The 54,939-nt window shown below is 73.2% G+C and carries 56 protein-coding genes and 1 pseudogene (1 of these 57 only partly in view); 21 read left to right on the forward strand and 36 right to left on the reverse strand.

Translation table 11 applies throughout. The annotated features are described in order from the left end of the window. Positions 1-231 precede the first annotated feature (231 nt). Positions 232-1,479, reverse strand: coding sequence for an FAD-dependent oxidoreductase (locus ABZS69_RS60530; RefSeq protein WP_355391997.1), 1,248 nt, complete (start codon positions 1,477-1,479; stop codon positions 232-234). Between the two features lie 148 nt (positions 1,480-1,627). Here ABZS69_RS60530 and ABZS69_RS60535 point away from each other — a divergent pair, with 148 nt between their 5' ends. The 3 genes from ABZS69_RS60535 (at position 1,628) to ABZS69_RS60545 (ending at position 4,218) form a co-directional block, all read left to right on the forward strand. Further along, a complete protein-coding gene (locus ABZS69_RS60535) occupies positions 1,628-2,524 on the forward strand; it encodes a hypothetical protein (RefSeq protein ID WP_355392000.1) in 897 nt (298 codons plus the stop codon). A gap of 43 nt (positions 2,525-2,567) precedes the next feature. Next, positions 2,568-3,158 carry a hypothetical protein gene (locus ABZS69_RS60540; RefSeq protein WP_355392003.1) on the forward strand — a complete coding sequence of 197 codons (591 nt, stop codon included), beginning with the start codon at positions 2,568-2,570 and terminating at the stop codon, positions 3,156-3,158. A 61-nt stretch (positions 3,159-3,219) separates the two neighbouring features. Beyond that, complete coding sequence (locus ABZS69_RS60545) at positions 3,220-4,218, forward strand: LacI family DNA-binding transcriptional regulator (protein WP_355392006.1); 999 nt, start codon at positions 3,220-3,222, stop codon at positions 4,216-4,218. A gap of 59 nt (positions 4,219-4,277) precedes the next feature. Here the strand turns inward: ABZS69_RS60545 and ABZS69_RS60550 are convergent, their stop codons facing one another. The 4 genes from ABZS69_RS60550 to ABZS69_RS60565 are packed head-to-tail and all read right to left on the reverse strand — an operon-like array spanning position 4,278 to position 7,770. Then, positions 4,278-4,709, reverse strand: a complete 432-nt coding sequence (locus ABZS69_RS60550) for a type II toxin-antitoxin system PemK/MazF family toxin (RefSeq protein ID WP_355392009.1) — start codon at positions 4,707-4,709, stop codon at positions 4,278-4,280. Then, positions 4,693-5,871, reverse strand: coding sequence for a glycosyltransferase family 1 protein (locus tag ABZS69_RS60555; protein WP_355392012.1), 1,179 nt, complete (start codon positions 5,869-5,871; stop codon positions 4,693-4,695). Before ABZS69_RS60555 ends, ABZS69_RS60550 begins: the two co-directional genes overlap by 17 nt. Continuing rightward, positions 5,795-6,664, reverse strand: a complete 870-nt coding sequence (locus ABZS69_RS60560; protein WP_355392015.1) for an SGNH/GDSL hydrolase family protein — start codon at positions 6,662-6,664, stop codon at positions 5,795-5,797. Before ABZS69_RS60560 ends, ABZS69_RS60555 begins: the two co-directional genes overlap by 77 nt. After that, on the reverse strand, positions 6,661-7,770 hold the full coding sequence (locus ABZS69_RS60565) for a glycosyltransferase (RefSeq protein ID WP_355392018.1): 1,110 nt from the start codon (positions 7,768-7,770) through the stop codon (positions 6,661-6,663). Before ABZS69_RS60565 ends, ABZS69_RS60560 begins: the two co-directional genes overlap by 4 nt. Before the next feature lie 179 nt (positions 7,771-7,949). Between ABZS69_RS60565 and ABZS69_RS60570 the strand changes: the two genes are divergently transcribed. Then, positions 7,950-9,062 carry an inorganic phosphate transporter gene (locus ABZS69_RS60570; protein ID WP_355392021.1) on the forward strand — a complete coding sequence of 371 codons (1,113 nt, stop codon included), beginning with the start codon at positions 7,950-7,952 and terminating at the stop codon, positions 9,060-9,062. A gap of 13 nt (positions 9,063-9,075) precedes the next feature. Beyond that, positions 9,076-9,309, forward strand: coding sequence for a hypothetical protein (locus ABZS69_RS60575; protein WP_355392024.1), 234 nt, complete (start codon positions 9,076-9,078; stop codon positions 9,307-9,309). A 12-nt stretch (positions 9,310-9,321) separates the two neighbouring features. On the opposite strand, the gene ABZS69_RS60580 is transcribed toward ABZS69_RS60575, so the two are convergent. After that, positions 9,322-10,398, reverse strand: coding sequence for an epoxide hydrolase family protein (locus ABZS69_RS60580; RefSeq protein WP_355392027.1), 1,077 nt, complete (start codon positions 10,396-10,398; stop codon positions 9,322-9,324). Between the two features lie 51 nt (positions 10,399-10,449). On the opposite strand from ABZS69_RS60580, the gene ABZS69_RS60585 reads away from it, so the two are divergent. From ABZS69_RS60585 to ABZS69_RS60605, 5 genes are read left to right on the forward strand one after another with little or no spacing between them, the layout of a single operon-like run. Then, complete coding sequence (locus tag ABZS69_RS60585) at positions 10,450-11,394, forward strand: YafY family protein (protein WP_355392030.1); 945 nt, start codon at positions 10,450-10,452, stop codon at positions 11,392-11,394. 4 nt (positions 11,395-11,398) lie between these two features. Further along, positions 11,399-12,172 (forward strand): acyl-CoA thioesterase domain-containing protein, encoded by a 774-nt coding sequence (locus ABZS69_RS60590; protein ID WP_355392033.1) that lies wholly within the window; start codon positions 11,399-11,401, stop codon positions 12,170-12,172. Positions 12,173-12,216: 44 nt separating this feature from the next. Beyond that, positions 12,217-13,416 (forward strand): AraC family transcriptional regulator, encoded by a 1,200-nt coding sequence (locus ABZS69_RS60595; protein ID WP_355392036.1) that lies wholly within the window; start codon positions 12,217-12,219, stop codon positions 13,414-13,416. A gap of 52 nt (positions 13,417-13,468) precedes the next feature. Next, positions 13,469-14,113 carry a TetR family transcriptional regulator gene (locus ABZS69_RS60600; RefSeq protein ID WP_355392039.1) on the forward strand — a complete coding sequence of 215 codons (645 nt, stop codon included), beginning with the start codon at positions 13,469-13,471 and terminating at the stop codon, positions 14,111-14,113. 4 nt (positions 14,114-14,117) lie between these two features. Further along, positions 14,118-14,939: a class I SAM-dependent methyltransferase gene (locus ABZS69_RS60605; protein WP_355392042.1), complete on the forward strand. Its 822-nt coding sequence runs from the start codon at positions 14,118-14,120 to the stop codon at positions 14,937-14,939. A gap of 33 nt (positions 14,940-14,972) precedes the next feature. On the opposite strand, the gene ABZS69_RS60610 is transcribed toward ABZS69_RS60605, so the two are convergent. The 3 genes from ABZS69_RS60610 to ABZS69_RS60620 form a co-directional block, all read right to left on the reverse strand. Next, positions 14,973-15,323, reverse strand: coding sequence for a VOC family protein (locus ABZS69_RS60610; RefSeq protein WP_355392045.1), 351 nt, complete (start codon positions 15,321-15,323; stop codon positions 14,973-14,975). Positions 15,324-15,470: 147 nt separating this feature from the next. Beyond that, the gene (gene gndA / locus ABZS69_RS60615; RefSeq protein ID WP_355392048.1) at positions 15,471-16,895 is read right to left on the reverse strand and encodes an NADP-dependent phosphogluconate dehydrogenase; all 1,425 of its coding nucleotides are present in this window, start codon (positions 16,893-16,895) and stop codon (positions 15,471-15,473) included. A gap of 63 nt (positions 16,896-16,958) precedes the next feature. Next, positions 16,959-17,651, reverse strand: coding sequence for an HAD family hydrolase (locus ABZS69_RS60620; protein WP_355392051.1), 693 nt, complete (start codon positions 17,649-17,651; stop codon positions 16,959-16,961). A 167-nt stretch (positions 17,652-17,818) separates the two neighbouring features. Between ABZS69_RS60620 and ABZS69_RS60625 the strand changes: the two genes are divergently transcribed. Continuing rightward, entirely contained in the window at positions 17,819-18,853 is a 1,035-nt protein-coding gene (locus ABZS69_RS60625) for an aldo/keto reductase (protein WP_355392054.1), read from the forward strand. An 82-nt stretch (positions 18,854-18,935) separates the two neighbouring features. After that, entirely contained in the window at positions 18,936-21,419 is a 2,484-nt protein-coding gene (locus ABZS69_RS60630) for an ATP-dependent Clp protease ATP-binding subunit (protein WP_355392057.1), read from the forward strand. 28 nt (positions 21,420-21,447) lie between these two features. Here ABZS69_RS60630 and ptsP read toward each other — a convergent pair whose 3' ends face one another. The 8 genes from ptsP to ABZS69_RS60670 are packed head-to-tail and all read right to left on the reverse strand — an operon-like array spanning position 21,448 to position 27,918. Beyond that, complete coding sequence (gene ptsP, locus ABZS69_RS60635) at positions 21,448-23,031, reverse strand: phosphoenolpyruvate--protein phosphotransferase (RefSeq protein ID WP_355392060.1); 1,584 nt, start codon at positions 23,029-23,031, stop codon at positions 21,448-21,450. Then, complete coding sequence (locus tag ABZS69_RS60640) at positions 23,024-23,305, reverse strand: HPr family phosphocarrier protein (RefSeq protein WP_355392063.1); 282 nt, start codon at positions 23,303-23,305, stop codon at positions 23,024-23,026. The genes ptsP and ABZS69_RS60640 overlap by 8 nt, the downstream gene beginning before the upstream one ends. Positions 23,306-23,315: 10 nt before the next feature. Continuing rightward, the gene (locus ABZS69_RS60645; RefSeq protein WP_355392066.1) at positions 23,316-24,320 is read right to left on the reverse strand and encodes a zinc-dependent dehydrogenase; all 1,005 of its coding nucleotides are present in this window, start codon (positions 24,318-24,320) and stop codon (positions 23,316-23,318) included. Then, complete coding sequence (locus ABZS69_RS60650) at positions 24,317-24,745, reverse strand: PTS sugar transporter subunit IIA (protein WP_355392069.1); 429 nt, start codon at positions 24,743-24,745, stop codon at positions 24,317-24,319. The genes ABZS69_RS60645 and ABZS69_RS60650 overlap by 4 nt, the downstream gene beginning before the upstream one ends. After that, complete coding sequence (locus ABZS69_RS60655; protein WP_355392072.1) at positions 24,738-25,046, reverse strand: PTS lactose transporter subunit IIB; 309 nt, start codon at positions 25,044-25,046, stop codon at positions 24,738-24,740. The genes ABZS69_RS60650 and ABZS69_RS60655 overlap by 8 nt, the downstream gene beginning before the upstream one ends. A gap of 3 nt (positions 25,047-25,049) precedes the next feature. Next, complete coding sequence (locus ABZS69_RS60660) at positions 25,050-26,171, reverse strand: PTS mannitol transporter subunit IICB (RefSeq protein WP_355392075.1); 1,122 nt, start codon at positions 26,169-26,171, stop codon at positions 25,050-25,052. A gap of 32 nt (positions 26,172-26,203) precedes the next feature. Further along, positions 26,204-27,160, reverse strand: a complete 957-nt coding sequence (gene pfkB, locus ABZS69_RS60665) for a 1-phosphofructokinase (protein WP_355392078.1) — start codon at positions 27,158-27,160, stop codon at positions 26,204-26,206. Next, positions 27,157-27,918, reverse strand: a complete 762-nt coding sequence (locus tag ABZS69_RS60670) for a DeoR/GlpR family DNA-binding transcription regulator (RefSeq protein WP_355392081.1) — start codon at positions 27,916-27,918, stop codon at positions 27,157-27,159. Before ABZS69_RS60670 ends, pfkB begins: the two co-directional genes overlap by 4 nt. A gap of 88 nt (positions 27,919-28,006) precedes the next feature. Between ABZS69_RS60670 and ABZS69_RS60675 the strand changes: the two genes are divergently transcribed. After that, positions 28,007-28,861, forward strand: coding sequence for a hypothetical protein (locus ABZS69_RS60675; protein WP_355392084.1), 855 nt, complete (start codon positions 28,007-28,009; stop codon positions 28,859-28,861). Further along, on the forward strand, positions 28,861-29,799 hold the full coding sequence (locus tag ABZS69_RS60680) for an aminoglycoside phosphotransferase family protein (RefSeq protein WP_355392087.1): 939 nt from the start codon (positions 28,861-28,863) through the stop codon (positions 29,797-29,799). The genes ABZS69_RS60675 and ABZS69_RS60680 overlap by 1 nt, the downstream gene beginning before the upstream one ends. A gap of 5 nt (positions 29,800-29,804) precedes the next feature. Here the strand turns inward: ABZS69_RS60680 and ABZS69_RS60685 are convergent, their stop codons facing one another. The 6 genes from ABZS69_RS60685 to def all read right to left on the reverse strand — a co-directional run bounded on the left by ABZS69_RS60685 (position 29,805) and on the right by def (position 33,961). Continuing rightward, positions 29,805-30,416, reverse strand: a complete 612-nt coding sequence (locus tag ABZS69_RS60685) for an SAM-dependent methyltransferase (protein WP_355392090.1) — start codon at positions 30,414-30,416, stop codon at positions 29,805-29,807. An 89-nt stretch (positions 30,417-30,505) separates the two neighbouring features. Next, entirely contained in the window at positions 30,506-30,853 is a 348-nt protein-coding gene (locus tag ABZS69_RS60690) for an MmcQ/YjbR family DNA-binding protein (RefSeq protein ID WP_355392093.1), read from the reverse strand. Between the two features lie 10 nt (positions 30,854-30,863). Beyond that, positions 30,864-31,280, reverse strand: a complete 417-nt coding sequence (locus ABZS69_RS60695; RefSeq protein ID WP_355392096.1) for a CBS domain-containing protein — start codon at positions 31,278-31,280, stop codon at positions 30,864-30,866. A gap of 114 nt (positions 31,281-31,394) precedes the next feature. After that, positions 31,395-32,801 carry a pyridoxal-dependent decarboxylase gene (locus tag ABZS69_RS60700; RefSeq protein ID WP_355392099.1) on the reverse strand — a complete coding sequence of 469 codons (1,407 nt, stop codon included), beginning with the start codon at positions 32,799-32,801 and terminating at the stop codon, positions 31,395-31,397. Continuing rightward, complete coding sequence (locus ABZS69_RS60705; RefSeq protein WP_355392102.1) at positions 32,794-33,414, reverse strand: XRE family transcriptional regulator; 621 nt, start codon at positions 33,412-33,414, stop codon at positions 32,794-32,796. The genes ABZS69_RS60700 and ABZS69_RS60705 overlap by 8 nt, the downstream gene beginning before the upstream one ends. Positions 33,415-33,421: 7 nt before the next feature. Next, positions 33,422-33,961 carry a peptide deformylase gene (gene def / locus ABZS69_RS60710; RefSeq protein ID WP_355392105.1) on the reverse strand — a complete coding sequence of 180 codons (540 nt, stop codon included), beginning with the start codon at positions 33,959-33,961 and terminating at the stop codon, positions 33,422-33,424. Between the two features lie 147 nt (positions 33,962-34,108). Between def and ABZS69_RS60715 the strand changes: the two genes are divergently transcribed. Continuing rightward, positions 34,109-34,903 carry a methyltransferase domain-containing protein gene (locus ABZS69_RS60715; protein ID WP_355392108.1) on the forward strand — a complete coding sequence of 265 codons (795 nt, stop codon included), beginning with the start codon at positions 34,109-34,111 and terminating at the stop codon, positions 34,901-34,903. Positions 34,904-34,999: 96 nt separating this feature from the next. Here ABZS69_RS60715 and ABZS69_RS60720 read toward each other — a convergent pair whose 3' ends face one another. Continuing rightward, positions 35,000-35,515 (reverse strand): hypothetical protein, encoded by a 516-nt coding sequence (locus ABZS69_RS60720; RefSeq protein ID WP_355392111.1) that lies wholly within the window; start codon positions 35,513-35,515, stop codon positions 35,000-35,002. A gap of 83 nt (positions 35,516-35,598) precedes the next feature. Continuing rightward, complete coding sequence (locus ABZS69_RS60725) at positions 35,599-36,528, reverse strand: hypothetical protein (protein WP_355392114.1); 930 nt, start codon at positions 36,526-36,528, stop codon at positions 35,599-35,601. A gap of 130 nt (positions 36,529-36,658) precedes the next feature. Between ABZS69_RS60725 and ABZS69_RS60730 the strand changes: the two genes are divergently transcribed. Further along, on the forward strand, positions 36,659-37,594 hold the full coding sequence (locus tag ABZS69_RS60730) for a GNAT family N-acetyltransferase (RefSeq protein WP_355392117.1): 936 nt from the start codon (positions 36,659-36,661) through the stop codon (positions 37,592-37,594). Between the two features lie 36 nt (positions 37,595-37,630). Beyond that, the gene (locus tag ABZS69_RS60735; RefSeq protein WP_355392120.1) at positions 37,631-38,404 is read left to right on the forward strand and encodes an arylamine N-acetyltransferase; all 774 of its coding nucleotides are present in this window, start codon (positions 37,631-37,633) and stop codon (positions 38,402-38,404) included. Positions 38,405-38,406: 2 nt separating this feature from the next. Here ABZS69_RS60735 and ABZS69_RS60740 read toward each other — a convergent pair whose 3' ends face one another. From ABZS69_RS60740 to ABZS69_RS60750, 3 genes are read right to left on the reverse strand one after another with little or no spacing between them, the layout of a single operon-like run. Continuing rightward, positions 38,407-41,103 carry an AAA family ATPase gene (locus ABZS69_RS60740; protein WP_355392123.1) on the reverse strand — a complete coding sequence of 899 codons (2,697 nt, stop codon included), beginning with the start codon at positions 41,101-41,103 and terminating at the stop codon, positions 38,407-38,409. Further along, on the reverse strand, positions 41,100-41,852 hold the full coding sequence (locus ABZS69_RS60745) for a nucleotidyltransferase domain-containing protein (protein WP_355392126.1): 753 nt from the start codon (positions 41,850-41,852) through the stop codon (positions 41,100-41,102). Before ABZS69_RS60745 ends, ABZS69_RS60740 begins: the two co-directional genes overlap by 4 nt. Further along, on the reverse strand, positions 41,849-42,487 hold the full coding sequence (locus ABZS69_RS60750; RefSeq protein ID WP_355392129.1) for a nucleotidyltransferase domain-containing protein: 639 nt from the start codon (positions 42,485-42,487) through the stop codon (positions 41,849-41,851). Before ABZS69_RS60750 ends, ABZS69_RS60745 begins: the two co-directional genes overlap by 4 nt. Before the next feature lie 45 nt (positions 42,488-42,532). Here ABZS69_RS60750 and ABZS69_RS60755 point away from each other — a divergent pair, with 45 nt between their 5' ends. Together ABZS69_RS60755 and ABZS69_RS60760 are read left to right on the forward strand one after the other, a co-directional pair. Next, positions 42,533-44,398, forward strand: a complete 1,866-nt coding sequence (locus ABZS69_RS60755; protein ID WP_355392132.1) for a propionyl-CoA synthetase — start codon at positions 42,533-42,535, stop codon at positions 44,396-44,398. Positions 44,399-44,472: 74 nt separating this feature from the next. Further along, positions 44,473-47,298, forward strand: coding sequence for a hypothetical protein (locus ABZS69_RS60760; RefSeq protein ID WP_355392135.1), 2,826 nt, complete (start codon positions 44,473-44,475; stop codon positions 47,296-47,298). Between the two features lie 57 nt (positions 47,299-47,355). On the opposite strand, the gene ABZS69_RS60765 is transcribed toward ABZS69_RS60760, so the two are convergent. Continuing rightward, on the reverse strand, positions 47,356-48,522 hold the full coding sequence (locus ABZS69_RS60765) for a HAMP domain-containing sensor histidine kinase (protein ID WP_355392138.1): 1,167 nt from the start codon (positions 48,520-48,522) through the stop codon (positions 47,356-47,358). Beyond that, the gene (locus tag ABZS69_RS60770) at positions 48,519-49,175 is read right to left on the reverse strand and encodes a response regulator transcription factor (protein ID WP_355392141.1); all 657 of its coding nucleotides are present in this window, start codon (positions 49,173-49,175) and stop codon (positions 48,519-48,521) included. Before ABZS69_RS60770 ends, ABZS69_RS60765 begins: the two co-directional genes overlap by 4 nt. Before the next feature lie 185 nt (positions 49,176-49,360). Between ABZS69_RS60770 and ABZS69_RS60775 the strand changes: the two genes are divergently transcribed. Further along, on the forward strand, positions 49,361-49,699 hold the full coding sequence (locus tag ABZS69_RS60775) for a hypothetical protein (RefSeq protein WP_355392144.1): 339 nt from the start codon (positions 49,361-49,363) through the stop codon (positions 49,697-49,699). Between the two features lie 92 nt (positions 49,700-49,791). Beyond that, positions 49,792-50,880, forward strand: a complete 1,089-nt coding sequence (locus ABZS69_RS60780; RefSeq protein ID WP_355392147.1) for a pentapeptide repeat-containing protein — start codon at positions 49,792-49,794, stop codon at positions 50,878-50,880. A 13-nt stretch (positions 50,881-50,893) separates the two neighbouring features. On the opposite strand, the pseudogene ABZS69_RS60785 reads toward ABZS69_RS60780, so the two are convergent. The 6 genes and pseudogenes from ABZS69_RS60785 to ABZS69_RS60810 form a co-directional block, all read right to left on the reverse strand. Then, positions 50,894-51,100: pseudogene (locus ABZS69_RS60785) on the reverse strand (STAS domain-containing protein); the annotation flags it as partial. A 12-nt stretch (positions 51,101-51,112) separates the two neighbouring features. After that, positions 51,113-52,075 carry a hypothetical protein gene (locus ABZS69_RS60790; RefSeq protein WP_355392150.1) on the reverse strand — a complete coding sequence of 321 codons (963 nt, stop codon included), beginning with the start codon at positions 52,073-52,075 and terminating at the stop codon, positions 51,113-51,115. Then, positions 52,072-52,917, reverse strand: a complete 846-nt coding sequence (locus tag ABZS69_RS60795; RefSeq protein ID WP_355392153.1) for an ABC transporter ATP-binding protein — start codon at positions 52,915-52,917, stop codon at positions 52,072-52,074. Before ABZS69_RS60795 ends, ABZS69_RS60790 begins: the two co-directional genes overlap by 4 nt. Next, positions 52,914-53,315, reverse strand: coding sequence for a GntR family transcriptional regulator (locus ABZS69_RS60800; RefSeq protein WP_355392156.1), 402 nt, complete (start codon positions 53,313-53,315; stop codon positions 52,914-52,916). The genes ABZS69_RS60795 and ABZS69_RS60800 overlap by 4 nt, the downstream gene beginning before the upstream one ends. 318 nt (positions 53,316-53,633) lie before the next feature. Beyond that, the gene (locus ABZS69_RS60805) at positions 53,634-54,416 is read right to left on the reverse strand and encodes a MerR family transcriptional regulator (RefSeq protein WP_355392164.1); all 783 of its coding nucleotides are present in this window, start codon (positions 54,414-54,416) and stop codon (positions 53,634-53,636) included. Between the two features lie 132 nt (positions 54,417-54,548). Next, positions 54,549-54,939: the 3' end of a serine hydrolase domain-containing protein gene (locus tag ABZS69_RS60810; RefSeq protein WP_355392167.1), read on the reverse strand. The gene runs 782 nt beyond the window's last position; 391 of the gene's 1,173 nt are visible here — the last part of the coding sequence; the start codon falls outside the window, past its right edge; the stop codon is at positions 54,549-54,551.

Raw genomic sequence — 54,939 nt, forward strand, 5'->3', positions numbered from 1 at the left:
CGTCGGGGCGAGGAACATCAAGAGCAAAGGACAGGCGGCCGGGCTGGTCGTCTCAGGGCGTGGAGACCCACCCGGGTCCGTGAAACGTCAAGCACCCCGTTCCACAGCACGGGCCGCGCAAGCGGCACGAGCTGCCGCATAGCGGCACGGGAATCCCCGTCCCCTTTAGGGCGGGGAGCAGGTCAAGTGAGTGCTTGCCGTGATGATCCGGCAGGGCCCGGACGAGGACCTCTATCCGACGCTGGGCGCGTAGGGCTCGATGTCGATGGGCGGCTCCTCGCCGAGGGCGAGCGCGGCGGCGATCTCGCCGGTGAACGGGCCCGCCGTCAGGCCGTACGCGCTCAGGCCCGTCGCCACCACCACGCGCCCCGTCACCGGCCCGATGAGAGGGGAGCCGGGCGCGTACACGGGGCGAAGGCCCACCCTGGCCTCCGCGACGGTCGCGTTGAACAGCCCGGGCGCCACCCGCAGCCCCGCCGCGATCACCTCGTCCAGCCCGCCCATCGTGACCCGCGGCGCGAACCCCACGTCCTCCACGGTCGCCCCGATCACGACGCGCGAGTCGGGGAAGCCCAGCAGGTACGGGCCGACCCGCGGCAGCACGATCGGCCACCACGCGGTGTCGACGCCCTCCAGGGTCACGTGCATGATCTGCCCCCGCCGGGGGAACACCGGCAGCTCCACGCCCAAGGGCCGGCACACCTCGCCCGTCCAGGCCCCGGCGGCCACGATCACCATGTCGGCGTCGAGCGGCTCGCCCTCACCGGCGAACCGGCGCGCCCCCACGGGCGCGGGCGCCGCGGCCGAAGAAGCGAGCGGCGCGCCCTGCCGCCAGGACCCGCCCTGATCGGCGGGCTCGGCGGGCTCGGCGGGCGCGCCGGGAGCGGCCTGGGCCGGGCTCCACGGCTCGCCCTCGGCGGGCGCCTCGCCGGCCACGGCGTGCACGAACACCTCGCCGCCCGCGGTGAGCCGCGCGGCGCCCGCGCGTACCTGCGCCCCCTGGGCCACGGCGGCGCGCAGGAGCGCGTCGCGGACCGAGCAGCCGTCCACGCGCGCCGCGCCCGGCACCAGGAGGGCGCTCAGGTCGTCGGACAGCGGCGGGAACAGCTCGGACGGGGTCGCCACGTCGGTGACGTCGCCCATCTCGGGCGCGCCGGCGTGCCTGCGGCGCAGCAGAGCGCGCACCGGCTCCAGGTCGGCCGGGTCCTCGGCGACCAGCAGCGCGCCCACCTTGGCGTAGCCGATGTCCTCGCCCAGCGCCTCCACCAGCCCCGGGTAGCGGCGGGTGCCCTCACTGGTCAGCCGGTACCAGTCGTCGTCCTCCGGGTGGTCCACCCACGGGCACACGATGCCCGCCCCCGCCTGGGTGGCCTCGCCCGGATAGCCGCCGTCGACCACGGTCACCGCCGCGCCACGCCCGCTCAGGTAGTAGGCCGCGCCCGCTCCGACGATGCCGCTCCCGATCACCACAACACGCATGCGTCCCATGATCCCAGCCCGCCCGACCTCGGCTGATACGGGGATCGCCCCCTTACCTACGGCATACCCCGGCGAAACCGTCTCAGTGCCCGCCCAGTGCTCAGCGGGAGGGACTGGCGCGCGGGGTCCAGACGGTTATGGTCAGCGCATGGACGTCGCCGTCACGAGGATCGACCTGCCGTGGCCCGCCCGGGTCGCCGCGTCCGACGGGACCACGGTCTGGTGCGCGGCGTCCGGCCGGTTGCGGGTCTACACCGCCTCCGGCGAACCGCTGGACGGCGGCGAGGCCGTGCGGGTGCCGGAGCTGCGCTCCCTGGCGGCGGTGCCGGGGACCGTGCCGGGCACGGCGGGCGTGCCGGGCACGCTGGCCGAGACCGTGGTCGTGCCCAGGACGTTCGCGGGGCCGCCGCACCTCGGCTCGTTGTCCGAGAGCCCGCTGCGGGGCACGCTGGCGGGGACCGCGGAGGGCCGGGTGCACTGGCTCGACCCCGCCGGCGCCCCGCTGGCCAGCGCGCCCTTCGACGGCCGCGTGCTCGCGGGCGGCGGCGAGATCTGGGCCGTCGGGCCGGAGCGGGCCCGCCGGCTGACCGGGCCCGGCGACTTCGGCGAGCCGGTGGAGTTACCCGGCCTCGACCGGTGCGCGGTCGAGGGCGAACGTTTGTGGTGGACGTCGAAGCGGGACACCTGGCTGCGCGGCGGCCCGAGGGAGGTGGACCTCGGCACCCGTGAGCGCGGCGGCATGACCGTGTGCGCGGGCTCCCTGTGGATCAGCGTGGCGGGCGGGCTGGAGCGGGTGTCGGCCTGGTCGGGGGAGCCGCGCCGGTTCTTACGGGCGCCGGAGGGGCCGGTGCCGTTCCTGGTCTGCGCGAACGGGGTGCTGGCGGGCGGCGGGCGCGACCTGTTCACGCTCGCCCCGGCCGCCGGGGCCGCCGTCCGCGTGACCCGGCTGGGCCTGAGGGCCCGGCTCGGGCTGGTGGTCGCGGCCGGCAAGCACATCTGGGCCTTCCCCGCCGACCGCCCCCAGGCTCTGATCGTCCCGCTGTGAGAGCGCCGACGAAATCGGCCCGCGCGGTGCCAGACTCGTCGACATGTGCGTCGACGGGCCGCTCAACTCCGTGTACGAGGTCGAGGCCGTCCGCGTCCCGCCGGGGCCCGACAACCCGTACGGGAACGCCTTCACCGCCTCCGAGACGCTGCTGAAGACCGAGGCGCAGGCGCAGCGGACGGCCGATCCCGGGAGGGGCCGTCACTGGAAGGTCGTCAACCACGCCTCGCTGAACGCCGTGGGGGAGCCGGTCGGGTACAAGCTGGTGCCCACGCACGTCGGGCCCGTGCTGCTCGCCGGCGAGGGGGCGGCGATCAGCGGGCGGGCGGCGTTCGCGACCAGGCATCTGTGGGTGACGCCGTTCGCGGCCGGGGAGCGCAGGGCGGCGGGCGACTTCCCCAACCAGCACCCCGGCGGCGCGGGGCTGCCTGAGTGGACCGCCGCCGACCGGCCGGTCATGGACGCCGACATCGTGCTCTGGTACACCGTCGGCACCACCCATTTCTGCCGTCCCGAGGACTTCCTGGTGATGCCCGTCGAGTACACCGGTTTCACGCTGAGGCCCGCCGGCTTCTTCGACCGCAACCCCGCGACCGACCTGGCGCCGGCCTCGGACGGAGGTTGCCACACGTAGTGTCGAACCCCTGGTCGAAGGCGTTATGATCATAGCGACGACACGTCTGCGACGAGGAACGATGTCGAGCATCAAAGAGGTCGCCCAGCTCGCCGGGGTCTCCGTCGGCACGGTGAGCAATGTGCTCAACCGGCCCGACACGGTGGCCCCCGATACCCGGCTGCGGGTGCGGGCCGCGATCGCGCGCCTCGGCTACGTCCGCAACGGCCCGGCCCGGCAGCTGCGGGCCGGACGCAGCCGCACCATCGGCGTGGTCGCGCTCGATCTGTCCAACCCGTTCTTCATCGACGTGCTGCGCGGCGTCGAGACCGCCGCGCAGCGGGCCGAGCTCACCGTGATGGTCTTCAACAGCAACAAGGACGCCGGCCGCGAGGCCGGGCTGCTGGAGACGTTCGAGGAGCAGCGCCCGCTGGGCGTCCTGATCACGCCGGTCAACGACAGCGCCGAGGAGGAGCGGCTGGGCCGGCTCATCGCGCGCGGCATCCCGGTGGTGCGCTTCGACAGCTCTGCCCCGCACAGCCACGGCTGCGCGGTCGCGGTCGACGACGTGCTCGGCGGGCGGATGGCGGGGCGTCACCTGCGCGAGCGGGGCCATCGCCACATCGCCTTCGCCGGCGGGCCGTTCACCGTCCGCCAGGTGCGGGAGCGGCACGAGGGCCTGGCCGCCGTGCTCGCGCCGGACGACCGGCTGACCGTCATCCCCCTGCCCGACCTCACCATCGCCACCGGGCGGCTGGCGGGCGAGGAGATCGCCGGCCTGCCGCCGGCCGAGCGGCCCACCGCGGTCTTCTGCGCCAACGACCTGGTGGCCATCGGGGTGCTGCAGGAGATGACGCAGCGCGGGCTGCGGGTCCCGGGCGACCTGGCCATCCTCGGGTACGACGACATCGACTTCGCGGCGGCGGCGGCCGTGCCGCTGTCGTCCATCCGGCAGCCGCGCGAGCAGCTGGGGCACACGGCGGCCCTGATGCTGCTGGAGGAGGCCAACCGGCCCGCCGGCCACGAGCACCGCCAGGTGATCTTCCAGCCCGACCTGGTCGAACGCGCCTCTACCCGATAGCCCCCGACATGCCGGGGGCCTCCGGTGCGCGCAGGTTCCAGGCGCGAGGCCGGGCTGGGCTACCGGTCGGCGTCCCAGCCGTAGGTCTTCATGAGCCGGGCCGCCACCCGGGCGAAGCGGTCGCCGTCGAGCACCGCGCCCTCGCGCCGGATGTCGTCCTCGTCCAGCACGAAGACCCGGTCCAGCCGCACGTACGACACCCGATCGTCCCGCCCCCAGGCGCCCAGCTCCAGCCAGTCGGGCCCGTCCTCGCCCTTGCTGGACAGCATCACGCCGATGAGCCTGCGCCCGGTCCGGCCCACGATCAGCAGGGGGCGGTCCTTGCCGCGGGACGGGTCCTCCTCGTAGGGGACCCAGGCCCAGACGATCTCCCCAGGGTCGGCCAGGCCGTCGAGGTCTGGGGAGTAGGCCAGGGTGGCGGAGTCGCCGAGGGAATGGGTCTCGCGTACCGCGCCCCGGGCCGGCCGGGGGTCCTCACCTAGATCGCGCATTGGGGGAGCCTACGGCGGCGCGCCGCCGAAATCCAGTCGGGCTGTCCGTCCGAGGGGAGACCGGTTCGCCTGCCACGACGCCCTGATAGTGGCCGACGAGGTCCTCGCACACCGACGCCCAGTCGCGCCCGCGTACCGACTGCCTGGCCTGCCGGGCCATGCGGGCGCGGCGGCCGGGGTCGGCGGCGAGGGAGGCCACGGCCGCGCGCAGCGCCGACGGGTCGCCGCCGGTGTAGAGCAGGCCGTTGTCGCCGGGCCGGACGAGGTCGAGCGGGCCGCCCGCGGCCGGGGCGACGACGGGCACGCCGGAGGCGAGGGCCTCCTGGACGGCCTGGCAGAAGGTCTCGTTGCTGCCGGTGTGGACGAACACGTCCAGGGAGGCGAGGACGCGGGCCAGATCGGGGCCGGTGCGCAGGCCGAAGAACTCCGCCCGGGGCAGCAGCCCGCGCAGCCGCCGCTCCATCGGGCCCGTCCCCACGACGGCCAGCCGCACCCCGGGAACGTCGGCGAGGGCCGCGAGCAGGTGGGGCTGCTTCTCGGCGGCCAGCCGACCGGCGTACCCCACGATGATCTCGCCCCGCGGGGCGAGCCGGCGGCGCAGCTCCTCGCTGCGGCGCCGGGGGTGGAACAGGTCGAGGTCGACGCCGCGTCCCCACAGGGCCAGGCGGGCGATGCCGTGACCGGCCAGCTCGCGCAGGGTCGGCGTGGAGGGGGCGAGGGTACGGGTGGCGTGGCGGTGCACGCGCCGCAGCCACGACCAGATGACCGGGTCGCCGCCGCGGATGCCGTACTGGCGGGCGAAACCCGCCAGATCGGTCTGGAACACGGCCACGGTCGGCAGGCCGAGCCGCCGGGCGGCGGCGATCGCGGAGGCGCCCAGCAGGGCGGGGGAGGCGAGATGGACGACGTCGGGCTTGAATCCGGCGAGCGTGCGCGACAGGCGCATGCCGGGCAGGCCGACCGTGACGGAGCGGTAGAACGGCAGGGCGAGGCTGCGGACCGGGTGGACCGGGAAGCCCGCGTAGGCCGGGGGAGCGGGGGCCGGGGCGACCACCATGGCGTCGTGCCCGGTGGCTGCCAGGTGGTCAAGAATGCGGCAGACCGAGTTCGTGACCCCGTTGACCTGGGGCAGGAACGACTCGGCCACAATGGCGACCCTCATGTGGTGTTTCATCCCGTTTGGGGGCGACGTCCAGTTCACCGGGAGTCGCCCGTACGGCGAATTTCTCGTGCCAGATCTCCTGGGCGACGAGCTTCGCGAAGGCAGGCAGGAAATCGCGGGAGCGCCTGATCAGCCAGGCGGTGCCCGCGGTGGCCAGCCAGAACGCGCTGGCCCACGCGGTCGGTTCGGCGTTCGCGGGCTCCGGGTCCGGCAGCCGCGCGGGGACGCCGCGTTCGAGCAGTTCGGCGGCGAACAGCCGGGCGAGGTGGCGGTGCCCGCGTTCGCTGGGGTGCAGGCGGTCGGCGCCCCACATGCGCCGCTCGTACAGGGCGGGCTGGCGGGCGAGGTCGAGGTGGATGGTTTCGTGGCGGTGCGCGAGGTCGGTCACGATCGCGTTGATCACGTGGACGCGCCGGGCGAGCGGGCGGCGCATCAGCTCCGGGATCCCCAGCATCAGGCCCGGGTCGGGCAGCGTGGCGGTGAGCACGGTGATCCGGTCCGCGCGCAGCCGGGTGATCAGGCGTTCCAGGTCTGACTGGATCTGCCCGAGGGCGAAGTCGCCGCGCAGGGTGTCGTTCACGCCGACGAGCACGGTGGCGAGGGACGGGCGCAGGTCCAGCGCCCGCGGGAGCTGGACGCGTACGACGTCGGCGATCCGGGCGCCGTTGACGGCGAGGTTGCTCAGCTCGGCGGGCGCCAGCGCCTCGGCCAGGAGCCCGGCCCAGCCGCGTCCCGGTACGGAGTCGCCGAGCCCGACCGTGACAGAGTCGCCCAGGGAGACCATCCGCGTCATCGCGGCCTCGCGGGCGTGTCGATCAGGCCGTGCGCGTCCAGGAATCCCCGGACCGCGGCGGGCCAGCCGTACCGCTCGGCCCTGGTCCTGGCCCGCTCCCCGCGCCCGGGGTCGGACAGGAGCTCCTCGATCGCGTCGGCCCAGGCCGACGGGTCGTCGGCCACCGCCGCCCCCGCCTGGCCGATGACCTCCGGCAGGGCGCTGTCGCGCGTGGCCACGACCGGGGTGCCGCTGGCCAGCGCCTCCAGCGCGGCCAGGCCGAACGTCTCCACCGGGCCGGGGGCCAGGGCCACGTCCGCGGTGGCGAGCAGCGCGGCCAGCGCCTCCCGGTCGGCGAGGTGGCCGAGGAAGCGGACCGGAAGGCCGTCCGCCAGGCGGGTGAGCCTGGGCCGCAGCGGGCCGTCGCCGGCCACCGCGAGCACGGCCGGCACGCCCCGGCGGCGCAGCTCGGCGAGGGCGCGGACGGAGCGGTCGGGCCGCTTCTCGGGGGACAGGCGGCCGCAGTGCACCAGCAGCGCCTTGCCCGGCGCGGCCAGCCGGGCGCGCAGCCCGGGGTCGAAGCGCCCGGGGGAGAACGTGGCCAGGTCCACCCCGAGCGGCACCCGGACCAGGTTCGGCACGCCGATCCTGGTGAACTCGGCCGCGGCCCAGGCGGTCGTGCACACCACGGTGTCGAACCGGGCCGCGGTGGCGCGGTTGACGGGGTCGGCCAGCCGGCCGAGGGGCCCGTACAGGCGCAGCAGCGCGGACAGGCTCTCGTGCGAGACCATGATCGAGCGGACGTTCGCGGCCCTGGCCCAGGGGCCGAGCCAGCGCAGGGTGCTGCGGTCCGACACCTCGATCCGGTCGGGGGCCAGCTCGTCCAGGAGGCGCCGCAGCGTGCCGCGGGCGGTGATGACCCGGTAGCCGCCGAGGCCGGGGACCACCGGGCCCGGCAGGGTGATGACCCGTCCGGCCGGGGTCGGCTCGTCGCGGGCCGTCGCGCCGGGGACGACCAGGACGGGCTCGTGTCCCGCCGCCGCGTATCCGGCGCCGAGCTCGTGAAGGGCGGTACGCAGCCCGCCTGACGTGGGAGTGACGAAGTTCGCTAACCGAACGATACGCACGTCTGGATGATGGCCGCAGATCTGTCCTAATCGGCTAATTCACCATGAACCATTCCATAACCCTCGTTGGCTGGCCTTTGGCGGTGTGGCGGGTATGGATGGTGGCTGCCAGGAGTTCACGGCCGGTTCATCGCTCTGGTCTACCGTCCTGGTGACGTCGAGACGATGGGAACTCCCGCATGGAGCACGTGACGTTCCTGGTGATCGTGGTGATCATCACTGCGCTGGTGTTCGACTTCACGAACGGCTTCCACGACACGGCCAACGCGATGGCCACCTCGATCGCGACCGGCGCGCTCCGGCCGAAAGTGGCGGTGGCGATCGCGGGCGTGCTGAACGTGGTGGGGGCGTTCCTTTCGGTCGAGGTGGCCAAGACGATCTCGGGCGGGATCGTGGACGACACCCTGGTGACCCCGCCGATGATCTTCGCCGGCCTGATCGGCGCGATCCTGTGGAACCTGCTCACCTGGCTCCTGGGGCTGCCGTCCAGCTCCTCGCACGCGCTGTTCGGGGGGCTCATCGGCGCGGTGTGGGTGGGCGCGGGCATCCAGGGCGTGAACTTCGGCACGGTGGTGCAGAAGATCCTCATCCCGGCGGTGGTCTCGCCGCTGATCGCCGGGTTCGTCGCGATGACCGCGACCTATCTGGCGTACACGCTGACCGCCAGGGCCCGGCACGAGTCGGTGACGGGCACGTTCCGGTTCGGGCAGATCGTCTCGGCCTCGCTGGTGTCGCTGGCGCACGGCACCAACGACGCCCAGAAGACCATGGGCGTCATCACGCTCACGCTGATCTCGGCCGGGGCGCTGGCCTCCGGCTCGAACCCGCCGCTGTGGGTGATCGCCACCGCCGGGCTGGCCATCGGGCTGGGCACGTACCTCGGGGGCTGGCGGATCATCCGCACCATGGGCAAGGGCATCACCGAGATCGAGTCGCCGCAGGGCTTCGCCGCCGAGGCCAGTGCGACCACGGTCATCCTCGCCTCCTCCCACCTGGGGTTCGCGCTGTCGACCACGCAGGTGGTGTCGGGCGCGATCCTCGGCACCGGGCTGGGCCGCCGGCTGGCCAAGGTGCGCTGGAGCGTGGCGGGCCGGATGGCGCTGGCCTGGCTGCTGACCCTGCCGGCCGCCGCCGCGGTGGGCGCGGTCGTGGCGGCCGTGGCCACCACCGGCACGCTCGGCGTCGTCATCACCGCGCTGGTGGCGCTCGCGGCGGCGGGCGGCCTGTACGCGATCAGCCGCCGCGAACCCGTCCACGCGGGCAACGTCAACGACGTCCCCGCCCCGGTCTGAAAGGCAGCCGTCGATGGACATCAAATGGGACGCCCTCGGGCAGGTCTTCGTCGTCAGCCTGGCCGTCAGCGTGATCGTCGTGGTGGTCTTCTCCCTCGGCGCGCTGGCGCTGGCGGCCCGCCAGTCCGCCCAGGAGCAGGGGACCGGCACCGGCGCGGGTGGCCTGGCCGGGGCCGTCCTGTGCTTCACCGCCTGCGCCGCCGTGGTGCTGTACGGGATCTACCTGATCGTCCCGCAGTTCCACTGATCGCCCTGGACTTTAGAGTCCAGTGAAGAAGGCCATGATGTCGGCGGCCAGCAGCTCGGGGGCCTCCAGAGCGGCGTAGTGGCCGCCGGACGGGAACTCCGACCAGCGCACCACGTTGTGCGCCCGCTCGGCGTACCGCCGCACCGTGCTGTCCCCGGGGAAGACCGCCACGCCCGTCGGCGTCCTGCCCGGCGCGTCCGGCACCGCCCAGTCGCCGCCGCTCTCCCGGTAGATGCGGGTGGACGACCCGGCCGTGCCGGTGAGCCACAGGATCGTGACGTCGGTGAGGACGTCGTCGGCGGGCACCCCGCCCACGTCCCGCCCCCACGAGGCGAACGCGTCCAGGGTCCAGCCGAGCAGCCCGGCGGGCGAGTCCGACAGAGCGTAGGCGAGCGTCTGCGGCCTGGTGCTCTGGACGGCGGCGTACCCGGAGAACTCCCGCCGCCACCGCTCCACCCCGCGGGCCCGCTCCACCTCGGCCTCGGTCAGGCCCGCCATGTCGTCGGTGACGAACGCGGTGAGCGCGTTCACGTGCACGCCGGCCACGCGTTCCGGGGCCAGCCGCGCCACGGCGGGGGAGACCAGGGCGCCGAAGTCGCCGCCGTGGGCGCCGTACCGCTCGTAGCCGAGCCGCGACATCAGCTCCACCCAGGCGGCGGCCACCCGCCGCACGCCCCAGCCCGGCTCCGTCGCCGGGCCCGAGAACGCGAACCCCGGGATGGACGGGATGACCAGGTGGAAGTCCCGGCTGAGCGGCCCGGCGACGCGCGAGAAGTCCGCGAACGTGCTGGGCCAGCCGTGCGTCAGCAGCAGCGGCAGCGCGTCGCGCCGGGGCGAGCGCACGTGCGCGAAGTGCACGCGCTGCCCGTCGATCATGGTCGTGTACTGCGGGAACGCGTTGAGCCTGGCCTCGTGCGCGCGCCAGGAGTAGCCGTCGAGCCAGTGGCAGGCCAGCTCGCGGACCGCCTCGGGCGGCACTCCGTACGACCAGCCGACCCCGTCGAGGGCGTCGGGCCAGCGGGTGCGCTCCAGCCGCCCGCGCAGGTCGTCGAGCCGGTCCTGGGATATGTCGATGACGAATTCGTCCATGGCGGCGACGCTAGGAGGCAATGCGGTCAGATTCGGGCCACAATGGTGGGCGTGCTGGACACCTCGGCGAGACTGCTGCGCCTGCTGGCCCTCCTCCAGACCCGGCGCGAGTGGTCCGGGGCCGACCTGGCGGAGCGGCTCGGCATCGCCCCCCGGACCGTGCGCCGCGACGTCGACCGGCTGCGCAGCCTCGGCTACCCGGTCCGTTCGGCGCCCGGCGTCTCCGGCGGCTACCGCTTGGGCGCCGGCGCGGAGCTGCCGCCGCTGCTGCTCGACGACGAGGAGGCCGTGGCGGTCGCGGTCGGCCTGCGCACCGCCGCGAACGGCACCGTGACCGGCATCGAGGAGACCTCCCTGCGCGCCCTGGCCAAGCTCGAACAGGTCCTGCCCGCCCGCCTGCGCCACCGGGTCAACACGCTGCAGCGGCACACCGTACGCATCAACCGCGAGGGCCCCACCGTGGACGCGGACGTGCTCTCCCGCGTCGCCGCCGCCTGCCGCGACCACGAACAGCTCCGCTTCGACTACACCGGGCACCGGGGCGAGAGCGCGCTCAGGAGGGCCGAGCCGCACAGCCTCGTCACCAAGGGCAACCGCTGGTACCTGGTCGCCTGGGACGCCGACCGCGGCGACTGGCGCACGTACCGGGCCGACCGGATGCGCCTCAGGACCCCCAACGGCCCCCGCTTCGCGCCGCGCGAGCCGCCCGAGCCCGACGTGGCCGCCTGGGTGCAGCGCCGCCTGGCGCACGAGATGTGGCCGTACGAGAGCCGCTTCCTGCTGCGCGCCCCCGCCGGGCGGATCGAGGGCAGGACGGCGGGCACGGTCGAGCCGGTGGACGAGCACACGTGCCTGCTCACCCTGCGCGGCGACGACCTGCGGCTGATGGCCGTCGTGGTGGCCTTCCTGGACGTGGACTTCGAAGTGCTGGAGCCCCTGGAGCTGAAGGAGCACCTGAGGGCTCTCGGCGAACGGCTGCTCTCCTCTAGAATCTGATTCTGTGTCAGCGTTCTTCACCCAGAAGAAGGGCGAGCTGGTGCCCGCACCGCACGCCCGAGGTCCCTGGTCCCCCGACATGCTCCACGGCCGCCTGCTCGGCGGGCTCGCCGCCCGGGCCATCGAGCGGCGCTACGCCCAGCCGGGGCTGCACTTCGCCCGCCTGACGGTCGACCTGTTCCGCAACAGCCCGATGGTGCCGGTCACGGTGGAGACCTCGCTGGTCAGGGCCGGGCGCAGGATCCTCGTGGCCGACGCGGTGATCACCACCGAGCAGGGGGTGATCGGGCGGGCCGGCGCGGTGCTGCTGCGGCAGGGGGAGCAGCCGGACGGGGAGCAGACGTTCGTCACGCCTCCGTGGGACACGCCCGCGCCCGCCGGGCCGCCGGCGGACGCGCGGGCCTCGTGGACCCCGCCGTTCGACCTGTGGCGCGTGACGGAGTGGGCCGCGCCCGGGCCGGGGCGGGTGTGGCTGCGGGAGTCGTACCCGCTGGTGGACGAGGAGCCGCTGACGCCGTTCGTACGCACGGCGCTGGCCGCCGACTTCGCCAGCCCGCTGAGCAACTCGGGGGTGGAGGGGCTGCGCTTCATCAACGCCGACTACACGCTGACGCTCGCCCGGCTGCCGTCCGCGGAGCTGATCGGAGTCGAGGCCACCGGCCACCTCTCCGCCGACGGGGTCGCCACGGGGCAGGTCACCATGCACGACGCCGGCGGGCCGTTCGGGTTCTGCGTGGTCACGGCGATCGCCAACACGATCGGCATCGGCGGCCGCTAGGGGGTCGCGGGGGATTGTCGTACCCGCGGCGTAACGTGCCGCGGGTGCGTTCAGCTGTGCGTGTCGCCGCCGGGGACGGCTTCCACCTCGACACTGTGACCTGCGTCGATGACCATCGAGGGTGGTCGGTGGCGGAGGAGGGCTCCGGGCACCGCCTGGTGCTGGTGCGTCGCGGCCGGTTCCGGCGCATGGCCGACGGGCGGGCCGCGGTGATCGAGCCGACGATGGCGTACGTCGGGGTGCCCGGCGAGGAGGAGCACTTCGCCCACCCGGCGGGCGGCGACGTGTGCACCTCGCTGTCCCTGACCCCGGAGCTGTGGCGCACCCTCGTCGGGGAAGGCCCGCCGGCCCGGCCGACCCTGTACGTGGACGCCCGTCTCGACCTCGCCCATCGGCGCTTCCTCGCGGCGGCGCGGGGTGGGGACCCGGCTTTCGAGCTGGCCGAGTCCCTGCTCTCCCTCATGGGCACCGCCCTCGCCCGACTCACGTCCGCCCCCACACCCGCCACCGACGGGCCCGTCTCCGCGAGCGCCGCCGACGTGCCCGCTTTTGGGGCGGGCGGTACGGACGTGCCCGCCTTCGGGGTGGGCGGCGGCGGCGGAGGGCTTCGGCCGGGCAGCACGGGGGCGGACGCCGCCGGAGCATCCGCCCTTCGGCTGGGCGCCGGAGGTGCCGCCACTCGGAGGGGTGGTGCGGGGGCGAGGGCGTCCCGGGCGGGTGGTGCGGGAGGGCCCGGCTCCGGGGAGCGAGCCGCCGGAGGGGGTGTCGTCGCGGGGGCGCCGGCGGCCGAAGGGAGCCCGTCTCCGGCGGGCCGTTTCGGGGCCGCCGGAGGGAGCCCATCCTCGGAGGGTCGTTCCGGGGTCGCTGAAGGGGGCCCGTCTCCGGCGGGTCGTTCCGGGGCCGGTGGCGTTCCGAGGGCCGGTGCGGCGATCGCCGACGCCGCCCGGGAGGCCATCGCCGCCGATCACCCGGCCGCCGGTGGGCTGATGTCGCTGGCCGAGCTGCTGGCGGTCTCGCCGTACCGGCTCAGCCGGGCGTTCACCCGGGAGCTGGGCGTCTCCCTGACCCACTACCGTAACCGCGTGCGCGTCGGCCGGGCGCTCGACCGGCTGGAGGGCGGCGAGCCGAGCCTGGCCGGGCTGGCCGCCGACCTGGGGTTCGCCGACCAGGCCCACCTCACCCGTACGATCCGCCACCACGTCGGCCACACCCCGACCGCCCTGCGCCGCCTGCTCGCCCCGTAGACGAGTCCCCTCCGGCTTGCCAAGGGCTGAACGTGCGTTTAGCATCCTAAACATGTGTTCAGCATCGTCGGACCTGACCGCCCTGGCCAAGATCCGCAACGCGGCCATCGCGCACTTCGCCCGGGACGGTTTCCAGAAGACCAACCTGCGCGCCGTCGCGGCGACCGCCGGGGTGAGCGCCGCCCTGGTCATCCACCACTTCGGCAGCAAGGACAAGCTCCGGAGCGCCTGCGACGACCACGTCCTCGGCATCCTGGTCCGGCGGGCCGGCGACGCCAGCCCGAGCGGCATGCGGGACCTCTTCCGCGAATACCTGTCCAACCCGGAGGAGTACCGCCTCCAGGTGCGGTACATGCTGCGCGCGATCGAGGAGGACACGCCCGCCGCGGCCACCTTCGTCGACACGCTGGTGGCGGAGTCCGAGGAGATCCTGCGGGCCGGGATCGCCGACGGCTCGATGCACCCGTCCTCGGACGTACGGGCGCTGGCGGTGCTGAACGTGCTCAACAGCATGGCCACCCTGACCATGCCGCCCGCCCTGGCACGGGCGCTGGGCCACGAGCGGTTCGGCCCCGACGTGCTGCGCCGGCTCGCGCTGCCCGCGCTGGAGCTCTACACCCACGGGCTGTTCACCGACGACGCCGCGCTGAAGGCGGCCAGGGCCGCGCTGGACGACTCACCCCAGGAAGAGGACTGACACGATGGCCACCACCCTCCCCGACCTCACGCCGCTGGAGAACACGCTCTGGCTCACCCTGGCCGGCAAGGCGCTCGACTACCAGGCCAGGCACCCGATCCTGCGCGACAAGACGGCCTACGACCTCGTCAGGCGGCTCGACTACGACGCCGGGCAGTTCAAGCTCTCCGCCAGCCCCGTCGTGGGCATCGCGCACCGCTCGCTGATCATGGACGACATCGTGCGGCGGTTCGTGGCCGGACATCCCGGCGCGGTCGGGCTCGACCTGGGCGCCGGGCTCGACACCCGCGTCTACCGCGTCGACCCGCCCGCCACCGTCGAGTGGTACGACGTCGACCTGCCCGGTGTGACCGCGGCCAGGCGGCTGCTGCTCCCCGAGCGCCCCCACGCCCACACCGTCGGCGCGGACCTCAACGACCCCCGCTGGCTCGACGAGGTCCCCGGCGACCGCCCGGCCGTGATCGTCGCCGACGGCCTGATCGGGTTCCTGTCCCGGGAGGAGCTGGCCACCCTCCTCGACCGCCTCATCCGCCACTTCCCCACGGGGGAGATCTGCTTCAACGGCTACACCCGCTTCCACATGTGGGCGGCCAGGAAGTACCCCGGCACCCAGTCCGTCGCCCCCTACCTGAGGTCCCCCGGCTTCGACACCCCGAAGGACGTCGAGCGCCTGGAACCCCGGATGAAGCTGGTACGCGAGATCTTCCTGGGCCGCGAGCCCGAGGTCGCCGGCTATCCGTGGACGACCCGCCTGGCGAGCTTCCTGACCGCCTGGAGCACCGCCCTCTCGCGCAAGGGCACCACCGTCCAGCACTACCGCTTCTAGGGCCGCCGCCTCAGGGGCGGCGGCCCCGGCGAACTAGCCGCCCATGATGCAGAAGGGGTGGCCCTCGGGGTCGACGAGCACGGTCCAGTCGGCGCCGCCCGGCTGGAACCCGGGCACGGTGGCGCCGAGCTCGGCCAGTTCCTTCTTGGCGACCTCGACGTCGGGGACCGTGAAGTCGAGGTGCGCGTGCTTCCCGCCGTTCGGCCAGCCGGGGCCCTGGTAGCCGTCGACCCGCTGGAAGCCGACCGAGACCGGGCCGCCTTCGAGGCTGACGAAGTCGGCGTCGCCCGGGGCGATCCGCCAGCCGGTGGCCTGGGCGTAGAAGGAGGCCAGGGCGGCGGGGTCGGCGCAGTCGAAGACGATGGAGGTGAGTGTCGTTGTCATGCGCCCAGCCTGGCGGCGACGGGGCGGCGCGGTCTTGAACATCCTTGCACCACAGCCCGCCCAGCCGTCCGCCGCCCGTCCGGCGCCGCCGCCCGGCGGGACGGAGCGGGTGCTCCGTCAGCCGTACGGCGGCGGCCGGGACGCGGGTCAGGCCGGGTGCTCGGCGCGGTCGCCGGACCAGTCCGTGTGGAAGGAGCCCTCCTTGTCCACCCGGAGGTAGGTGTGCGCGCCGAAGTAGTCGCGCAGCCCCTGGATCAGCGCGGCAGGCAGGCGGTCGCGGCGCAGGCCGTCGTAGTAGGCCAGCGCCGAGGAGAAGCCGGGCGTGGGCACGCCGATCTGCACCGCCGTCGTCACCACGCGCCGCCACGCCTCCTGCGCCGCGTCCAGGGCGGCCGCGAACGTCGGGTCGGCCAGCAGCGTCGGCAGCGCCGGGTTGGCGTCGTACGCGGCCCGGATCCGGTCCAGGAACTTGGCCCGGATGATGCACCCGCCGCGCCAGATCGTGGCCATGGCCCCCAGTTCGAGGTCCCAGCCGTACTCACGCGAGGCGGCGGCCATCTGGTCGAAGCCCTGCGCGTACGCGACGATCTTGGACGCGTACAGGGCCTGTCGCACGTCCTCCACGAGCTCGCGCCCCCCGACCCCGGACAGGCTGGGCCCCTGCAGGGACGCGGCGGCGGCGCGCTGCTCCGGGTGGCCGGACAGGGCGCGGGCGAAGGTCGCCTCGGCGATGCCCGTGACCGGCACGCCCAGGTCGAGCGCGCTCTGCACGGTCCACCGGCCGGTGCCCTTCTGCTCGGCCTGGTCCACCACGACGTCCACGAACGGCTTGCCCGTCTCGGCGTCCACCTGGTCGAGCACCTCGGCGGTGATCTCGATCAGGTACGAGTCCAGCTCACCCTTGTTCCACTCGCGGAACACCGAGGCCAGCTCGGCCGGGGTCGCGCCCAGGGCCTGGCGCAGCAGGTCGTACGACTCGGCGATGAGCTGCATGTCCGAGTACTCGATGCCGTTGTGAACCATTTTCACGAAATGTCCGGCACCGTCGGGGCCGACGTGGACGCAGCACGGCACCCCGTTCACCTTGGCCGAGATGTCCTGCAGGATCGGACCGAGCGCCTCCCACGACTCCTTCGAGCCGCCGGGCATGATGCTGGGCCCGAGCAGCGCGCCTTCCTCGCCGCCCGAGATGCCGGTGCCGACGAAGTGCAGGCCGCGCTCGCGCAGCGCCGCCTCGCGCCGCCGGGTGTCGTCGAAGTGGGCGTTGCCGCCGTCGACGATCATGTCGCCCGGCTCCATCAGGTCGGCGAGCTGGTCGATCACCGCGTCGGTGCCCGCCCCCGCCTTCACCATGATGATCGCCCGCCGTGGCCGCTTCAGCGAGGCCACGAAGGCGGCCAGGTCCTCGGACGGGACGAACGTGCCCTCCCCGCCGAACTCCTTGACCAACTGCTGGGTACGCCCATATGTGCGGTTGTGCACCGCTACCGCGTATCCGTGCCTGGCCAGGTTCCGGGCCAGGTTGCGCCCCATGGTGGCCAGGCCGGTGACGCCGATGTCTGCCAAGTCCATCTCAAGCTCCTTTGTGGGGGATACGCATGATCCAGCTCGGTGGTTCCGAGGGATATTCCAACATCAGTCGGACTGCCGTACGCCGAGCTCGTCGAGCCTGTCCAGCATCTCAGCCGGATCGGTGTAGACCCTGAAGGCGCCGGCGCGTTCGAGCTCGTCCCTGCCGTACCCGCCGGACTGCAGCCCGATGCCCAGCGCGCCGGCCCGGCGGGCGGCGAGCAGGTCCCACACGCTGTCGCCCACCACCATGGCATGCGCCGGATCCACCCGGACCAGCGCCGCACCTGCCAGGAACAGGTCGGGGTCCGGCTTCGCCCTGCGCACCATGTCACGCGTGATCATCGGGGTGTCCTCCGGCAGGCCCAGCATGCCCAGCGCGAGCCGCGCCGTGCGGGCGTACCCGCTGGTGGCGATCGCCCACGGCACGCCGCGCGAGGACAGCTCCGACAGCAGCTCCGCCGCGCCCGGCAGCGGCCGCACGGAGTGGACCTGCTGCTCGTACGCCTCCATGTGCGTGGTCTGCAACCGGTCGATCTGCTCCGGCGTCAGCTTCAGCCCGGTCTCGCGCAGCAGCGCGCTGACGAAGAGCCCGCCGCTCATGCCGATGCGGCGGTGGATCCGCCACACCGACAGGTCGATCCCCATACTTGACAGTGCCTGCCGCCACGCGATCACGTGCTGGTAGACGCTGTCGATCAGGGTGCCGTCCAGGTCGAAGAGGAACGCGGGCGTCGGGGTCTCCGGAAACTCGCTCATGGGTCCATGACACCATGAGGGAATATGCCGATCATCATCGCGGGTGGCCTCGGGAAAGGCCGCCGGGGCCGAGATCGTGCTCCGCGACCCGATGCGCTCCGCCGGACCCCGGGACTCGTCTCCGGTGACACGCCCGTCAACCTCCTCGTTGGGACAGAGTGATTTCCGTGACTGAATATCGCGTACTTGGACGTACTGGACTCAAGGTCAGCCCGCTCTGCCTGGGGGCGATGATGTTCGGGGGATGGGGTGAGTCCGACCCCGGCGAGTCCGCCAAGATCATCGACCGGGCGCTCGACGCGGGGATCAACTTCATCGACACCGCCGACGTCTACTCGCAGGGCCAGTCGGAGGAGTTCGTCGGCCAGGCGCTCGCCAAGTCGGGCAAACGCGACGACGTGGTGCTGGCCACCAAGGTCCACGGCGTCATGGGCGAGGGCCCCAACCAGCGGGGCAACTCGCGCCGCTGGATCATCCAGGAGGTCGAGAACAGCCTGCGCCGCCTCGGCACCGACTGGATCGACCTCTACCAGATCCACCGTCCCGACCCCGCCACCGACGTCGAGGAGACCCTCGGCGCGCTCACGGACCTCGTACGGCAGGGCAAGGTCCGCTACATCGGCAGCTCCACCTTCCCCGCGCACCAGATCGTCGAGGCGCAGTGGGCGTCGGAGCGGCGCTCGCTCGAACGGTTCGTGTGCGAGCAGCCGCCGTACTCGCTGCTCGCCCGCGGCATCGAGGCCGACGTGCTGCCCGTGACCGAGAAGTACGGCATGGGCGTCATCGTGTGGAGCCCGCTGGCCGGCGGCTGGCTGAGCGGCCGCTACCGCAAGGGGCAGGGCCAGCCGCAGACGCGCAGGGCGGAGCGCCTGCCCGACCGGTACGACCTGACGAAGGAGGTCAACCAGCGCAAGCTGGACGCGGTCGAGCAGCTCGCCGTGCTGGCCGAGGAGGCGGGCGTCACGCTGATCGAGCTGGCGCTGGCCTTCACGATCAGGCACCCGGCGGTGACCTCGGCCATCATCGGCCCGCGCACCCTGGAACACCTGGAGGGCCAGCTCACGGCCACCGAGGTCCGCCTGACGGACGACGTGCTCGACCGGATCGACGAGATCGTCGCGCCCGGCGTCACGCTCAACCCCGCCGACCGGGGCTGGCAGCCGCCGGAGCTGGGCGACGCGAGCCTGCGCCGGCGCCCCTGAGCGGACCCCAGGCTTTGCCTGGCGCCGGGTGTGACTTTCAGTTTGGGCGGTAGGTGTTCCCCGAGTTGAGGGGGGACATGCGATGTCGTTTTTCGGCGGGGACCCGTTCAGAGGGTTCGAAGAGCTCACGGGCCGGGTATTCGGCGGCATGGAGTCGTGGCCGCCGACCCGGCCCAGCGTGCAGCGGGTGGACGTGGGCAGGCTGCTGTCCGCCTCGGCGCGGGAGGTCCTGGCGCGGGCCGTGGACGCCGCCGGTCAGCGCGGCGCCCCCGACCTGGACGTACTCGACATCCTCGACGCCCTGACGGACGACGACGGCATCCGCAACCTGCTGCGCACGGCCGGCGTGGACGTGGGCCGGATGCGCGACCGCATCGACGAGGTGGCCGGGCCGGGCGAGGCCGGCGAGCCGCCCACCACGCTCTCACCGGCCGCCAAGCGGACCATCCTCGACGCCCAGCGGATCTCGCACGCCCTGCGGTCGTCGTACATCGGGCCCGAGCACCTGCTGCTCGCGCTCGCCGCGCGCCCCGACTCCGGCGCCGCCCGCATCCTCCAGGACCAGGGGGTCTCCGCGAACGAGCTGCAGGAGGCCATGTCGGCCGTCCCGCGCCGGGGCGACGGCGAGATGAGCCGTCAGAGCGGCACGCCGACGCTCGACCAGTACGGCAGGGACATCACCGAGGAGGCCAGGCAGGGCAAGCTCGACCCGGTCGTCGGCCGCGAGGAGGAGATCGAGCAGGCCATCGAGGTGCTGTCGCGCCGCACCAAGAACAACCCGTGCCTGATCGGCGAGCCGGGCGTCGGCAAGACCGCGATCGTCGAGGGCATCGCCCAGCGCATCGTGAACAACAGCGTCCCGGACACGCTCAAGGACCGGCGCGTCGTCGGCCTCGACCTGACCGGCATGGTGGCCGGGACGAAGTACCGCGGCGAGTTCGAGGAGCGCATCAAGAAGGTCATCGACGAGGTGCGCGCGCACTCCGACGAGACCATCGTCTTCATCGACGAGGTGCACAACCTGGTCGGCGCGGGCGCCGCCGAGGGCGCCATGGACGCGGCCAACATCCTCAAGCCCGCCCTGTCCCGCGGCGAACTGCACGTCATCGCCGCCACCACCATCGACGAGTACCGCAAGAACATCGAGAAGGACGCCGCGCTCGAACGCCGCTTCCAGCCCATCCTGGTCTCCGAGCCGTCCGTGGAGGAGACGGTCGAGATCCTGGCCGGGCTGCGGGACGCGTACGAGGCCCACCACCAGGTCCGCATCACCGACGAGGCCCTGGACGCGGCCGCGAACCTGTCCGCGCGCTACATCTCCGACCGGTTCCTGCCCGACAAGGCCATCGACCTCATGGACCAGGCCTCCGCCCGGGTGCGGCTGCGCTCGCGCACGCCCGGCGCCGACGTACGGGAGCTGGAGGAGCGGCTCGACGCGCTGCGCCGCGACAAGGACCAGGCCGTCTCCGCCGAGGACTTCGACCGCGCCAAGGACCTCTCCACGCAGATCGACAAGATCAGGCCGGAGGTCGAACGCGCCCGGCACGGCACCGACAGCGTGCCCGTGGTCGTGGTCGAGGACATCGCCGAGATCGTCTCCCGCCGCACCGGCATCCCGGTCACGCAGCTCACCCAGCAGGAGCGCGAACGCCTCATGCGGCTGGAGGAGCACCTGCACGAGCGCGTGATCGGCCAGGACGAGGCCGTCACCGCCATCGCGGAGGCCGTACGCCGGGCGCGGGCGGGCCTGAAGGACCCGAACCGCCCGATCGGCAGCTTCCTGTTCCTCGGCCCGACGGGCGTCGGCAAGACGGAGCTGGCCAGGGCGCTGGCCGCGGCGCTGTTCGGCGGCGAGGACCACATGGTCCGCATCGACATGAGCGAGTTCCAGGAGCGCCACACGGTCTCGCGCCTCATCGGCGCGCCGCCCGGATACGTCGGGTACGAGGAGGCCGGCCAGCTCACCGAGGCCGTCCGCCGCCGCCCGCACGGCGTCATCCTGCTGGACGAGGTCGAGAAGGCCCACCCGGACGTCATGAACATCCTGCTGCAGATGCTCGACGACGGCCGCCTCACCGACGGCCAGGGCCGCACGGTGGACTTCACCAACACGATCGTCATCATGACCAGCAACATCGGCGCCCAGCTCATCCTGGACTCGCAAGGCGACGTCAAGGACCTCGAAGACCGGCTCATGGACCTGCTGCGGCACTCGCTCCGGCCGGAGCTGCTCAACCGCATCGACGAGACGATCATCTTCAAGCGGCTGGAGAAGGAGCAGCTGCGCCAGATCGTGGAGCTGATGCTGCAGCGCACCCGGCAGCGCCTGCGCGGGCAGGACGTCGCGATGGAGGTCACGGACGCGGCCAAGGACTGGCTGGCGGAGCGGGGCTACCAGCCCGAGTTCGGCGCCCGGCCGCTGCGCCGCACGGTGCAGCGGGAGGTGGACAACCGGCTGGCCACGATGCTGCTGACCGGCGAGGTGGAGGAGGGGGGCAAGGTGATGGTGGACGTCGAGGGCGACCACCTCACGTTCCGCGCCACCGCCCCCCAGCCCACCACCTGACCGCTGCGGGTGGTCGAGCCGGGGCCGGTCAGGCGAGGGCCGTCATGGCGCGTTCGCGGCATTCGGCCAGCGTGAGGGCCGCCAGAGCCTCGCGTACGGACGGCACGCACACCGGGGCCATGGACAGGCTCGTCACGCCGAGCCCCACCAGCAGCGGCGCGAGCACCGGGTCGCCGGCCGCCTCACCGCACACCCCGACCGGCTTGCCCGCCTCCTGCCCCGCCTCGGCGCACATGGCGATCAGCTCCAGCAGCGCGGGCTGGCGCGGGTCGAGCAGGTCTGCGAGGGCGGGGTGCTGGCGGTCGGCGGCGAAGGTGTACTGGGCCAGGTCGTTGGTGCCGATGCTGAGGAAGTCCACCTCCCGCAGCAGCCGCCCGGCCCGCAGCGCCGCCGCCGGGACCTCGATCATCGCGCCCACCCTGGCGACGCCCCTGGCGCGGGCGCGCCGCGCGAACTCCCCGGCCTCCGCCGCCGTGGTGACCATGGGCGCCATCACCCACGCCTCGGCGCCCGTCTTTCGGGCCGCCTCGGCGATGGCGTCGAGCTGGGTGTCCAGGACGTCCGGCAGCAGCCGGTCCACGCGCAGGCCGCGCACGCCGAGCGCCGGGTTCGGCTCGCCGGGCAGGCCGAGGAAGGGCAGCGGCTTGTCGGTGCCCGCGTCGAGCGTCCGCACGATCACGTTCTCCGCCTGGGCGAACACCTCGGCGTACGCGGCCACCTGCTCCTCGAACGACGGCGCCGTCGCGCGGTCCAGGAACAGGAACTCCGTCCTGAACAGCCCGACCCCCTCCGCGCCGGGGCGCAGGTCCGCGGCCGAGCCGATGTTGAGCAGCAGCTTCACCGGGTGGCCGTCCGCCGTGCGGCCCGGGCCCCTGCCGGCCGCCAGCCTGGCCCGCTCCGCGCGGTCGGCCTCCCTGACCTCCGCCGCCGCCTCCTCGGTGAGGCCGACGGCCAGCTCTCCGGTGGCGCCGTCGACGCCGACCACGGTGCCGTCCGGGACGTCCATGATCCCCGCGCAGGCCACCACGGCGGGCAGGCCCCTGCCGCGGGCCAGGATCGCGGTGTGGCTCGTCGGCCCGCCCCGCTCGGTCACCAGCGCCAGCACGTCCGGGCCCAGGCCCGCAGTGTCGGCGGGGGAGAGGTCCTCGGCCACCAGCACGTACGGGTGGCCGGGGGAGGGGAGCCCCGGCATGGGCAGGCCCAGCGCGAACGCCACGGCCCGGTGCTTGAGGTCGTCGAGGTCGGCGGCCCGCTCGGCCAGGTATCCGCCGAGCGCGGCCAGCGCGTCCCGGTGCTGCGCGAAGGCCGCGTCCAGGGCGTGGGCGGCGTCCATGCCCTCCCGGGCGCGGCCTTCGGCGTCCTCCAGCAACATCGGGTCGTCGGCGATCATGGCCAGCGCCTCGAGGATGTCCGCCGCCTCCCCGGAGGCGCCGGCTGCGCGCCGGGTGAGGTCGGCGGCGACCGCCGCCAGGGCCCCGGCCACGGCGGACGCCTCGGCGGCGGGGTCGGCGACCGGGCGCGGCGGGGGCAGCGTCGGAGGGGCGGCCATCCGCACCGTCGGCCCCGCCGCGCGCCCCTGGCTGACCCCGAGACCGGCCAGCCGGTCAGGCATCGAGGGCCTCTTCCGCGTCCAGGTCGCGCGAGAGCAGCGCCACCAGCGAGTCCAGCGCCTCCTCCGCCCCGGGCCCGTCCGCCTCCAGCGTCACCTCCGTGCCGTGCACGGCCCCCAGCGACAGCACGCCGAGCATGCTCTTCGCCGGCACCGCCTTCGCCCCGAGCCGCACCGTCACCGGCACCCCCAGCCGCGCCGCCGCCTGCACGAACAGCTTGGCGGGCCGGGCGTGCAGGCCGCTGGCAGAGGCCACGACGACCGTTCGCTGTGCCATGCCGAACCTCCTAGGGCTCAATTGTGACCTTGATGGCCGCGCCACGGCTGACGAGGTCGATCCCGTCGAGCACCCGGGGCAGCGGCAGCCGGTGGGTGATGAGGTCGGACACCACCACGTCCCCCGAGGCTACGAGGCGCAGAGCCTCCGCGTTGTGGGCGGGGCTGGAGCCGTTCGCGCCGACGATGGTCAGCTCGCGGTAGTGCACGAGGTTGGAGTCCAGGGTGACGAGCGGGTCGTCCTTGGGCAGGCCGCCGAAGAAGCTGATGCGCCCCTGCCGGGCCGCCATCCGCACCGCCTGCTCCTGCGCCGCCCCCGAGGCCGCCGCCGTGATCACCACGTCGGCGCCCCGCCCGCCGGTCAGCTTGAACACCTGCTCGACGGGGTCCGCGTCGATCGCCGCGTCCGGGCGTACCAGCTCGGCGGCCATCGCCAGGCGCTGCGGGTTGACGTCCACGAGGAAGACCCGGGCCGCGCCGCGCGCCCGCGCGAGGCGTACGTGCAGGCAGCCGATCGGGCCCGCGCCCATCACCACCACGTCGTCCCCGGCCCCCACGCGCGCCAGCGACTGGCCGTTGAGCACGCAGGCGAGCGGCTCGGCCACCGACGCCTCGGCGAAGCCGACGCCGGGCGGGATGGCGTTGACGCCGTTCACGGCCAGCACCTTGGCCGGGATCACCATGTACTCGGCGAAGCCGCCGTCGTAGTGGTAGCCCATCGACTCCTGGTTCGGGCAGACGGTCAGGCGGCCGCGCAGGCACTCCGGGCACGTGCCGCACGGGATCGCGGCGATCACCTGCACGCGTTCGCCCGTGTCCACGACCTCGCCGGCGATCTCGTGGCCCATCACCCGCGGCGGCCTGATGTGGTGGTGCCCGAACTTGAGGATCTTGGCGTCCGTTCCGCACGTCGAGCAGTTCCGTACGCGGATCTTCAGCTCGCCGGGCCCGGCGACGGGCTCGGGCGCGTCCTCGATCCTGATGTCGCCGGGAGCGTGGAATCTGGCGACTTTCACGCTGTGAGCTCCTTCATGACTTGTGAGATTTCGGTGGCCTCGCGCAGCGTCCTGGCGCGGTCGGGGTCGAGCAGGATCTCGGCCAGCGCCGCCAGCAGCGGCACGTGCCCGTCGTCCTTGGCCGCGATGCCGACGCAGAGCGTGACCTGCTCGCCGTCCCAGTCGATGCCGCCGGGGAAGCGCACCACGCAGATGGCGTCGCGCCGGACGTCCTCCTTGGAGGCGTTCGTCCCGTGGGGGATGGCCACGCCCTCGCCGACGTACGTGGAGATCGTCCGCTCCCGTTCGAGCATCGCCTCGATGTACGGCTCCGCGACCGCGCCCACGTCGACCAGCGCCTGCCCGCACCGGCGGATGGCCGCGGCGCGGTCGGGGGCGCTCTCGTGCAGCAGCACGGCCCGCGGGTCGAGCAGGCCGTCACGCATCGACCGTGCCGCCGTTCTTGATGGTGTTCACCAGCCTGGTCACCGCCGGGTCGCCGAGGAAGATCTGGAACGGCACCAGGACCTTCCCGGGGGCGGCGGCCCTGGCGCGGGCGGCCAGCCCGGCGTGGCACAGGACCACGTCGGCGTCGTCGGGGATCGAGTTGACCGGGGTGTGCTCGACGGTGACGCCGGTGTCCTTGAGCTGCTTGCGCAGCGTGGAGGCGAGCATCACGCTGCTGCCCATCCCCGCGTCGCAGGCCACGATGATCTTGTGGATGTCCTTGCTGTCGATGCCGGCCATGGCTCAGGCCTCCTTGTTGGCGGGTTCGGCGGCGGGTTCTGTGACGGTTTCCTGCGAGCCCTCGGGCTCGTCCTTCTTCTCGCCCCGGCCGAACCCGAGCAGGAGCGCGGCGACGGCGAACGACACGCCCGCGGCCACGAGGATCCCCAGGCTGGAGCCGAGCCAGCCGCCCTTCGGGGTGACCGCGATGTAGGCGAAGATGCTGCCGGGCGACGGCGTGGCGACCAGGCCCGCCCCGGTGACCATGAACGTGAACACGCCGGCCGCGCCGCCCGCGATGACCGCGAGGATGAGGCGGGGCTTCATGAGCACGTACGGGAAGTAGATCTCGTGGATGCCGCCGAAGAAGTGGATGATCATGGCGGCGGGCGTGCTCGGGCGCAGCTCGCGCGGGCCGAACAGCAGGTACGCCAGCAGCAGCCCGAGGCCGGGCCCCGGGTTCGACTCCAGCATGAACAGGATCGACTTGCCCGTCTCCGCAGCCTGGGCGACGCCGAGCGGGCCGAGCACGCCGTGGTTGATGGCGTTGTTCAGGAACAGGACCTTGGCCGGCTCGATCAGCACGGAGGCGACGGGGAGCAGGTTGTGGCCGATGAGCCAGCTGACGGCGTTGCCCGCGGCGGTGGTGACCGTCTGGACGATCGGGCCGATGCCGAACATCCCGACGACGGCCATCGCGCCGCCCACGATGCCGGCGGAGAAGTTGTCCACGAGCATCTCGAAGCCGGCCTTGGTCCGCTGCTCCGTGAACTTGTCCACATATTTCAGGATCAAGGCGGTGAGCGGGCCGATGATCATGGCGCCCAGGAACATCGGAGAGTCCGTGCCCACCACGACGCCCATCACCGCCACCGCGCCCACGACCGCGCCGCGCTGCCCGTGCACCATCCGGCCGCCGGTGTAGGCGATGAGGATGGGCAGCAGGGTCGAGATGATCGGGCCGACCATCTTCGCGAGCGTCTCGTTGGGCAGCCAGCCGGTCGGGATGAACAGCGCGGTGATCAGGCCCCAGGCGATGAACGCGCCGATGTTCGGCATGATCATGCCGGCCAGATGGCCGCCGATGCGCTGGATGGTGGCCTTGGCGCCGGTTCCGGTGACCGGGGGAGTGTAACTGTCGGCCATGGACTTGCTCCTTCGGGGGGATGAGCAGTTGATCAGCCGCTGTGCGGGACAAGGGGAGTGGTGAGGGGGCGGGACGGGTCGGGCGGGTGGACGGCGACGGTGATGAGGTCGATGTCGGCGGGGCCGGGCATGCGGCTGCCGGGCAGCCGGACCGCCGCGGCGCCCCAGGCCAGCGCCCGCGCCAGCGCGTCCGGGCCGTGCCCGCCGCCGGCGAGGAAACCGGCCAGCATGGCGTCGCCGGCGCCGACGGAGCTGCGCGGCTCGGTGACGGCGGCCTCGCCGTACCAGATGCCCTGCTCCTCGACGAGGAGCGCGCCGTCGGCGCCCAGGCTGGCCAGCACGCTGCGGGCGCCGGCGGCGCGCAGCTTGCCCGCGGCCTCGACCACGTCGCGCAGGCAGCGGATGGGCATGCCGGTGGCGGCCGACAGCTCCTCCAGGTTCGGCTTGACCAGGGCGGGGGCGGCGCCGAGCGCGCTGGCCAGCGCGGGGCCGCTGGTGTCGACCGCCATGTGGATGCCCGCCCCGGCGAACCTGCGGCACAGCCGGGCGTAGACGTCGGCCGGGACCTCGGGCGGCAGGCTGCCCGAGGCGACCACCCAGTCCGCCTCGTGGGCGGCGTCGAGCACGGCGTCGGCGATCGTATCGAGCTCCTCGGCCGACAGCGCCGTGCCCGGCTCGTTGATCTTGGTGATGGTGCCGTCGGGCTCGGCCAGCGTGACGTTCGACCTGGTCGGGCCGGCCACCGGGACGGTGACCATGTCGAGCCCCTCGGCCGCGAGGAGCCGTACGAGCTGCCTGCCCTCGTCGCCGCCGAACGGCACCACCGCCCGGCTCGCCACGGCGTTGGCCAGCAGGGCGCGCGAGACGTTCACGCCCTTGCCGCCCGGGTCGAGGTGGGCGGCGGCGGCGCGGATGACGGCGCCCCGGTCGAGCGCGGCGATCTCGATGGTGCGGTCGAGGCTGGGGTTCAGCGTCAGGGTGAGGATCATGCCCTGATCACCTCCGGGCCCGCCGCCGCCAGGTCGGCGGCGAGCGCGACGTCCAGCCCGGTGTCGGTGATCAGCACGTCGATCTCGTCGAGCCCGGCGAACCTGGCCAGGTACGTGTTCGTGAACTTCGTGTGATCGGCCAGCAGCACGCTGCGCTGCGCGGCCTTGACCATGGCCCGCTTGATCGCCGCCTCCGCCGGGTCGGGCGTGGTCAGGCCCCTGGCGGGCGAGCAGCCGTTGGCCGCCATGAAGGCCACGTCCACGTTGAGGTCGGCCAGCGGGCGCAGCGCCCAGTCGTCGACCGTGGCGAGCGTCTTGCCGCGCACCCGGCCGCCCAGCATGATCACGTGCAGGTTGGCGCGGGCGGCCAGGGCGGTGGCCAGCGGCGGCGAGTTCACCACGACGGTGAGCTCGCGGTCGGCGGGCAGCACCTGGACCAGCCGGCCCGTGGTGGTGCCCGCGTCGATGATCACGGAACCGTCCTCGGGCAGCTCGGCCAGCGCGGCCTTGGCGATGCGCTCCTTCTCGGCCGTCATCACCTCGTCGCGGGTGGCCAGCGCGGGCTCGAACCCCAGGCGCTCGACGGGGATCGCGCCCCCGTGCACCCGGCGCAGCACGCCCGCGCGCTCCAGCGACGTCAGGTCGCGGCGGATCGTCTCGGTGGTCACGTCGAGCTCGGCGGCCAGCGTCACCACGTCGACGCGGCCCGCGGCGCGGGCCCTGCGCAGGATCTCCTGCTGCCGCTCCTCGGCGTACATGATGTTGATTCACCGCCGTTTCGGGTTGGTTTCATCTTTGTTTATACCCGCTTTGTTGGCTGGGTCAAGGCTTGGTAGGTATAGGCGAATGCGAAGGAAGCCCTTGGCCGCCGTGGTGACGGCCGTACCCCTTGTCGTCGGGCTGGCCACGCCCGCTCAGGCCGCTCCGCGGGTGCCCGCGGGCACCACGGCGTCGTGGGTGGTGTTCGACCGGCAGGCGGGCAAGTTCGTGACCGCGCGCAACGCGCACCGCAAGTTCCGCTCGGCCTCGGTCGTCAAGATCCTCATCGCGATCGACTACCTGGAGCGGCGCAAGAGCGTGCCCGCCGCCGACGCCAGGCTGCTGAAGGTCATGCTGCGCTCCAGCGACGACGACGCGGCCTCGGCGTTCTGGGACCGCGACGGCAAGGGGCAGATCATCGTGCGGATGGCGCGCAAGCTCGGCCTGGCCGACACCGCGCCGCCGCCCGCCTCCAAGCCAGGCTTCTGGGGCTACACCTCGCTGAGCGCGTACGACATCGTGCGCACCTACCGCTACCTGCTCGACAGGGCCGAGCCCCGGGTCCGCGACACGATCCTGGGGCACCTGCGGCAGTCCACGCCGTGCGGGACCGACGGCTTCGACCAGACGTTCGGCATCCCCGACGCGGTGCCGCGGCCGTGGGCGGTCAAGCAGGGCTGGTCGGGGTTCGGCAACACGCCGCCCACGCGGTGCTCGGGCGCCAGGGCGGTCGGGGCGCCCATCTCGTGGATCGCCCAGCGCGCCACCGGCTCGGGCGTGCCCGACTACGGCCGCCCGGTGCTGCACACGACCGGGCTGGTGGGCAAGAAGGAGCGGTACGTCATGGCGCTGCTGACGGCGCACCCGGCGGGCGGCACGTGGGCCTCCTCGGTCGCCCGCGTCACCAAGCTGACGGGCGACCTCTACCGCAGCCTCCCCTGATGAAGGGCCTGCCGCACGCGACCGGAGGCCGGCGCATCGACTGGGCCGAGGTGCCCGCCGAGGTGCGGGCGGCGATCGAGAAGCTGCTCGGGAGCGAGGTGGTCGGCGCGGCCGGCCAGCCGGGCGGCTTCTCCGAGGGCGTGGCCGCCCGGCTGCGCCTGGCCGGCGGCGGACGCGTGTTCGTCAAGGCGGTGAGCTCACGCGTGGCGCCCGGGGTGGCGCGGTTCCACCGCCGGGAGATCGAGGTCTCCCGGCGGCTCCCCGGCGACGTCCCGGCGCCGCGGCTGCTCGACGCCTACGACGACGGCACGTGGGTGGCCCTGGTGTTCGAGGACGTCGAGGGCCGGCTGCCGGCCCAGCCGTGGCGGCGGGACGAGCTCGACCGGGTGCTCGCGGCCGCGACCGGGCTGGCGCGCGTGCTGACCCCGTCGCCGATCGACCCCGCCGGCCTGGCCCCGCCGCGGCTCGGCGGGTGGCTCGCGCTGGCGGACGAGGGCGGCGCCGGGCGGCTCGCCTCGGTGTCGCCGTGGGCGGGTGATCATCTCGACGAGCTGGTCGCGCTGGAGGAGGCGGCCGCCCCGTCTCTGGCGGGCGAGACGCTGCTGCACGGGGACCTCTACCCGTTCAACGTCATGCTCACCCCGGATCGCGTTCTCGTCGTCGACTGGCCCCACGCGTGGGTCGGGGCCGCGCACTGCGACGTGCTCACCCTGCTGTCGAGCGCCTCGCTGAGCGGGGTGGACCCGCAGCCGCTCGCCCAGGAGCATCCCCTGACCCGGGACCTCGGCCCGGAGCCGATCGACGCCTTCCTCGCCGCGCACTCCGGCTTCCTGCTGCGGCTGGCGGCGAACGCCGGGCCGGGCGACGATCGCCACCTGATCGACATGGCCACCGCGCTCGGCACGGCGTCGCTGAACTGGCTGCGGCAGCGGCTCTGAGAGCCTCAGTGTGGCGACACGAACGTGAACATGCGCGCGTCCGGTTCGAGCGCGACGGGCGGCCCGGTGTAACGGTGCTCGCCGACGCCGTACCCGTCGCTCTCCACCCGCACCCGCTCGAACCCGCTCTCCTCGAACCACTCGCAGATCCGCGGAAACAGGTCGGGCTCGTGCCGGTGCCTGGTCCAGATCACGGTGGCCTCGGGGGCGCACAGCTGCGGCAGCAGGCCGACCGTGCGCCGCACGTCGTCGTCGCTCACGTTCCCGAACACGCCGCAGGCCAGCACCAGGTCCGCGGGCACCGCGCCGGCGTACGCGCCGAGCAGCGCCGCGTCCCCGCGCACCACCTCGACCCCCGGCGGGGCGGCCCGCCTGGCGGCGGCCACATTGCGCTCGTCGAGCTCCACGAGCCGGGCCCGCACCCGGTCGCGCCCGGGGTGCGCGGCGAGCACCGGCAGCAGGTCGCGCCCCTGGCCTGAGCACAGGCTCACCACCCGCTCGGCCCCCGCGTCGAGCGCGGTCCCGATCCACTTCCGCACGACCTGAAGCCGCCGTTCCAGCGGCGAGCCCGGCACGTCGTACGCGTCATGCCAGCCCGCCCAGTCCATGTCAGTCATGATCGTCATGCTGGCGGGCGGGGGCGCGGCGGGCAAGTCCGAGGTCTCATACGCGCAAGAGCGCGGGGTGTACGGCCTCGGGGCGGCCCCTACCGGGCCTGGGCCTGCTGCTCCAGGCGCACCTTCTTCGGCACGCACATCCGCCACGCCTCCAGGACCAGCTCCCGCATCTCGTCCGGGTCGAGGGCGTCCACACGCGCCACCACCCAGTTGAAGCGCAGGTCGGACTCTCCCGGCATGAGGAACTTGTCCGGCTCGGCCGCCACCAGCGCCGCGCGCTCCTCCTTCGGGAACCCGAAGCCCATCAGCGTCTCGTCGCGCGAGAACGCCACGTAGACGATCTTGCCCACGCGGAACTTGACCCGGTCCCGGATGAGGTGCTCCGACGAGCGGGGGAGCGTGCGGGCGAACTGCCGTACATCGTCGACTGTGAACACCCGGCAAACGTTACTGGTTGCCCTCCGCGGCCGAAATGTCGGCGAGCGCCGAGTGCGGGTCGCGCTCCAGGGCCAGGTCGCCGAGGCTCACGATGCCGACCGCGCGGCCGTCCTCGAGCACCGGCAGGCGGCGGACGGCGTGCGTGCGCATGATCCGCACCGCCTGGTCGATGGTCGTGTCGGGGTCGATGGCCTCGACGTACGGGCTGCACGCCTCGCGTACCGGCGTCTGGGAGGACTTCTCGGCGGCGACGACGCGCACGGCGATGTCGCGGTCGGTGATGATGCCCTGGATCCGCCCGTTCTCGTTGACGATCACGGCGCCCGTGTCGCGGTCGCGCATCAGCGCGGCCGCGACGGACACCGGCTGGTCGGCCTCGACCGCAGCCGGGTGGGACGTCATGACCTCTGCCACGGTGTCCGCCATGGGAATCCTCCTGCCTGATCGCCTACCAGCCCGACCCCTACCCGGGCGGAAGCGCGGCTCACCGGCCTTTGCCGGGTCTCTGCGTCCGGCTGGAGCGTCTTGGCCGGGCAGGGGCTACAGCGCCTTGGCCGCCAGGCGGATCTCCTCCAGCAGCACGGCCAGATCCCGCTCGGTGGTGCCGGGATGCAGGAAGCAGGCGCGCAGCGCGTCGCGGCCGCCCAGCCGGGTGCCGGTGATGAACGCGTTCCCGCGCGCCTGCACCGCGCCCGGGATCGCCCGGTTGAGCGCGTCCAGGTCATCGGGGCCGGGCCGGTGACGGAAGGCGGTGATCGAGGTGGTGACGGGCGCCAGCAGCTCGAAGTCGCCGGCCTCCTCGACCATGGCGGCGAGCGTGCGGGCCAGCCCGGTCGTGTGGTTCACCAGGTCCTCGACGCCGGAGCGGCCCAGGTGCGACAGCGTGGCCCAGGTCTTCAGCGCGCGGAACGGGCGGGTCTGCTCGGGCCCGTACTCGGAGAACCACCCCAGATCGCCCGCGTTGTCGTCGATCAGGTACGACGGCACCAGGCTGAACGCCGCCCGCGCCGCCGCCGGGTCGCGCAGCAGGGCGCAGCCGCAGCCCACCGGGACGCCGAGCCACTTGTGCGGGTCGAGGGCCAGCGAGTCGGCCCGGTCCAGGCCCGCGAAGTGCGGCGCGGCGCCGTCGGCCAGGACGCCGAGCGCGCCGTACGCGCCGTCCACGTGGAACCAGAGCCCGTGCTCGGCGGCCACGTCGGCGATCTCGTCGAGCGGGTCGACCGCGCCGGAGTTGACGGTGCCCGCGCTGCCCGCCACGCAGAACGGCCGCAGGCCCCTGCGCAGGTCCTCCTCGATCATGGTGCGGAGCGCGCCCACGTCCATCCGGTACGCGCCGTCCATCGGGACCATGCGCACCTGGCGCGATCCGAGGCCGAGGAGCTGGGCGGCCTTGTGCAGGCAGCTGTGGCCCTCCTCGGTGACGTACATGACCATGGGCGGCCGCCCGTACAGGCCCTCCTCGCGGGCGTCCCAGCCGTCGGCGAGCGCGGCCCGCTGGCGGGCGGTGGCCAGGCAGATCACGGTGGCCATGGAGGCGCCGCTGGTCAGCAGCCCGCCGCCGGGCGGGTGCGGGAAGCCGACCAGCTCGGCCAGCCATCGCACCACCGCGCGTTCCAGGTGCGGGCCCGCGTGGTCGCCGCCGGCGCAGCTCGGGTTGAGCGCGGCGGCCAGCGGCTCGACGAGCACGCCCGCGGGGTTGGGCGGGGAGTTCACCCAGCCGAAGAAGCGGGGGTGGCCGTTGCCCATCGGGTACGGCAGCACGTGCGTACGGACGTCGTCGAGCAGCTCGTCGAGGGCCCGCCCGCGCTCGGGCAGCTCCTGACCGCTCAGCCAGGCCCGTTCGGCCTCCGGGACGGGCCGCCACACGGGCCGCTCGCCGAGGCCCGCCAGGTGCTCGGCCGCGATCGCCGCAGCAGCGGCCGCGTCGGTGGGGAGGAGATCAGCCATCGGACGGCTCCTTCCAGGGTTCGTGCTGTCCGGCGCCGCCCAGCTCCATGGCCAGGTAGTAGACACAGTCGGCGGCGCCGTCGTTGGTGAAGGCGTGGCGGCAGTCGCCGGGGTAGTAGGCCGAGTCGCCGGTCGCCAGCTCGTACGGCCTGCCGTTGATCGTCAGCCGCAGGCTGCCGCGCTCGACCGCGAGGTATTCCCGCGACCCCGGCGCGTGCGGCGCGAACTCGCCCGCGTCCACGCCCGGCCCGAGGGTCGTGCGCATGAACTCGAACTCCACGTCCCCCAGCACCGGCGACAGCACCCGGCGCTCCCAGCCGGACGGGTCGCGCAGGACCCGCTGCTCGCCGTGGCGGAGCACGCGCATCGCCGAGTGCGCCGGCTCGTCGAGCAGCCGGGAGATCGACGTGCCGAGCGCCGTGGCCAGCCGGTCGAGCACCAGCACCGTCGGCGTCTTGCCGCCCCGCTCGACCTCCGAGACCATGCTCCGGCTGATGCCGCTCAGCGTGGCCAGCCGCTCGACGGTCAGCCCGCGCGCCCGCCGCTCCGTGCGGATCCGCAGCCCGAGCTCGGCCATCGACAGGCCGCTCGACAGGACCCCTTCACCTTCCATTCCTCCACTATAGCGGTGATTTGTCCGCGATAGTGGAATGGGCCTCCTGGTAGGCGGCCAGCACCTGCTTGCGGCGCTTGGCCGGGAGGCGGTCGATGTAGAGGTAGCCGTCGAGGTGGTCGGTCTCGTGCTGGAGGCAGCGGGCCAGCAGCCCCGTACCCTCGACCGTGACGGGCTCCCTGGCGGCGTCGAACCCGTGCACGGCGGCGTGGTCGGGGCGGGGCAGCGGCGCGTACTGGCCGGGCACGGACAGGCAGCCCTCGTCGTCCGCGTCGAGGTGGCGCTCGCCGACTGCGGGGAGCTCCAGCGTGGGGTTGACGACGACGCCCTTGTGGTGCTCCCCGTCGGCATCCGGGCAGTCGTAGACGAACACGCGCAGGGCCACGCCGATCTGGTTGGCGGCCAGGCCCACGCCCTCCGCCGCGTACATGCTCGCGAACATGTCCTCCACCAGCGCCGCGAGCGCGTCGTCGAACCGGGTGACCGGCTCGCACGGGTGATGCAGCACCGGGTCTCCGACGTGCACGATCGGCCGGACCTCTCCCACGACCAACGCCTCTCTCCGAAAGTTCGCGAACGTTCCGCCATGCAGTTTACGGGCTCTTTCTGTCTCGATATTCGAGACGTTTCTTCTTGGATGATGAGACTCAAGCTAGAGTGATCGATGTCGGAGCGGAAACGAAGGAGTTTGCCGATGAACGCCGTTTACACGCATGGCCACCACGAGTCCGTGCTGCGCTCGCACCGCTGGCGCACCGCCGCGAACTCGGCCGCGTACCTGCTGCCGCACCTCAAGCCGCACATGAAGGTGCTGGACGTGGGCAGCGGCCCCGGCACGATCGCCGCCGACCTGGCGGGCCTGGTCGGCCACCTGACGGCGTCGGAGGTGACCGAGGAGGCGCTCGGCCTGGCCAGGGCCGAGATCACCGGCCGGGGGCTGGACAACGTCGACTTCGCCGTCGCGGACGCGCACGCCCTGGACTTCCCCGACGACACGTTCTGCGTGGTCCACGCGCACCAGGTGCTGCAGCACGTCGGCGACCCGGTGCGGGCGCTGCGGGAGATGCGCAGGGTGACCAAGCCGACCGGGTACGTGGCGGCGCGCGACAGCGACTACGCGGCGTTCGCGTGGTATCCGCTGCTGCCGGAGCTGGACGAGTGGATGGCGCTGTACCAGAAGGTCGCGCGGGCGAACGGCGGCGAGCCGGACGCGGGGCGGCGGCTGCTGTCGTGGGCCCGGGCGGCGGGCTTCACCGACGTGACCGCCACCTCCTCGACCTGGTGCTTCGCCACGCCCGAGGACCGGGCCTGGTGGGGCGGGATGTGGGCGGAACGCGTCCTGCGCTCGGCGATGGCCCAGCAGGCATTGTCGACGGGGGCCGCCACGGAGGCCGGGTTGCGGCGGATCTCGGAGGGGTGGCTGAAGTGGGCCGAGGCGGAGGACGGCTGGTTGTCCATCGCCCACGGGGAGATCATCTGCCGCGCCTGACCATGCGCCCCGCAGGGGGCGCGCGGCGGGAGTGTGCCTGACGACGTGCCCCGCGGGGCGCGCGCCAGGCGGCGGGTCACACGGTGGTGGCCGGGGTCACAGGCCCAGCGTGCGGGCGCGTTGCCACTGGGGGTCGCGGTAGAGGACCATGTCCGAGCCGATCATCTCGTCCGGCGCCGACAGCATGGTGATCTCGCCCGCGGCCTGCATCTCCAGCAGCAGGTCGCGCACCCGCGGCCCGACCGGCAGCCGCCCGGCGGGCAGGCCCATCCCGGCCCGCACCGCGTCGGCGGCCTCCGACAGGTGGAACGGCCCTTCGAAGCTCGCCACGATCCCGCGTACGACGGCGATCGTGATGAGGTGCTCGGCCTCGGCGTAGGCGAGCTGCCAGATGACCTGCTCCTTGCGGCCCCCGGTGGCCGCGCACGCCGTGCAGGCGTGCGTCAGGCCGGGCGCCATCTCCTCCTGGCCGGACCCGAGGCAGACCGAGCACAGGCCGTTCTCGGCGGCGTGCAGCTCGGCCGTCATCCGCCCGGCGAGCACGGCGCCGCACTCGCAGGCGAACGCGTCACCCAGGATGCCGGTCTGCGGGGAGATCGCATGCGTCGTCACCGGGCCGACTCTACCGCCGCCCGCCTCGGTGCCGCGCATCCCCTGGCCGCTCCCGCGGGGGACACCCGGCGCCTGGGCAAGGGTCAGCCGCGCATGTCCGCGAGCCCGTGCAGCCGTCGCAGGGCCTTGCGGGCCGCGGCGGCGACGCGCTCGTCGGGGTGGTGCTCGATGAGCACCCGGAGCACCTGCCCCGTCCACGGGTGATCCCCGAACGCCAGGATCGCGATCGTCCCCGCCTGCTCCTCCGCGTCCATCCCCATGGCGATCGACTCGATCACCTCGCCCGCCTCGCCCCCGAACTCCAGCAGCGCCGCCGCCATGTCCACGAACACCCAGGCGATCTCCTCCGGGGCGGTCGGGCGGTCCTCGCGCTCGGTCCTGGTGGCGATCACCGCCCCGAGCCCGGGCTCCTCCAGCAGCCCGGCCAGCGCCCGCTTCCCCTCCTCGCCGACGGCCGACGACAGCACCTCGACGCCGACCGCCCGGCTGAGCGGGCTCACGGTGGCCAGCACCGAGGCGATCTCGGCCGCGGCCGCGTCCGGGTCGCGGTCCTTGAGCCACCCGGCCAGCTCCTCGCCGCGTTCCGTCTCGGGGTAGGAGCGCAGGCCGTGCAGCAGCGCCGCGGCGTCGGCGTCCGCGAGCGACCCCATGACCGGGACCTCCTGCCCGGTCGTCTCCGCGATGATCAGCCGCGCCGCCCACAGGCCGAGCCAGCTCAGCGTGTACGGCTCCGCCTGGCGTACCAGCCCCAGGCCGGTCAGCTCCCCGGGAACCTCTCCCGGGTGCGGCTCGCGCGACAGGAACATCCTGATGAGCTCCAGCAGCAGCTCCTCGTCGGCGGCCAGCCGTTCGCGGGAGTGGTCCGCCCAGAAGGCCAGCACCTCCGCGTCGGAGCCCTCCGGCTTCAGCTCCTCGGCCAGGGGAGCGGCGCGTACGGCCGCCGCGAGCGTGGCCTCCTCGGGCAGCCGGATCGGGGGCTGCAGGGGCAGGGTGTCGTCGTCGTAGGACCTCACGAGCCCATCCTGTCGCGATATTTCCGCTACAGTGCCCTCTGACACCGAAAAGTCGGAAGAAAGGAGGCGCTGAGATGTTCGGCACTGCTTCGGGCGCTCACCGCGCCCGCTTCTACTTCTCGGAGGAAATGTGCTTTTCCGTCCCGCGGTCGAGGATGATCTAGACCGCTTGCTCGGCTGCGTCGTCGACGAGTCCATCAGCTGGGCGCATCCCGATCGCCTGCTCTCGTTCCTGGAGAGCGGCAACTACCGGTTCGACCGCATCTGGCTCGCCGTCGCCGACGACGGCGAGATCCTGGCCCGCGCCGTCTGGTGGAGCTTCCCCAGCGGCGACAGACCCCTCGCGCTCGACTGCGTGTACGTCCATCCCTCGGTGGACGATCGCGTCGGCCTGGCCGGCGAGCTGCTGCGCCGCGCGCACGACGCGTACGGGCGGGCGATCGAGTACCACGTGTTCGTCGGCAACAGCTGGCGCGACCACCCGGAGACCGCGGCGGCCGTCGCCTGGCGCTGGGAGGCGGCCGGCCGCGCCGGGCTGACCGAGGAGCTGGAACGGCTCCGGTACGAGTGGACGGCCGGGCCCGTCCCGGAGCCCTCCGACCGGCTCGTGTTCCGCGGCGAGGACGACGACGAGGCGTTCGTGGAGGCGTTCCGCCGGGTGTCCGCCGGGACGCTCGACTTCCACACCCGGCAGGCCCTGCTCACCACGGACCCCCTCGAACAGGCCCGCGATGACGTCCGCGACTGCCGGTCCATGCCCGGCGACCGGTCGTGGTGGCGGCTCGCGTACGACAAGAGCGGGGACCTCGTCGGGGTCGCCCTGCCGTCGGCCAACGACGGCGGGCCCGTGGTCGGCTATCTCGGCGTGGTGCCCGAGCACCGGGGCCACGGGTACGTGGACGACCTGCTCGGCGAGATCACGCGCGTCCACGCCGAGCGCGGGGTCCAGCGGATCCTGGCGGACACGGACTCCGGCAACGTGCCGATGGCCAGGGCGTTCGAACGCGCCGGGTACCACAACTTCGCCGTCAGGCTCGTCCTGTCGGCGAATCCCGTGAACACGTGATGCGCGCGGGCCGTCGCGTACGCGATCGTCGATCCCATGACATGGGACATCGACAAGCTCGATCTCGAGGCGTACCTGGCCAGGATCGGACACGACGGCCCGCTCGCGCCGACATATGAGACGCTACGCGCGCTGCACCTGGCGCACGTGCGCTCCATCCCCTTCGAGAACCTCGACGTGGTCCTCGGCCGCGGCATCGTCCTCGACCTGGGCAGCCTCCAGGACAAACTGGTCACAGGCGGGCGCGGCGGCTACTGCCACGAGCAGAACCTGCTGTTCGCCGCCGCGCTCGAACGCCTCGGCTTCGCCCTGACCCGGCACCTGGCCAGGATCCGGCTGGGCCGCGACCACCTGCCGCGCTCGCACGCCACGCTCACCGTCGAGGCGGACGGCCGCACGTGGCTGGCCGACGTGGGCTTCGGCGGGGACGGGCTGGTGGGGCCGATCGCCTTCGAGGACGGGGCGACCGCCAGGTCCGGCCCGTGGGAGTGGCGCCTGGGCCGGGACGGCGACTTCTGGGTGCTGCACGCGGGCCCGACCGAGCTGTACGCGTTCCGCCCGGACGAACCGCACTATCCGAGCGACTTCGAGGTGGCCAACTTCTACGTCGCCAACAGCCCCCGCTCGCCGTTCCGCCACCACGTGCTGGCCCAGCGCACCACGGCCGACGCCCGCGTCCGCGCCGAGGACCTGGCGGCGACCACGGCCGCGGAACTGGCCGAGGGGCTGCGCGAGCAACTGGGGATCGAGATCACCGAGGACGACGCCCGCGAGTTGCTCCCCAAACTCCAAACCGACCACCCGGGCTGACCTCACTGGCCGGGCTCGTGTGCGAGCACCTGCCTGGTCAGCTCCACCCGGCTGCTGACGCCCAGCTTGGCGAACGCGTGCCGCAGGTGGCTGTCGACCGTGTGCGGCGACAGGAACAGGGCGGCCGCCGCCTCCCGGTTCGTCATGCCCTGGGCGACGAGCCGTACGACGCGCAGCTCGGACGCCGTCAGCGCCGCCCACCCGTGACCTGCCGCCTCGCGCCGCGCCCTCCCCGCGACGGCGCCGCACGCCCGGTAGACCTCGAACGCCTCCTCCCGACGCCCCGCCTCCTCCAAGGCCAACGCCAGCCCGAGCGGCCGCGGGGCGCTCCGGTACAGCTCGATGGCCTCCTCCAGCCGCCCCTCCGCGTGCGCGAGCCCGGCCGCCAGGGACACGACGCGGGGGTTGCGGCGGGCGAGGTCCTGAGCGCACGCGACCACCCGCGGGTCCGCCCGCCACCGCGCCGCCGTCCACGGCTCCTGCACGATCAGGTACGCCAGCACTCCACCCCGCAGCCCGGCATACGACGAGGCCCCATGAGCCGCGCCCGTCGCGCCCTGCGGGGCGGAGCCCGGGTCGAGGAGCTCGCTCCGCCACCGCAGCTCCTCGAACACCAGGCCGGGCCCGTCCCCGGCCAGCTCGCGGCCCCGATCCAGGTATCCCCGCGCCGCCTCCCTCTCGCCCCGCAGGAGCGCCACGTGGCCGAGCACGCCGAGCAGCGCCGGGGCCAGCGCCATCGCCGAGAGCTGCCCGGCCACCCGCAGCCCCGCCTCGGCCTCGGCCGCCGCGTCGTCGAGCCGCCCCCAGGCCAGCAGCAGCTCGGCCCTGAATCGGTGCAGCAGCGGCAGCGCCCACGCCGTCCCCAGCCGCCCGGCCTCCCGTTCGACCACCGCGTAGAGCCCCTCGGCCTCCTCGAACCGATCGAGCGCCGCCATCGCAGCGCCCAGCCACAGCCGCGGATGCCGGTGGGCCGTCTCACCGCCCGCCGCGTCGGCCAGCTCCACCGACCGCTCGGCGTGCCGCAGCGCGCCGTCGAGGTCGCCCCGGAGCAGCGCCACGGTGGATCGCGCCTGCAACCCCACCACCTGGGCGAACACCTCACCCTCCGCGACCGCTCCCGTCGCCGCGTCCTCCGCCGCGTCGATCTCGCTGCTCATCATCAGCGCATGGGCCCGTACGGCCAGCAGCCGCGCCCGCTCCCGCCCCGGCACGCCCGCCCTGCCCAGCACCCGGCCGGTCCGCCGGACGACGCCCCGGTCGTCGCCCGCGTGCTTGAGCGCCTCGGCCAGCCCGAGCGCGACCCCCGCCTCCTCGGCCGCCGTCAGCGGGACGCCGAGGGAGTCGGCGAGCTCCCGCGCCTCACCCAGCCGCCCCGCCGAAGCCAGCAACCGCACCGCCCCGGCCACCAGCCCCGCATCCCACCCACTGCCCCGGGGGTGCGCCAGTTCGAGGGCTCGCAGCATCAGGTCGGCGGCGGCCGAGGGGGCGGTGGCCGTCATCTCCTCGGCCGCCGCCCGCAGCTCCAGGATCGCCGCCGCGTCCCCCCGCCGGGCGCCGTGCCTCAGATGCTCGGCCAGCTCGGCGTGCGGCCGGCCTTCGGCCCGTAGCACGGACGCCGCCTCCCGGTGCAGCGCCGCCCTGATAGGTGCGCCGAGCCCGCCGTAGACGGCCTCCCGGATGAGGTCGTGCCGGAACCCCAGCCGATCGCCCTCCCCGACGAGCGCACCGGCCCCCACAGCCTCCTCCACCCGTCCGAACAGCGACCCCGCCGTCACCCCCAGCACCCCCGCCGCCTCGTGCACCGAGAACGGCCGCCGCAGCACGGAGGCCACCTCCAGCAACCGCCGCGCCTCGGGGGACAGATCGCGCAGCCGCCTCTCGACCGCCGCCACGAACCTCGCGGGCAACTCCACCCGGCCGCCCGCCGCCGCGCCCACGACCGGATCGGCGGCGCCCGCCACGACCTCGGCCACGCCGCCGCGCACCGAGATCCGGCCCTCGGCGCGCAGCCCCGTCAGCACCTCCTCCAGCAGGAACGGGTTGCCGCCGCCACCCCGAACCAGCTCCAGCACTGACGGTCCTGGTGCGGCGCCGAGCAGGCGCGCGCTCAGCTCGGCCGCCTCCTCCGGGCCGAGCGGGGGCAGCGGGACGCGCCTGGCGCCCTCCTCTATGAGCCGGTCGACGGCCTCCTGCTCGGGCAGCGGCCGCCGGCCCAGCAGCCACACCACGGGGGACCCGGCCAGCCCCGGCACGAGCTGCCGCAGCGCCAGGCAGGTCAGCTCGTCCGCCCACTGCACGTCGTCCAGGACGATCGCCAGCGGCCGGGTGCGGGTGTAGCGCTCGACCGCCTCGCCGACCCGCTCGATCGCCCGGAACCCGTCCCCGTCCCGCTCGGTCGACCCGAGCCCGTCCCCACCCCGGTTGATCGACCGGAACCCGTCCCCGAGCTCCATGCCCGGCGGCCCGCTACCCGAGGCGAGCGGGCGGAGGAGGGTGGAGAGCGGGGCCACCCGGTCCAGCTCGGTGGCGCGGCCCAGCGCCACCGCCGTCCCGCGCGCCCGCGCCGGCCCCGCGGACTCCTCCAGCAGGCGGCTCTTGCCGATGCCCGCCGGCCCCTCCACCACCACGCAGCCCGACCCGGCGGCCAGGACCCCGCCCACGACCCCGAGCGCGTCCCGCCTGCCCACCAGCCCCGTCACGTCAGGAGCCCCACCCGCGCCCGTACCACCAGGTCGTGCAGCGCCGCCTCGGCCGTGGCCCGCTCGGGCAGCCCGGAGGAGTCGCGCGCCTCCTCCAGCGCCGCCGTCATCCGCGCCACGTCCGCCTCCACCCCGGGCGTGGCGGGCGCGCCCGAGTGTTCCGCCTCCCGCTTGGCGGCGACCAGCTCCGGCAGGTACGCGGGCCCGTACGCGTACAGGCGCGTCAGGTCGGCCTCCAGCTCGCCGGTGCGCATGAGGTGCGTCCCGGTGGCCAGCACGCGGAAGGTGTAGAGCAGCGGCTTCAGCTCGCCGACCTTCTCGAACAGCCCCCACTGCGTCCGCGCGAACCCCAGGTAGTGGTGGGCGTGGTGGCGCGTCAGGCAGCCCGGGGCCAGCGCCACCAGCTCCTCGTGCACCGGCGACGAGGCCACGACCAGCGGCGACAGCAGCTGCTCCAGCACGTAGCCGTTGCGGCCCAGCAGTAACCGGCAGAACTTGGCCAGGTCGTGCGTGACCAGGTCCACCTCGACGCCCTCGCGCGTCCACATCCGTTCCACCGTCTCGGGCCCGTGCCGCAGCCCCGCCACCTCCTCCACCGGCAGCACGTGGGCGCCCCGCAGGTCCACGTCCGAGTCCACCGAGGGGAACCCGTACAGGTGCGCCCCGCTCACCGTCGCGAACACCAGCGGGTACGGCTGCTCGCCGGGGATCTCGGGCAGCCATCCGGGCAGCCATTCGGGCAGCTTCACAGGTGCTCCTTCCGCACGCCGATCAGGAAGTCCTCCACCCGCTGCCGGTCCGGCCGCTCCGGCAGCGCGCTGCCGGCCGAGGCCACCTCGGCGGCCAGCTCGGTCCGCCAGGCGTCCACCTCCGCCCACGGCACCTCGCCGCGCCGGATCTCCAGCAGCCGCTCCCGGAGCGGCCCCACCTGGACGAGCGGCTCACCGTGGCGCACCAGGTGCAGGCCGCTGAGCAGCAGCCGGATCATGTGCATGGCCTGCTTCCACTTGGGCGCGGCCGGGTCGAGCCGGCGGAACTGCGAGTCGGCGTACCCGGCGAACGTCTGCCGGGCCCGTTCCGACAGGAAGGCCCCGCGCAGCTCGCGCAGCCGCCGACCGGCGGGCGTGATCACCTCGACCATGGGGGACCACAGGCACTCCAGGGCGGTGGGGTTCGCCTCCAGGGCGAGGACGCAGAAGCGCTCGACCTCCCACGAGAACTGCTCGGGCAGCGGCCCGTCCCGGTGCGTCGCCGGTTTCTCCAGCCGCCAGAACGCGGCCGTCGGCGCCACGAAGACGCCCCGCCGGTCGGTGTCGGAGGCGTCGGTCTCGAGCCCGTACGCCCTCGACCCCATGACGACGGTAAGGATCATGTCATCGGTCACCCGGATATCTTGCGCCATGGGGCCGCGGGCTGGTCTGATCGATAAGTGGGCGGTTATGACGAGGCTTACCGGCGCAGCATCCTTCAACCCGACGAGTTCTGGTCCGAGGCGGCCCTCGGGATCGCCTGGGACGTGGCGCCGGCGACCGTGACGGCCGGCGGCCGGTGGTTCCCCGACGGGCGGCTCAACACCTGCTTCAACGCGGTCGACCGGCACGTGGGGGCCGGGCGCGGCGACCAGGCGGCGCTGATCTACGACAGCCCGGTCACCGGGACCGCCCGCACGTTCACGTACGCCGAGCTGCTCGACCAGGTGGCCAGGACGGCGGGCATGCTGCGCGGCCTCGGCGTGACGGCGGGCGACACCGTGGTGATCTACATGCCCATGGTGCCGGAGGCCGTGGTCGCGATGCTGGCCTGCGCGCGGCTCGGGGCGGTGCACTCGGTGGTGTTCGGCGGGTTCGCGGCCAGGGAGCTGGCCGTGCGGATCGACCACGCCCAGCCCAAGGTGGTGCTCTCGGCCTCCTGCGGCATCGAGCCGGCCCGGGTGGTGGCCTACAAACCGCTGCTGGACGCCGCGCTGGAGCAGGCCGAGCACCGGCCCGCCAGGTGCGTGATCCTCCAGCGGCCCCAGGCCGTGGCCGAGCTCGTGGAGGGCCGCGACCTCGACTGGGCGCGGGCGGTGCGCGAGGCCGAGCCGGCCGGGTGCGTCAGCGTGGCGGCCACCGACCCGCTCTACATCCTCTACACCTCGGGCACCACCGGCGTGCCCAAGGGCGTGGTCCGCGACAACGGCGGGCACGCGGTCGCGCTGCACTGGAGCATGTCCCACGTGTACGGCGCCGCCCCGGGCGAGGTCTACTGGGCGGCCTCCGACGTGGGCTGGGTGGTCGGGCACTCCTACATCGTGTACGCGCCGCTGCTGGCCGGCTGCACGACCGTGCTGTATGAGGGCAAACCGGTCGGCACCCCCGACCTCGGGGCGTTCTGGCGGGTGGTGGCCACGTACGGGGTGCGCACGCTGTTCACCGCGCCGACCGCGATCAGGGCCATCAAGAAAGAGGACCCATCCGGAGTTTTCGCGAAAAAGTGGGACCTGTCCGAGCTGCGGTACCTCTTCCTGGCCGGCGAACGCCTCGACCCCGACACCTACCACTGGGCCTCCGACCTGCTCGGCATCCCGGTGATCGACCACTGGTGGCAGACCGAGACCGGCTGGCCCATCGCCGCCGACTGCGTCGGCATCGAGCCGCTGCCGCTCAAGCCCGGCTCGCCCACCAAGCCCGTCCCCGGCTGGGACGTGCGCATCCTCGACCCCGACGGCAACGAGTGCCCGCCGGGCGTGGACGGCGCCGTCACCGTCAAGCTGCCCCTCCCGCCCGGCGCGCTGCCCACCCTCTACCGCGACGAGGCCCGCTTCACCCGCTCCTACCTGGAGCGCTACCCCGGCCACTACCTCACCGGCGACGGCGGCCACGTGGACGCCGACGGCTACCTCTACGTCATGGGCCGCATCGACGACGTGATCAACGTCGCCGGCCACCGCCTGTCGACCGGCTCGATGGAGGAGGTCATCGCCTCCCACCCCGATGTGGCCGAATGTGCGGTGATCGGCGTGGCCGACGAGCTGAAGGGCCAGCTCCCCGTCGGGTTCGTGGTGCTCAAGTCGGGCGCCGAACGCGACCCCGCGGACATGGAGCGCGAGCTGATCGCCCTGGTACGCGAGCGCATCGGCCCCGTGGCCGCCTTCCGCCGCGCCGTCGTGGTGGCCCGGCTGCCGAAGACGCGTTCGGGCAAGATCCTGCGCTCGACCATGCGGGACATCGCCGACGGCCACCCGTACACCACGCCTTCCACGATCGAGGATCCTGCGGCGCTGCCGGAGATCGAGGAGGCCGTGAAGCGAACATGACGGCCCGGTAACTTCCGCCAAAAGGCCCGGCCGTACAGCGCATGATGGGACTCCGAGTCCCCGGGAGAAGGCACATGATCGAGACCCCGACCTACGCCGATGCCTTGAGGATCCTCGGGTGCAAGGACGCCCGGCTCGTCAAGGTGGTCGGGTTCGCCGCGGCGGCGGCGCGTACCGGCTGGGCGCTGGCGGGGGCCGGGCAACTCACGACGGGCCTGGCCGACATGCGCAACAGCATCGTCGGCTACGGCGAGGAGGTCGTGCGGCGCATGCCCGAGCCGAAGGGCGGCCTCGACCGGTTCACCCGCACCCAGCGGCTGGCCGCCGCGCACGCGGTGATCGTCGTCTCGGCCTACTTCGAGGCGCTCGGCGAGGCGAAGCTGCCGTTCACGCTCGACCAGCTCGACCGCGGCGGCAAGATCTCGCACGGCGTGCCGACCGCCGAGCGTTTCGCCCGGCTGGTGGCGACCCTGCTGCTGGAGCGCCTGCCCACGCCCGAGCCGCACGTGCCCTACTCCGAGACCCGTCTGGCCGTGGAACGTGCCTACCAGCGTATGTCGGAGGCCATGGCCGGATACGTGGGCGGGCTGAGCGTCTGGGACGAGCTGCCGGTCGACGACCAGCTCCTGCTGCCCCGCATGCTCGCCGAGGGCCCGCCCGCCCGCGCGCTGCGGATCTACGACGAGGACTACCGGTCGCTGGCGCTCGACAGCCACGAGTTCGGGGTGCGCAGCCTCGTCACCGAGAAGCCGCCGCCCGCCACGGCGCTGTCGCGGGTGGCCTGGCTGCTGGCCGAGCTGGCCCCGCCCCGGGTGGGCGACCGCCCCCTGATCCACCAGGCCAGGATGGCCGCCAACGCGCTCGACCAGCCCCTCCTGCACGCCGGCAAGCTGCCCGAGGACGTCTGGCTCCCGCTGCTCGGCGAGGGCTACCTCAGCCCCCGCTTCCGGGTCGCCGAGCTGACCCAGGACACCACGCCCGCGCTGCTGAGCTGGTGGGACGACCAGCGTTCGCTGCCCGACCCCGAGGCGTTCCTGGTGGGCCACCTGACCTCGCTGCGCGCCACCCAGGCGCCGCTGCTCGTGCTGGGCGAGCCCGGCTCGGGCAAGACCAAGCTCACCGAGGTGCTCGCCGCGCGGCTGGCCAGGTCGGAGTTCCTGCCGATCCGGGTCGAGTTGGAGAGCGTGTCGGTGCGGGCGGGCGTCACCGGGCAGATCGAGCAGGCCCTCGGCGCGGTGCTGGGGGAGGAGGTCGACTACGCCGAGCTGGTCACGGCCGCCGACGGGGCGATGCCGGTGATCCTCCTCGACGGGTTCGACGAGCTGGTCCAGGGCGGGGTCAACCGCTACGACTACCTCGAACGGGTGCAGGAGTTCCAGGACAGGGAGGCGGGCCTGGGCCGCCCGGTGGCGGTGGTCGTGACCAGCCGCACGGTGGTGGCCGACCGCATCAGGTTCCCCAAGGGGCTGCTGGGGCTGCAGCTCCAGCCGTTCGACGACGACCAGGTGGGGCAGTGGCTCACCATCTGGGACCGGCGCAACCGCGGCCTGCTCGCCCGCCGCGACCTGAAGCCCCTGCCCGCCGAGGTGGCGCTCACCCACGGCGAGATGGCCAGGCAGCCGCTGCTCCTGCTGCTGCTGGCCCTCTACGACGCGGGCAGCAACGCGCTCCAGCACGACCACGGCCCGCTCGGCCGCGCCCGCCTGTACGAGGTGCTGCTGCGCGACTACACCGAACGCGAGACCGGCGGCGTGCGGCGGGTGGCCATCGACCAGGAGCTCGTCCTGCTCGGCGCGGTGGCCCTGTCCATGCTGGCCCGCGGCCGGCACGTCATCACCGACGAGGCGCTCAACCGCGACCTGCCCGCCCTCTGCCAGGGCGGCGAGGACGATCCCGGCGACCCTGATCAGCCAGGGGAGGCCCGCGCCGACTGGGCGCGCAAGGCCACCGAGCGCTTCTTCTTCGTGCGCAGGAACGGGCACGCCTTCCTGCACGCCACGTTCGGCGAGTTCCTGGTGGCCTGGCTGGCCATGTACGCGCTGCGCGACCTCGACCGGCGCCGCCGCCTGGCTGGGGACGAGCCGCTCGCGCTGGTCCAGGCCATCGACGACGACCTGCTGTACGCGGTCACGTCCCACTCGTGCCTGGCCGAGCGCGGGCCGACGGTCGGGTTCATCCTGGAGCTGCTGGACGAGGTGCCCTCCGCCGTGCGCGAGCGCTGCGTGGAACTGCTGGCCGGGCTGCTGCGCCGGTCGCTGCACGAGCGGCCCCGCCGCCACTTCACCGGGTTCCGGCCGGTACGCCACACGATGACCCGCCGCCTGGCCGCCTACTCGGCGAACCTCACCCTGCTCATCGTCTGCGCCTCCGAAGAGCCGGTCCGCGTGTCGTCGATCCTGTCCGGGCCCGACCACCTGGAGCAGTGGTCCTCGCTCAGCCACCTGTGGAAGGGACAGCTCGGGCAGGAGGGCTGGACCGGGCTGGTGACCGCCCTGTCGGCGCACCGCTTGGTCGAGGACGGCAAGGAGGACGTCGTGCTCGGCGGCACGGAGACCGGCGGCATGGGCGACGTCGTCGTCGCGGTCGCCACCGGCCACACGGCCCAGCACCGGCGGCTGCTCGACCTGCTGGTCGAAGCGCTGGGGGAGGGCCGCTTCCTGCCCTACCGGGACCGCCTGGCCATCCTCGACGAGCTGGTGCGGACCGTGGCCGTCCGCTCGCCGGCCATGCACCGGGCCCTGGGCGCGATGTGGGCGGAGGACGGCGCCGACCACGCGGAGCTGCGGCCGCTGCTGCGCGCCATGCTCGCCGACCCCGCCGACCGGGTGGGCACCTGGGAGCAGCTGGTCAAGGCGGGCGTCCCGGAGACGGCGCTCTGGGAGATCCAGGGCCTGGACTGACGAGATCCCAGCCGGATCGGCACGCCCGGTGAGCACGCCCCGGTCGGCGCGCCCCGATCAGGACGTCTCGGCGTCGACGGGCAGCTCCACGCTGATCGTCAGGCCGCCCTCGTCCCGGGGCGTGGCCGTCACCGACCCGCCGTGCGCCTCGGTGATCACTCGTACGATCGACAACCCCAGCCCGCTGCCCCGGTCCGAGCGCAGCCGGTCGCCGTGCAGCCGCCGGAACGGCTCGAAGATCGTCTCGATCTCGTACAACGGCACCTGCAGCCCCGAGTTGGCCACGACCACCTCGACCCGGTCGGCCCGCCGCCGCGTCGTCACCCACACCTCGCCCTTCGGGTGGTTGTGCCGGATGGCGTTCTCCACGAGGTTCTGCACCAGCCGCTCCACCAGCACCGCCTCGCCCGCCGTCGGCGCGGGGTCGAGCAGCCGGTGCATGGTCACCTCGCGCTCCCGGGCCTCGTCGGCCGCCTGGTCGAGCACGTGCTCGGCCACGTCCGCCAGGTCGAACGGCCGCCGGTCCAGCACCGCCTGTTCGCCCTCGGCCAGCGCCAGCAGGCCGTCGATCAGGCGCTCGTGCCGGGCGTTGACCAGCAGCAGCGACTCGCCGAGCCGCTTGACGTCCTCGGTCGCGTCCGGCCGCCGCACGGCCACGTCCACGAGCGTCCTGTTGATCGTGAGCGGGGTGCGCAGCTCGTGAGAGGCGTTCGCGACGAACCGGCGCTGGCCGTCGAACGAGCGCGCCAGCCTGGCCAGCATGGTGTCGTAGACGTCGGTCAGCTCCTTGAGCTCGTCGCGCGGGCCGTCGTAGTCGATCCGGTCGCTCAGGTCGTGGCTCTGGGCGACCCGAAGGGCGGTGTCGGTGACGTTCCTGAGCGGGCGCAGCACCATGCCCGCCGTCCGCCAGCCGATCCCGAACGCCGCCCCGGTGCCGGCCAGCACCGCGATCCCGCCGGCGGTGCGCAGGTTGGCGAGGACGCCGGTCTGGTAGGTGAGGTGCGTCTTGAGCGCGAACCCCCTGGCTATCTCATACCCATCGTTGTAGCGCGAGGCGTAGAGGCTGTAGCCGTCCCGCTCCACCCGGATCTCGTCGGGGGTGAACACGGAGGCTCGGTACTGGAACGACGTCTGGACGACGAAGTAGACGGCGACCAGCGCGAGCGTGGTGACCGCGAAGAACACCCCCGCGCAGACCAGGGCGAAACGCAGGCGCATGCTCATGGGATGCGATACCCCGATCCCGGCACGGTCTCGATGACCTGCGGCTCGCCGAGCTTCTTGCGCAGCTTCATCATCGTGGTGCGGACCGTGTTGGTGAACGGGTCGATGTGCTCGTCCCACACCTTCTCCAGCAGCGTCTCCGCCGAGACCACCGCGCCCTGGGCCCGCAGCAGCTCGGCCAGCACGCCGAACTCCTTGCGGGCCAGTGGCACGTACCGGCCCTGCCTGAACACCTGCCGGTGCGCCCAGTCCAGCCGGACCCCGGCCCGCTCCAGCATCGGCGGGTCGGCCCGCCTGGCCCGCCGCCCGAGCGCGTGCACCCGGGCCACCAGCTCCTCGAACGCGAACGGCTTGGGCAGGTAGTCGTCGGCCCCCAGCGACAACCCCGCCACCCGCGAGCGCACGTCGCTCGCGGCGGTCAGCATGAGCACCCGCACCAGCCAGCCGCCCTCGACCACGGCCTTGCACACCTCGTCCCCGTGCACCAGCGGCAGGTCCCGGTCGAGGATCAGCACGTCGTAGTCGTGCACGCCGAGCCGTTCGAGCGCGGCGTCCCCGTCATAGGCGACGTCGACGGCCAGTGCCTCCCCGCGTAACCCCTCGGCGATCGAGTCGGCGAGCATCCGCTCGTCCTCGGCGACCAAAACGCGCACTGCGTCCCCCAAAAAGATCTTAAATGCCCGCCAGTCTGCTCCGGCCCACATAACGCGCGCATAACCAGAATCGGTGACGTTCAGGTTATAGGCGGAGCGCTGGACTGACGCCCCTGAAGCCGGGATCCACCCGGCCGTCCCGGGGGAGAAGACCATGGCGCCCACACTCGCGGGGCCGGGCGACCATGTGCCCGCACTACAACGTGCTCACCGACGCCGAGTGGGCCCGCTTGACGGCTGACAAGGCTGCGGCACACGGCCGCAACGCCACCTGCTTGTGCGAGTCGGCGCCTGGCCACCCGGGTCCGCACCTGGCGCCGGCTCAGTCGTACGGCAACCGCGACACCTGGATTCGCCGGGTCGACGGCGTGCGGGAGCCGGTCGACCTCGCGCACTGCCTGGCCGCCGGCATTCCCGCCGACGACCTCGCCGACGATCCCGAGCCGTGTCACTTGTTCGACGGGCATCCCGGCAGCCACTCCTTCGACCCGGGCGCCGCCCCCGTCCACCCTACTCGCGGGTAACACGACAGCGCGTTGATCCTGTGCGATGTATCGCGATAACGATCAGCTGCAAAACGGCTGGATGCGGGCTGCGGGCGGCTGGAATGGAAGACGTGCCATTACTTCCGCGCCGCCCCGCCCACCCCGCAGCCTCTTCGGTCTCCGATCCGCCGGCGCTGTCCACGCCGCGGGCTGCGGCTTGGTGGATCCTGCTGGCCGTGCTCCTGGTCGGTGCCGCCGTGGGCGGCACCTTGTGGTGGTTGCTGGCCGACCTGGCCGGCCCGGCCGGGCAGCCCACCCCTGGGGCGGGCAGCGCGCGGGGGGAGGTTCTGCGCACCGCGCTGGCCGCCGGTGCCGGGGTGGGTGCCGCCATCACCTTGGGCCTGGCCTTCCGTCGTCAGCGCCACCAAGAGATCATCACCGCGCACACCACCCACGACGCCACCGAACGCAGGGTCACCGACTTGTACACCAAGGCGGTCGAGCAGCTCGGCCATGACAAGGCCGCCGTACGCCTGGGCGGCCTGTACGCCCTGGAACGCCTGGCCCAGGCCAACCCCGGGCACCGCCAAACCATCGTCAACGTGATCTGCGCCTACCTGCGCATGCCCTACACCCCGCCCACGACACCGGACCCGGAGCACCAACGCGAGGCCGCGCTGCAGGCGGCCCGGCGCCGCCACCGGGCCGCTCACACCGCCGCCGTCGCCGCCCCGGCGGCACCGTCACAAGACCCGGCCGACCAGGAAGGCGAACGGCAGGTACGCCTGACCGCCCAGCGCATCCTGGGCGAGCACCTGCGCGACGATCGTCCTCTGAAGCGGCGGGACAAGCTCCCGCCCGGTCCGCTGCTGTGGGAGGGGATGCGTATCGACCTGACCGGCGCCACTCTCATCGACTTCGACTGGACCGGCGCCCACGTCTCCGCCGCCGAATTCAGCCACACCCACTTCGTGGGGGACGCCCGGTTCATGCACGCGACCTTCAGCGAAATGGCCTCGTTCAAACTGGCCTCGTTCGAGGCGTCGACCTACACCGCGGACGCAGACTTCACGGGGCTAGGTGCCTCGGGGGAGGTCCGGTTCGCGAATGCGACAGCCAATCCTTCAGGTAATCACGTGTGGCCGGACGAGTGGCATCTGCAGGTGACATCCGAGGGCGTGGGACGTCTGGTGTGGGTGCCCGGGGCGAGAACCCCCTGACCGGACGGGCGGGTCGGATCGACGCTCCTACACCGCACAGGTCGCCTCCATACCGGTGGAGCAGGGCCCGGACATTGAGTAGCACGCGCAGGCCGGAACGGCCCAGATGCGGGACCCCGCTCAGATCGAGCACCACGTGATCGCCCGGCTGCCGACGTGCCCGGCTGACGAAGGCGTTCAGCTGGTCGACGTTGGCGGGTCCTCTCTCTCCGGCTCTGATGCAACCGGCCTGTCAGCTGGGGCGGCGGAGGGTGCGGCGGATGGCCAGGGCGCCGAGGGCCGCCGACGCGAGCGCGAGGATTCCCGCCTCGGTCCACTGGAAGCGCCAGAACCTGGACGGCGGATGGTAGTACACCGCGTACCGGTAGCTCTTGCCGAACAGGCACGCCTGCCACGCCTCGGTGTTCTTGTTGCTCTGCCCCACGTCCACCCGCCGCGGGCAGCCGCTGTCGGCCGGCTCGGCGACCTCCCTTCCGGACGGCTCCACCCAGGCGGTGCTCACCAGCCGGGCGTCGGGATCGTCCAGCAGCACAGTGCCGGACAGCTCAGTTCGCGCCGGCTCGGCGTAGTAGTCGCTCAGCTGGAACAGCGTGAACATCGTCACCGTCACCCCGGCCACGACCAGCGCCATCGCGGGCAGCGTACGCCGGAACAGGGTGCCGGCCGCGGTGCCGAGGGCGAACGCGTACAGCCACCACGCCGCCGGCTCCACCCCGACCATGTTGAACACGCCGATGTTGCCGAACGTGGAGTCGGCCCCCGCCCTGAACACCGGCCGCCACAGGCTCACCATGAGCGATAGCAGCAGCCCTCCCGCCACGACTGCCCCGCCCAGGACCGACAGTTTGACTGCCAGCCACCGCCGCACGGGCACGGATTGCGTCCAGGCCAGGCGGTGGGTGCCGCGCTCGTACTCGCGGCCGAGCAGCGGCGCGCCCCAGAACGCCCCGATCAGCGCTGGCGCCACCAGTGGCATCCAGCCGAACACCGAGTAGACCGCGTCGTAGCGCTGCCCGAGCGCCACTGCCAGGTCTCCGCACGCTACGGCTCGCCCTGGGCAGCCGGGCGGGGCATGCTCGGCCACGTACCGGCTCGCCTCCACCGCCGAACCCAGCAGCAGCACCCCCAGCAGCGCCAGGAAACCCGCTGTCACGAGGATCTGCGCCTGGTGCTGGCGCCACGTCACCCAGATCACGCGCCCACCCCCGTCAGTCCCGGCAGCGCCGCCGACTCGGGGCTGCGCAGGTAGCCCATGACGAGCTCTCCCAGTCCAGGGCGCCGCGCCTGCCAGCGCGGATCGAGCGGGGGCGCGCCCCTGATCAGCATGCTGACCTGCCTGCCGGCACGACTCACGCCCACCACCGGCGTCCCCGCCGCCGACGCCGCGTCCGGCCCGGTGACCACGAGATGCCCGTCGAGCAGCTCCTCGATGTCACCGCTGACCTGCAGCCGACCCCCGTTCAGCACGACCAGCCAGTCGCACGTCTCCTCCAGGTCGGAGACGACATGCGAGGACAGCAGCACGGTCAGCTCCCGCCCGGCCACCTCCGCCATGATCGAGCGCATCACGTCGTGGCGGGCGAGAGGGTCGAGGTTGGCCAGCGGTTCGTCCAGCACCAGCAGGTCGGGCCGGCAGGCCAGCGCCAGCGTGACCGCCACCTGCGCCTGCTGCCCGCCCGACAGCCTGCTCACCTTCCGCTCCAGCGGGATGCCCAGCCCGGCGAGCCGGTCGGCAGCGGCGGCGTCGTCCCAGCGGGTGTTCATACGGCGGCCGAAGGTGAGCATCTCGGCGACGGTGAAGCTCTCGTACAACGGCTTGTCCTGCGCCACGAACGCCGCCTCGCCGGCCACGCGGACGCTTCCCAGCGCGGGCCGCAGCAGGCCGACGGCCGCGTGCATGAGCGTGGTCTTGCCCGCGCCGTTGGGCCCGACCAGCGCCGCCACGCGTCCCGCAGGCACGGACAGTGAGCAGTCGCGCAACGCCCACCTACGGCGATAGCGGACCCCGAGCCCGGTCGCCTCCAGCGCGGGAGTCATGCCACGCCCTCCTTCGCGGCGTCGGCCAGCACCACGCTGAACAGCGCTCGCAGGTCCTCCTGATCGAGCCCGGCCGCGCGAGCGTCGCGCATCCACGCCTCCAGATCGCGCCGCAGCCGCGTGTGCTCGGCGAGCGTCGGGCCCGCGATGCCGTGCCGGACAAACGTCCCCATCCCCGGCCGCCCCTCGACCAGCCCTTCGCGCTCCAGCTCTCGGTATGCCTTGAGCACGGTGTTGGGGTTGATGGCCAGGCTCTCGACCACCTCGCGGGCGGTCGGCAACTGGTCGCCGGGCCGCAGCGTGCCGAGCCGGAGCGCCTGTTTGACCTGGTGAACGAGCTGCAGGTACGTCGAAACGCCCGAGCCGCGGTCCAGGTTGAACTCGATCAACCGAAGCACCCTTTCACTATTCGAATAGTGAAAGGGTGTTGGATTGGAGCGCTCGTTGTCAACCTGTAGTTGTCGGGCGACGCCATGTTGGCCTCTGCGCGGGTCCACGCGACCAGCCCCAAAGTAACTCTCTGCCAGCGGCCAACGGCCGGCGTCCTTGTCCTGAGGCTTTCCTTGAGCTGGACGGCGAATCGCCCGTCGTGCCCGGCCTGGCTGCGCGATCCTGTCCTTTTGGCCGCTCCTTCGAAGGACGCGTGGCTGGCTGAGGCGAGGCCCCCAGCATGGGACGAGCCGCTCCAGTGGTGTCCGTGAGCAGATCCCGGCCGGTCAGTGGGTGTCCGGTCTGGGGATATGGATGCCTGCGGCGCGGAGCTTGGCCTCGACGATCGCGACCCCCTGGGCCGTGGCCGATCCCTGCTGTTCGCCGTGGTGGGCGATCAGGTGGTACCGGGCCGCGGCGTCGGTGCGGGCTTGCAGGCCGGTCACGATCTTCAAGTGTGCGGGGTTGGCGAGGAGGTGGTCGGCAATGGCGGTGGCGAGTTCGGCCAGGCGTGGGTCGTCCGGCTCCCATGCCGTGGCTTCGGTGGCCTGCTTGCTCAACGCGACGAAGCGGGGGTCGTCGAGGGCGTGCTCGACATGGGTGAGGAAGTCGTCGAAGCCCTCGGGAACCAGGGCCCTGGCCAGTACCCAGCCCTCCCTGGTGGCCGCCACCTGCTCCGCGGGAAGGCCGAGGCCGGACATCCGCTCCAGCAGCGCCACGGCGCGGTCGGGCAGCAGCGCCCGGTCTCCGTCGGCGAGCCGGTGCAGCATGTCGCGGCGCGCGATCAGCTCCTCGATCCGTTCGGTGAGCTGCCGCTCGACGTCGGCGAGCGTGGCGGCGAACTGGGCGACGTCGGCGTCGAGCAGGGGCCCGACTTCGGCCAGCGGCACCCCGGCGGCGGCCAGCGTCCGGATCTGCACCAGCCGCAACAGCTCGGCCGATCCGTACCTGCGGTAGCCGGAGCTGTCGCGTTCCGGCTCCTCGACCAGGCCGAGCTTGTGGTAGTGGCGCACCGTCTTGACTGTGACGCCGACGAATGCCGCCGCCTGCCCGATCGTGACTCCGTTCATCGGCAGAATTCTGCCTTGTGCTCGAGCTCGGCGACCAGGCGGACCGCAGCCGTGCATGTGGCCCCGGTTCACGTTCTCCCTGATGCATGACCCGGAAGGCGTCGCCTCTGGAGGTGTGCGGGTCACAGGTGTTCAGTGCGCCGGCCGGGCCGGATCGGCCTGCTTGCCGCAGAACACCTTGTTGACGAGCTTTTGCTGGGCGTTCGGGAACGCTGTCGCTATGGACATGGCGGCGTCGTCTACCCAGTTCAGTACAGCGGTCAGGGTCTTGATGCCGTCGGGCGTGCTGTACATCAGCGTCGCGGAGCCGACGTTGCCGCCGTTGTGGGTGATGACAGTGCCGCCGCAGTCGGTTTTCTGGACGAACACCCCCAGCCCGTAGTCCATGTTCGGGATGCCCGTGGCGTGCGGGGTGAACATCTCGGCCAGCAGTGCGGCCGGCAGGAGCTTGCCACCTACCAGCGCGGAGATGAACGTGTGCAGGTCCTGGGTGGTCGAGATCATGTCACCGCCGGTGGAGACC

Source organism: Nonomuraea sp. NPDC005650 (assembly GCF_040605375.1).
Taxonomy (GTDB): Bacteria; Actinomycetota; Actinomycetes; order Streptosporangiales; family Streptosporangiaceae; genus Nonomuraea.

What these genes read in the sequence shown, in the direction of transcription:
- ABZS69_RS60530 (WP_355391997.1), bottom strand. Translation starts at nt 1,479, where the DNA reads ATGCGTGTTGTGGTGATCGGGAGCGGCATCGTCGGAGCGGGCGCGGCC.
- ABZS69_RS60535 (WP_355392000.1), top strand. Translation starts at nt 1,628, where the DNA reads ATGGACGTCGCCGTCACGAGGATCGACCTGCCGTGGCCCGCCCGGGTC.
- ABZS69_RS60540 (WP_355392003.1), top strand. Translation starts at nt 2,568, where the DNA reads ATGTGCGTCGACGGGCCGCTCAACTCCGTGTACGAGGTCGAGGCCGTC.
- ABZS69_RS60545 (WP_355392006.1), top strand. Translation starts at nt 3,220, where the DNA reads ATGTCGAGCATCAAAGAGGTCGCCCAGCTCGCCGGGGTCTCCGTCGGC.
- ABZS69_RS60550 (WP_355392009.1), bottom strand. Translation starts at nt 4,709, where the DNA reads ATGCGCGATCTAGGTGAGGACCCCCGGCCGGCCCGGGGCGCGGTACGC.
- ABZS69_RS60555 (WP_355392012.1), bottom strand. Translation starts at nt 5,871, where the DNA reads ATGAGGGTCGCCATTGTGGCCGAGTCGTTCCTGCCCCAGGTCAACGGG.
- ABZS69_RS60560 (WP_355392015.1), bottom strand. Translation starts at nt 6,664, where the DNA reads ATGACGCGGATGGTCTCCCTGGGCGACTCTGTCACGGTCGGGCTCGGC.
- ABZS69_RS60570 (WP_355392021.1), top strand. Translation starts at nt 7,950, where the DNA reads ATGGAGCACGTGACGTTCCTGGTGATCGTGGTGATCATCACTGCGCTG.
- ABZS69_RS60575 (WP_355392024.1), top strand. Translation starts at nt 9,076, where the DNA reads ATGGACATCAAATGGGACGCCCTCGGGCAGGTCTTCGTCGTCAGCCTG.
- ABZS69_RS60580 (WP_355392027.1), bottom strand. Translation starts at nt 10,398, where the DNA reads ATGGACGAATTCGTCATCGACATATCCCAGGACCGGCTCGACGACCTG.
- ABZS69_RS60600 (WP_355392039.1), top strand. Translation starts at nt 13,469, where the DNA reads ATGTGTTCAGCATCGTCGGACCTGACCGCCCTGGCCAAGATCCGCAAC.
- ABZS69_RS60605 (WP_355392042.1), top strand. Translation starts at nt 14,118, where the DNA reads ATGGCCACCACCCTCCCCGACCTCACGCCGCTGGAGAACACGCTCTGG.
- ABZS69_RS60610 (WP_355392045.1), bottom strand. Translation starts at nt 15,323, where the DNA reads ATGACAACGACACTCACCTCCATCGTCTTCGACTGCGCCGACCCCGCC.
- gndA (WP_355392048.1), bottom strand. Translation starts at nt 16,895, where the DNA reads ATGGACTTGGCAGACATCGGCGTCACCGGCCTGGCCACCATGGGGCGC.
- ABZS69_RS60620 (WP_355392051.1), bottom strand. Translation starts at nt 17,651, where the DNA reads ATGAGCGAGTTTCCGGAGACCCCGACGCCCGCGTTCCTCTTCGACCTG.
- ABZS69_RS60630 (WP_355392057.1), top strand. Translation starts at nt 18,936, where the DNA reads ATGTCGTTTTTCGGCGGGGACCCGTTCAGAGGGTTCGAAGAGCTCACG.
- ptsP (WP_355392060.1), bottom strand. Translation starts at nt 23,031, where the DNA reads ATGCCTGACCGGCTGGCCGGTCTCGGGGTCAGCCAGGGGCGCGCGGCG.
- ABZS69_RS60640 (WP_355392063.1), bottom strand. Translation starts at nt 23,305, where the DNA reads ATGGCACAGCGAACGGTCGTCGTGGCCTCTGCCAGCGGCCTGCACGCC.
- ABZS69_RS60650 (WP_355392069.1), bottom strand. Translation starts at nt 24,745, where the DNA reads ATGCGTGACGGCCTGCTCGACCCGCGGGCCGTGCTGCTGCACGAGAGC.
- ABZS69_RS60655 (WP_355392072.1), bottom strand. Translation starts at nt 25,046, where the DNA reads ATGGCCGGCATCGACAGCAAGGACATCCACAAGATCATCGTGGCCTGC.
- ABZS69_RS60660 (WP_355392075.1), bottom strand. Translation starts at nt 26,171, where the DNA reads ATGGCCGACAGTTACACTCCCCCGGTCACCGGAACCGGCGCCAAGGCC.
- pfkB (WP_355392078.1), bottom strand. Translation starts at nt 27,160, where the DNA reads ATGATCCTCACCCTGACGCTGAACCCCAGCCTCGACCGCACCATCGAG.
- ABZS69_RS60670 (WP_355392081.1), bottom strand. Translation starts at nt 27,918, where the DNA reads ATGTACGCCGAGGAGCGGCAGCAGGAGATCCTGCGCAGGGCCCGCGCC.
- ABZS69_RS60675 (WP_355392084.1), top strand. Translation starts at nt 28,007, where the DNA reads ATGCGAAGGAAGCCCTTGGCCGCCGTGGTGACGGCCGTACCCCTTGTC.
- ABZS69_RS60680 (WP_355392087.1), top strand. Translation starts at nt 28,861, where the DNA reads ATGAAGGGCCTGCCGCACGCGACCGGAGGCCGGCGCATCGACTGGGCC.
- ABZS69_RS60685 (WP_355392090.1), bottom strand. Translation starts at nt 30,416, where the DNA reads ATGACTGACATGGACTGGGCGGGCTGGCATGACGCGTACGACGTGCCG.
- ABZS69_RS60695 (WP_355392096.1), bottom strand. Translation starts at nt 31,280, where the DNA reads ATGGCGGACACCGTGGCAGAGGTCATGACGTCCCACCCGGCTGCGGTC.
- ABZS69_RS60700 (WP_355392099.1), bottom strand. Translation starts at nt 32,801, where the DNA reads ATGGCTGATCTCCTCCCCACCGACGCGGCCGCTGCTGCGGCGATCGCG.
- ABZS69_RS60705 (WP_355392102.1), bottom strand. Translation starts at nt 33,414, where the DNA reads ATGGAAGGTGAAGGGGTCCTGTCGAGCGGCCTGTCGATGGCCGAGCTC.
- ABZS69_RS60715 (WP_355392108.1), top strand. Translation starts at nt 34,109, where the DNA reads ATGAACGCCGTTTACACGCATGGCCACCACGAGTCCGTGCTGCGCTCG.
- ABZS69_RS60735 (WP_355392120.1), top strand. Translation starts at nt 37,631, where the DNA reads ATGACATGGGACATCGACAAGCTCGATCTCGAGGCGTACCTGGCCAGG.
- ABZS69_RS60760 (WP_355392135.1), top strand. Translation starts at nt 44,473, where the DNA reads ATGATCGAGACCCCGACCTACGCCGATGCCTTGAGGATCCTCGGGTGC.
- ABZS69_RS60765 (WP_355392138.1), bottom strand. Translation starts at nt 48,522, where the DNA reads ATGAGCATGCGCCTGCGTTTCGCCCTGGTCTGCGCGGGGGTGTTCTTC.
- ABZS69_RS60775 (WP_355392144.1), top strand. Translation starts at nt 49,361, where the DNA reads ATGTGCCCGCACTACAACGTGCTCACCGACGCCGAGTGGGCCCGCTTG.
- ABZS69_RS60795 (WP_355392153.1), bottom strand. Translation starts at nt 52,917, where the DNA reads ATGACTCCCGCGCTGGAGGCGACCGGGCTCGGGGTCCGCTATCGCCGT.
- ABZS69_RS60805 (WP_355392164.1), bottom strand. Translation starts at nt 54,416, where the DNA reads ATGAACGGAGTCACGATCGGGCAGGCGGCGGCATTCGTCGGCGTCACA.